Origin of the sequence: Amycolatopsis nivea (assembly GCF_004522235.1) — a bacterium.
In the GTDB taxonomy this organism is placed as follows: Bacteria; Actinomycetota; Actinomycetes; order Mycobacteriales; family Pseudonocardiaceae; genus Amycolatopsis; species Amycolatopsis nivea.
This window is the reverse complement of the sequence record NZ_SDLT01000001.1, coordinates 1-56,817: the sequence shown is the minus strand read 5'-3', so window position 1 is coordinate 56,817 and position 56,817 is coordinate 1. Positions and strand designations below refer to the sequence as shown.

Sequence of the window (56,817 nt, the reverse complement as noted above, 5' to 3'; positions counted from 1 at the left end):
GGAGCTGGCCGCGCAGTTCACTGTCCTCAGGAGGCAGGAACTGCTCCCCTGCCCAACGGACCTCTGCGAACGTGGTGAAGATGCCGCTCTTGCCAGGCCGCAACGGGAAGCGCATCGCACCAGCCACCTCCGTGAAATCGACCAGCTGGTGGATCGACCGGTTCACCGCATAGCGGGCCCCGGCCATATGCCCAGCGCTGTAGCCCGGCATGGTGTCGCGCCAATCGGACAGGCCCCGCACCCAAAACGAGCGCCTCCACGGCTCCGCCGTGAAGGAGGAGTCCCGCCTCCTCGCGGGTCAGCCCGTCCTCGAAACGTTTGCCGTCGAACGCAGCGAGATCTTCCCGCCACCGATCGTGTGCGCGCTGGAGCAGCCGGAGTGCTCTGGCGGCGGGGACGTAGTCAAACTCGATTGGCTGAGTCATTTCGGCACCCCTCCGTCTTGTCCCCGCAGTCGCGGCCGGACATCCGCCTGTTGCTCAGCCCGAGTAAGCCTGCCAACCCAGCACCACCGCCAAAGTAAGCCCGCCCAGTCCGATCGCGATGCGCAGCGGGGTCGCGGGCAGGTAGCGCACCAGGACCGAGCCCAGCCACGAACCCGCGACCGAGCCGAGGCACACCGCGATCGCCGCGGGCCAGAAGACCTTTCCGGTGAAGGCGAACACCAGCGCGGCGATCAGGTTCGCGGTGCCGGTCGCGATGTTCTTCGCCGCGTTCGTGCGGGCCAGCGACTGGCTCCACACCGTCGTCAGCAGCGCGAGCATCAGCACCCCGGCCGCGGCTCCGAAATAGCCGCCGTACACCCCGACCAGGAACGCGGCGATCCCGGTGAGCGGGCCGATTCCCCGGTGCTCGCTGTGCTCGGCCATGCGTCGCAGCCGCGGACCGGCCATCAGCACGACCGACGCGCCGCCGATCAGCCACGGCACGACGACGGTGAACGCGTCCGGCGAGCTGACCAGCAGCACCAGCCCGCCGCACGCCCCGCCTGCAGTGGTGATCAGGCACAACGGCAGCAGCCGGCGGCCTTGTCCCTTCAACTCCGGACGCGCGCCGACCGCCGCCCCGGCGGTCGTGCCCAGCATCGCGACGGTGTTGGTCATGTTGGCGACGACCGGCGGCAGTCCGGCGGCGAGCAGAGCCGGGTACGACACCAGCGACGCCAGGCCCGCGGTCGCGCCGGTCAGCCCGGCACCGACCCCGGCCAGCACGAGGAGCAGGAATCCGCCGGGGCCAGTGATCACGTTGTCATCTCAACATGCCGTCTCCAGGCGCCCGCCAGCCGGGCCGACGCGCATCGGCGCGATGTATAGGGCGTTATACGACATTGTCCGAAACCGGACGGGATCGGCCGGGAGGGTTGCCCGGTCGCCCGGCCGCCGCAGAGAATCCGCGCTGACAAGGTTGTCAACGGTTCGGGAGGACGCGGGATGGACGGGTTCACCCGGCGGCAGGCGCTCGGTTTCGCGGGCGCCGGAGCCGTGGTCCTCCTGGCCTCGGGAACAGCGCGAGCGGCGTCCCGGCCCGCTCCGGATCCCGTCGCCGCGACCTACCTGCGGGTCCTGCTCCGGCACACCCGCTGGGCCGAGCAGCAGTTCGACCGCGCCGCCGGGATCTACCCGGCTCGCGACTTCACCTTCGCGGTCGTCCTCGGCAACGCGCTCCTGCTGACCCGCGACGGCTACGACCCGGCCGTCGCCGGAGTCGACCGCGAAACTCTCCGCGCGCACACCCTCGCCACCATCAAGCACTTCGCCGCGTCGAACCGGCTCACCGGCGGCACCGAGTGGGGCCGGAAACTGTTCTTCGACACCACCTTCCAGTCCTACTTCCAGCTCGCCGCGCGTCTCTTGTGGACAGAGCTCGACGCGGCGACGCAACGGAACGTCGAGCGCATCGCCACCGAACAGGCCGCCTACACGGCCGGCCTCGGCACCGGCAACGACCCCGCCTCCGGCGACTGGACGCCCAACGGCCTGCGCGGCGGCTACGTCGGCGACACCAAGCTGGAAGAGATGGGCGTCTACGCGCAGTCGCTCGCCCCCGCGCTCGCCTGGGCGCCGGACGATCCGCGCGCCCCCGAATGGCGCGCGGCTTTCGGTTCTTGGAGCCGCAACGAAGGCGGCCTGCCCGCGGCGGATCTGGCGAACCCCCGGCTCGTCGACGGAAAGCCGGTCAGCGCCAACACCGCGACCAACCTGTACGACACGTTCCTCGTCGAGAACCACGGCTCGTTCGGCCCGCACTACCAGGAAGAACTCTGGCGCACGTCCGGCCGCAACGCGATGCACTTCCTCACTGCCGGAGTCCCGCTGCCCGAGGTGCTCACCGCGCAGCCGAACGGCGAACTGCTGTGGCGCACCATGCTCCTGATGACCAGCGACGCGGGCGAACCGCTGATGCCGATGGTCGCCGACCGCGAACACCTCTACGGCCGGGACGTCATCCCGCTGGCTTTCCGCGCGCAGGTCCTCGGCGACCGGCACGCCGCCTACGCCGAGGCCCAGCTGGCCGCGCGGCTGGAGCCGTACCAGGCGTACCCGCCGGTCGACCGGATCACGAAGTTCTCCGGCGAACCCAAGTACGAACCGGAGGCCCGCGCCGAACTCGCCATCAGCTACCTGCTGCACGAATGGCGCGCCGGGCACGGCGGCCCGGTCAACGCGGTACGCAAGGACGAATTCGACGCCCACGCCGCTCGCGCCGCCGATTTCGGGACCGGGCCGGGTCTCCTGGCGCAGCGCTCCCCCGCCGCATGGGCCGCGACCGTCACCAAACCCGGCTTCGTGAAATTCGCCTGGCAGCCGAACCACGACGACTGGCTGTTCGTTCTCGGCGGCGCCAACCCGATGCTGCTGCCCGCCACGAACATCGCTGTGCGCGAACGCCACGCCACGACATACCGCAAGGTCCGCGACGGATTCGACGGCACTCTCGGCGTGCTGCGGTTCGACACCGGGTACGCCGCACTCGCCACCCTCCCCACCGGCGCCGCGGTCTACGCCAGCACCGGCGTCGTGTCGGACGAAGGCGTGCTCAACGTCTACAACCTAGCCATGCCAGGCGTTCCCGGCCTCGACGGCGACCGCACCTACACCGCCGCCGAGGGCTCGGTGACGCTCCCCGCACAGTCCGGGCCGACCGGCGCGCGCGCCGACGACCTGACCTTCCCGCCAGTGACGGCGCGGCATGTGCGGATGCTCGGCGTGCAGCCGGATCCGCAGTACGGCTATTCGCTTTGGTCATTCGAAGTCCACGACGGCGACGGCCCTGATCTCGCCCTGGCCGGAACCCCGTCCGCGTCGTCGGCCGCGCCCGGCAAGGAGGCCAAGTACGCCACCGACGGCAATTCGGCTACGCGATGGGCAGTGTCTACATCGGACCGTCCACGCGCGGACAGCTGGCTTGCCGTCGATCTCGGTGCGGCACAACGGGTTGACCGGGTCCGGCTGAGCTGGGAGGCCGCAGCCGGGCGGAAGTACCGGATCGAAACATCGCCCGACGGCGTCGCCTGGACGCCTGTCGCGACCTATCCGAAGCCCGCACTGCACAGCACCGGCGGCTGGCTCGACATCGACGGCCGGGCCGGAATCGTCGTCACCAGCCCGAATCCGCTCACTGTCACAAACGACCACGTCACGCTGTCCGCCGGTGCGCCCGCGCCGCTGCTGGCCGAGCTGTACCCCGGCCGCGCGGACCTGCCGAAGCTCGCCCGCCGCGCTCGCGCCACCGCCTCCGGAGTCCACGCGAGCGTCACGGACGATTTCCTGGTGCTGGCCAACCTTTCCGCCCGCGCCGCGACCGGAACCGCTTCCCTGCCCCAGGATCGCACCGCCCTGCTCCTCTACCGCGGCACGCAAAAGGTCACCGCGTCCGGCAGTTCGTTCAGCTACGAACTGGCTCCCGCCGAAGGCCGGATCGAACCGCCCCGATTCACCGTGCGCGGCAGGTCCGGCAGCGCCGTCCCGCCCGGCCTGACCGCGGTAGTGCACGACGCCAGCCGAGTCGACCTGACCGCGCCGCCCGGGCTGCTCCCGGCGGTGATGACCGTGACCCCGACCGGCGGCCGTCCGCGCACCGTCACGCTGCCGCCGCGCCGCACCGTGCCGGTCGTCTTCGCCGAGATCCGGCCGTACCCGCTGAACGACCGCGCGCTCGGGGCCGTGACCTTCCCCGCCGAACCGCTGCCGCCCGGGATGACCAGCCCAGACGCCGCTGTCGACGACAACCCGGCGACAGCCTGGCAACCCGGCTCTGGCGGCCGGATGGTGGTGGACCTAGCCGCACCGCTGCAGATCGCGACCGTCGAACTCGCCTGGACCGCGGGACGGGTGCCTGCCACCGTGGTCGAGACCAGCACCGACGGCCTCGCCTACGCCGAAGCTGCCCGCCCGGACCGAAAACGCACCGCCTCCGTCGCGCTCGCCCAGCCAGTGCGCTACCTGGCCCTCCGCACCCTCGACTGGCGACGCGGCGACGCCGGCCTCACCCGGATCTCCGCCCTCACACCGCCGAACTAGCCGGCCAGTCCTCGAACGGCAACGCGAGCGTGTGCCCGGTCTGCTCGGCTTTCGCGCGCAGGTACCGGACGTTGTTCTCGTTCGCGAAAACCCCGGTGCGGACCCGTTCTCGCACGTCGATGCCGTGGCGCGCCAGCTGAGCCGCCTTGTCCGGGTTGTTCGACAGCAGATCGAGCTGCTGAACGCCGAACAGGCTGAGCATTTGCGCGGCCGCGGTGTAGTCGCGGGCGTCTTCCGGCAGGCCGAGCGCGGAATTCGCCGCGTAGGTGTCCAGTCCCGAATCCTGCAGCGCGTACGCGTCGAGCTTGTTGTACAGCCCGATCCCGCGACCCTCCTGGCGCAAGTAGAGCAGGTACCCGCCCGCCTCGGAAATCCGCGCGACCGACTCCGCCAGCTGCGGGCCGCAATCGCAGCGCGCGGATCCGAAGACGTCGCCGGTGAGGCATTCCGAATGCAGCCGCACCAACGGCACCGGACCGGGTTTCCCCAGCACGAAGGCAAGATGCTCGAGCCCGTCGGACAGCCCGGTGAACGTGACCGCCTCGGACTCGACCGCGGGCCCTTCGCCGAACCGCAACGGGATCCGTACTCGCGTGCGCACCTGCGGGACTGTCGTCATCGGGCAACTCCTCTCCCCTCGGTGACTCCGACCCTACTCAGAACCACCGACAGAAACGCGGTCCCGGACTGCGGCCAAGGTCACGTCGGCTCGCGGGCATGGCCGGACGCCGGGAATTGTTCGCCGCCGATCCCGCACGGCTCGTTCCCCGGATGGCTGGCTTCCGCCCGATGAGGTTTCTCAGCGGCGAGGGCAGCGCCGACGGCCGATGATCCGCATCGCTTCGCAGGCATCGCCCCCGCGAACCTGCCCCGCCCGCACCCCGACCGAGCTGTCCGTGAGGGGAACCCTCACGGAATCTGATTCCGTGAGGGTTCCCCTCACGGACCTCTGCGGCTCCCCCGCCCATCCGGGAGCGACATCGCCTGGTACGGGCGCGGGCGGCGGAAACTCCCGGTGTCCGGCGCCCGATCGCCCATCTGGGCCGCACCGGGATCGCGGCCGCGGCAAGCGTACTCCGCTCCGCCGGGCCGGACGACCGGCTAACTCCCCCACGTGGACGGCATCCACCCTTCCTCCCCCACCGGCGGCAGCTCGGGCGACAGCAACGCCAGGTCCGGCGGCACCAGCACCGCGGCCGAAACGAGCGCCGCCACCAGATCCTCGTCCGGCGAGCCCGGCCGGAACCGGAACCGCACCGAATCCAGCACCCCCGCCACTGTTTCCGAGGTCCATCCGCCGTCCGGATCCAGCGCGGACAACCGGCTCGCGGCCAGCGGGACCGGCACCGGGCGCGGCCGTTCCTCCCGCCGCAGGAACCCGCGCGCCACCATCGCGAGCACGAGCCGTTCGTCCGGCCGCAGCCGCCCGGCCGGGACCGGCGACGGCGTCCCGTCGGCGATCCGGATCTCCAGCACGTGCTCGCGGTCCCCCGAACCGCGCGCGTACACCGGGAGATAGCCGGGCGGCAGCGGAACCGGCGCGGCCCCGGCGAACACCAGCCGCGACCGCGGCAGCCGCAGCGGCACCTTGCCGGTCGCCCGCACCCACCACCGGCCCGCGTGCCGCTCCAGCACGCCGTGGCGGCGGCTGACCCGGCGGTCGTCCTCGCCGAGCGGCACCGTCACCTCGGCGGTGTTCCGCCCGAACGTGACCGGCCCCCGCGCCGCCGGCGGCACCAGGACTCCCCCCGCGCGTCCCAGCACCACCAGCGTGCCCGGCGGCGACGCGAACCCGAGCGCGAGGCTCGGGTGTCCCGCGGGCAGCGTCCGCATCGCCTCCCCTGCCACGGACACCCCCTGCGGAGCCGCTGCCGGACCCCGGTCGGCCGCGACGGCCCGCCGGGGGCGCGGGGCCGGATCCGCCGCGCACCGCGAGTCAAGCAGGCGGGGCCGGGACCCCTCCCGGATCATCGCCGGGTTCGAGCAAAGCCAGGTCCGGCGGGACCAGCGAGGTCGACAGCAGGAGTTCCTTGATGAGGTTGTCGTTGAGCGCGTTCCCGACCGGTTCGCCGACCTCTTCCCTGGTCAGCCCGGCCACCCCGGCGCGGGCCAGCCGGGCGCGCACGGCGCCGACGAGATGCTCGACGCGCTTGCCGCTCCAGCGCCCCTCCGGTTTCAGCTCGGACAGCTGCGCCGCGACCTGCCGCCACGCGAGCGGCTGCGGGTACTGGTCCTGCAGCAGATACCGCTGCGCGAGCGAGACGAGAACGAGCCGTTCGTCCGGCGTCAGCCGCCACATCCGCGGCGGTTCGGTGACGTCCTGCGGCCGCGAATCCGGACGGCGGCCGTCCGCGCCCGCGACGTACACCTCCAGCAGGTGCTCGCGCCCGGCCGAACCGCGCACGAACGCCGCGGTGTAGCCCTCGGCCAGCGGCACCGGTTCCTCCTCGGGGAACAGCAGCCGCGAACCGGGCAGCCGGATCGGCAGCTTCCCGGTGTTGTGGATCCACCAGGAATCCCGGCGGCGCACCAGGAAGCCCTGCTGCCGGCTGACCTTCCGGTCGTCCTCGCCGACGCACACGTGCACGTCGTCGCGGTTGCGCCCGAACAGGACCTGCCTGCCGTCGCGCGGCGGCATCCGCACGCCGCCGGTCACCGCGAGCGCGAAGATCGTGCCCGGCGGCGAGGGCGGGACGCCGTGCGCGAGGCTGCCGTGGTCCGGGCCCAGCTCTTCCGGCGGGCCGCCGGGAAACGCGGTCATGTCTTCGGCAGCTTTCCGGCCAGCGAACCGGCCAATGTGGACACCGGCGCGCACAGCCGCTCCGAGGGCGGTTTTCCGTGCACCACGACCCGAAGGCGTTCCACCCTCGGGTCCCCGTGCGCGTCGGTGTAGAAACGGTAGACGAGGACCGCCTGGCAGGTGTCCGTCGCGAACTCGTCGGTCTTGAGATACGCGTCGTGCCCGCCGACCTGCACGAGCTGGCCGGTCGTGCTGTCCGGCGGCTGGTCCCGGTCGAACATGACGGTGACCGAGCGGTCGCTCGCCGGGCTCTTCCAGTCGCACCACCAGCCGCCGAAGCCGCGTTCGATCTGGACCGGGGCGGCGACCCCGGCCGTTGCGGAGATCCCGATCGAGTCCAGCAGCGAGCACGCGTCCACGTACGCCAGCGAACCCGCCGGGAACGCCGTCGCGCGCGGCGGAACCCCAGCCGCGGCCATGGCTTTCGTCGCCGAAGCGACCGCGGTGTCAGCGGCCCGGCAGAGGTCGAGGTGGTACCCGTCGTCCTGCTTGGCCGTCACCTTCACCGCGAACCGGTCCTGCAGCTGGATCGTCCGCTCGCACTGGTCCGGCGACGACGCGGCGAAAACCGCGAACGGCCCGGACTTCGACTGCGTGCCCTCGATCGCGGAACCCGGCGGGTCTTCCAGCTCGACCAGGACGTCCGCTTGGAGGTCGCCGCGGTGCAGGAGCACGTCGCAGCGGTTGAAGTTCCCGTAGTCGGGAACCACTTCCGCATCGCCGAACGGCTTCAGCGGCGCGGGATCGACCAGCCGGCACGGGTCGGCGGCCCGCGGGTCGGGACCGATTCCGAGCTTCGGCTGCGCCGCCGGCGGAGTCGCCTCGGTCTTGGCCGGGCGCGTCACGAAATACGTGGCGACCACGACCGCCACCGCCGCGGCCGCCACTCCGGCGAGCAGCAGCCCGCGCCGGGTGCGCCGCCGTTTCGGCACGTCGACCGGCAGCGCGTCGATTCCCTCCGCGAGCAGTTCCCCCGCCGACACCGCGGTCGGGCGTTCGGCGGGGTCGCGCCGCATCAGCAGTTCCAGCGCCGGCGCGAGACCGTCCGCGTGCCGCGCCCGCGGGACCGCGCCCTCGGCGACCCGGCGGATGGTGGCGTACTCGTTGCCGCCGGAGAACGGCGGCGCGCCCTCGACGGCGGCGAAAAGCGTTGCCCCCAAGGAAAAAATGTCCGAGGCCGCGGTGGGCGGATGCCCTTGCGCGACCTCCGGGGCGAGGTAGTCCGGCGTGCCGCCGATGAGCGGCGAATCGGTGACCGTCTCGTCCGTGCGGACCGAACGGGAGATGCCGAAATCGGTGAGCTTCGCGCGGCCGTCGGCGGCGATCAGGACGTTGCCCGGCTTGACGTCGCGGTGCACGATGCCGTGCGCGTGCACCGCGCCGAGCGCCGCCGCGATCTGCACGCCGATCTCGGCGACCGTGCGCGCGGGCAGTCTTCCTTCCGCGGCGAGGATTTCCGCGAGGCTGCGCGCCGGGACGTACTCCATCACCAGCCACAGCTCGTCCCCGTCGGCGGCGACGTCGAAGAAGGTGACCACGTTCGGGTGCAGCACCCCGGCCGCCAGCCGGGCCTCGCGGCGCAGCGTCCGCCCGCTCACCACGTCGGACAGCCGCGCCTGCTTGAGCGCCACCTCCCGGCCGAGCCGGTCGTCGCGCGCCCGCCAGACGACGCCCATGCCGCCGCTGCCGACGCGCTCCAGCAGCCGGTACCGGTCCGCGATGAGCTGGTCCCCGTGCACCGACGCTCCCCTCGGCGTGGTCCGACCCCTGTGAGGTAACTCGCAGTAACGATACTGCATCACGCGCGTTCGCCGGAAGCGGCCCGGGGACCCCTCCCGCCGCCCGGCCCTATCTTCGCCGCGTCCCCCGTCCGAGCGAAGAAGAGGAGACCCATGCGCACCCTCGTCCTGGCCGTCACCGCGGTGCTGGCCGCGGCTTTCGCCCCGTCCGCGCACGCCGGTTCCCGGCTGCACATCACCGCGGGCGGCACACCGGACCACCCGCGCGTCTATTCCGGCGGCGGAAGGTCCGTCCCCGGCATCGACGTCGACGCCGACTGGGTCGTCGTCGACGGATTCACCCTCGAAAGACCGTCCGCGCCCGGCGTCGAAATCCGCGGCAATCACGTGACGCTGAAGAACACCAGAATCACCGCCCCGCAAGGCGGAGACGGCGACGGCATCCGGTTCTTCGGCGACTACATCGCCATCGAGCACAACACGATCAGCCAGACCTCGAACCGCGACGGCGCGCACGCCGACTGCATGCAGACCTTCTCCAGCGACAGCCCGCCGAGCAATCACGTCCAGATCGAAGGAAACCGCTGCGAGAAAATCGACAACATGTGCCTGATGGCGGAAGGCCCGAACGACGGCGAAGGCGACGGAAAAGGCCACACCACGGATTTCCTGATCAAGGACAATTTCTGCGAAACGCTCGTGGCGTCGCAGACGCTGATGTTCGAGGACGTCCAGCAGGCCACCATCACCGGCAACACCTTCGCGGCGGGCCCGGACCACGCGATCGGCTTGGCCATCCACTCCACCGGAGCCCACGTCGAAGGCAACCGCGTGGACCCGTCGATCCCGTGCGAGGTCGGCATCGACGATTCGTCACGGGAGGGCTACACCGGACCGGAGCCCGCTTGCGCTCCGTGACCTTTGTGGACGGTCCGGCCGACCGCGCACCGTGACCGGAACCGCCGGATTCCGCGCGGAGTTCGGGCAGTCGGGTGAATCGAGGGTGACGCGGTTCACCAGGGCACGGGGCGGGTACTTCCTCCGGGACGGCACGCGGGCCGCCGAAGGAGACTCCATGCTCAGTCACCACGAACGCGTCGAGCTGGACAAGATCGAGCGCTGGTTCGAAACCAGCGACCCGGAGCTGGCCGCCGCCCTGCGCCGCGGCAAACCGGCCCGCTCAGCCGCGCTGCTGACCGCGTTCGCGATCCTGCTGGACGTCGCCGCGTGCGGTCTCCTGGTCGCCGGGATCGCCGCGTCGAGCCCGGCGCTGACCGTCTGTGCCCTCTTCGCCGCGGCGGGCGGGGTCGCGGCGCACGTCGCGCGCTGCCGCGGGTGACTTCGCCCGATCGGCCCGGAGAAGTCCGTGAGGGCCACCCTCCGGGCATCTGATTCCCCCAGGGTTCCCCTCACGTACTTCCCGCGCGGACACCACGCGACCAACCGGCCCGGCACCTCCGGATGCGCCGCCGGGCCCGCGCACCGCACACTGGTCCAGTGTCCGATTGGGTGCTGCACGTCGACCTCGACCAGTTCATCGCCGCCGTCGAGGTCGCGCGGCGGCCGGAGCTGCGCGGGCGGCCGGTGATCGTCGGCGGGAACGGCGATCCGGCCGAGCGCGCCGTCGTGGCGACCGCGTCATACAAGGCGCGCGAGTTCGGCGTCGACTCCGGCATGCCGCTGCGGCTGGCCGTCAAACGCTGCCCGGACGCCGTCCTCCTCCCCGTCGACGCCCCGGCGTACCAGGAGGTCTCCGACCGCGTCATGGCCCGGCTGCGGGAGTTCCCGGTGGTCGTCGAGGTGCTCGGCTGGGACGAAGCCTTCCTCGGCGCGACCGCCGACGATCCCGAAGCGCTCGCCGCCGAAATCCGGCGCGGCATAGAGGAGGAAACCGGGCTTTCGTCCTCGGTCGGAATCGGCGACAACAAGCTCCGCGCCAAACTCGCCACCGGGTTCGCGAAACCGGCCGGAATCTACCGGCTCACCCAGGAAAACTGGTGGGATGTCATGGCGGAACGGCCCACTGACGCGTTATGGGGAATCGGCCGGAAAACCGCGAAGAAACTCGCCGAAGCCGGGTATTCCACCGTGCTCGCCCTCGCCGCCGCCGACCCCGACGCGCTCGCCGCGCGGTTCGGGCCGAAGCTTGGTCCGTGGTACCGGCTGCTGGCCGGCGGCATCGGCGACGCCGAGGTGAGCGCGACCCCGTACGTCGCGCGTTCCCGAAGCAGGGAAACGACATTCCAGCAAGACCTCACCGACCCCGACGCCATCGCCAGGGAGACCGCGAGCCTGGCCGGGCGCGTCGCGCAGGACGTCGCCGACGAGGGACGTCCCGCGGCGCGCGGCGCGGTCAAGGTGCGGTTCGCGCCGTTCCTCACCCACACCCACAGCGTGACGCTGCCCGCACCGTCGTCGGATCCGGCGGTGCTCGCCGCGGCGGCGCAAGACCTGTTGGGCCGCTTCGCTTTCGGCAAACCGGTGCGGCTGCTCGGCGTCCGCGCCGAATTCCCGCGCGCTTGACAGGCCCCGACCGGGCTTGCCAAGGTGGGAACCGACGCGCCCGCCGGGGCGCGGCTCCGGGCCGAGAGGCGCTGCGACGGGGTTTCCCCGCCACGCTCGGCCCGCGGGACTTCGAGAGAAGGGCGCCTCCTGGTTCAGGAGGTGTCGCGTGCCACTGGTTGTTCCGGTCGCCTCAGCGCCGTCGCGCGAGGTGGGCCGTGTGGTCGGCGACCATGTCGACCGTCTCCGGCAGGACCTGCCGGATCCGCGAGAAAACCTGCTCTCGCACCGAATCCGGCAGCACCCGGTACACCGAAACCGTGGAAAACAGCCCGATCAGCTCATCCGCGCTGAACGTCATCCGTTCCTGGACGACGACCTGCCGGACGTCGGCGAACAACTCGGACTGCTCGAGTTCCGTGCCCGGCCACTGCAGTGCGTTCTCCGGCGGCGTGCCGTCCGGCGACGGGACCTCAGCGCTCTCCAGGAACGGGGCCTGAGCGTCGTCGACCGCTTTCCGCACAACGGGATCCGCCGGCCCGATCGGCCCGCCGATCGACGCGAACACCCCGCCCGGCGCGAGCAGGGCGGCGATGCGCGGCCACCGCCCGGCCGGGTCCGTCCAGTGCAGTGCCGCGGCCGAGTACACCAGCCCGTACCGCCGGTCCGGCCGCAGGTCCTCCAGCGCGCCGCGGCGGGTCTCGACGTCGGCGGGCAGGTGCTTGCGCAGTTCGGCGAGCATCGCCGGATCCGGATCGGTCGCGGTGACCGCGATCCCCCGTCCCGCGAACAACCGGGTCGCTTTCCCTGTCCCCGCCCCGATTTCGAGGGCGCCGGCGACCGGCGCACCCGCGTAGTCCAGCACCTTTTCGGCTAACTCGGCGGGATATCCCGGGCGGTACCGCTCGTACGCCTCCGCCACTGCCCCAAAACTCAACGCGCGCTCTGCCATGCCCGCCATTCTCGCCTGATCCGCACCGCGCGCGCCTCCCTTTTCCGGGCACCGGCACGGCGCCCGTGCTCCGCTATGCCCGAAAACCCCTGAAAGGAACGGAAAAATGTCGCCCACCCTGCGTACCGTCGACGCCTTGGAGTTCGCGGTCGCCGACCTGTCGCTCGCCGCGGCGGGACGCATCCAGCTCGACCTCGCCGAGCACGAAATGCCCGGCCTGATGGCGCTGCGCCGCGAGTTCGCGGACGCCCAGCCGCTCAAGGGCGCGCGCATCGCGGGCTCGCTGCACATGACTGTGCAGACCGCGGTGCTGATCGAAACGCTCGTCGCGCTCGGCGCCGAGGTGCGCTGGGTGTCCTGCAACATCTTCTCCACCCAGGACGAGGCGGCCGCGGCGGTCGTCGTCGGTCCGAACGGCACGCCGGAGCGTCCCGAGGGCACCGCGGTTTTCGCGTGGAAGGGCGAGACCCTCGACGAATACTGGTGGTGCACCGACCAGCTGTTCCGTTTTCCCGGCGGCGAACTGCCGAACATGATCCTGGACGACGGCGGCGACGCGACCCTGCTCGTCCACAAGGGAGCCGAGTTCGAGAAAGCCGGCGCGGTGCCCGCCGCGCACGAGGACGACCCGGAGGACTACCGGATCCTGCTGCGCACCCTCGCGGCCAGCCTCGCCGAGGACCCGCAGCGGTTCACCCGGATCGCCGGCGCGATGCGCGGGGTCACCGAGGAGACCACGGCGGGCGTGAACCGGCTGTACCAGCTCGCGGCTACCGGCGAACTGCTGTTCCCGGCGATGAACGTCAACGACTCGGTCACGAAGTCGAAGTTCGACAACAGGTACGGAATCCGCCATTCGCTCCCGGACGGCCTCAACCGCGGCACGGACGTGATGATCGGCGGGAAGTACGCCGTCGTGTGCGGGTACGGCGACGTCGGCAAGGGCGCGGCGGAGGCGCTGCGCGGACAGGGCGCGCGCGTCGTGGTGACCGAGATCGACCCGATCTGCGCGCTGCAGGCCGCGATGGACGGGCTCGACGTGGTCGAACTCGACGACGTCGTGGAGCGCGCCGACATTTTCCTCACCACCACCGGCAACTTCGGGATCATCTCCGCCGCGCAGATGGGGCGGATGAAGCACCAGGCGATCGTGGCGAACGTCGGCCACTTCGACAACGAGATCGACATGGCCGGGCTGGCGAAGGTCCCGGGCATCGTCAAGACCGAGGTCAAACCGCAGGTGCACACGTGGCGGTTCCCGGACGGGCACGCGATCATCGTGCTGTCCGAGGGCAGGCTGATGAACCTCGGCAACGCGACCGGGCACCCGTCGTTCGTGATGTCCGCGTCGTTCGCGAACCAGGTGCTCGCGCAGATCGAACTGTTCGCCAAGCCCGGCGAGTACGCGAACGACGTGTACCGGCTGCCGAAGCACCTGGACGAGAAGGTCGCGCGGCTGCACCTGGACGCGCTCGGCGTCCGGCTGACCAAGCTGAGCAAGGAACAGGCGGAGTACATCGGCGTCGACGTGGACGGACCGTACAAACTGGACCATTACCGCTACTGACCGCGCCGCCGGCCTCGCCGGGGAAAAAGGGGTCCTCCGGCTCCGAGGGGGAGGGAGAGCCGAAGGACCCCCGGTAGTGTTAGCACATCGCCAAGCAGCTTGTACACGGCAAGCTACCCGATCGGGTAAAGCCGCCCCGGCCGCGCAGCGTGGCGGCCGGGGCCCCGGCGACGGTCAGGAAGCCTGCCGCAGCAGGGATTTCTCCGCTCCGGTGCAGGCGCACCCCGCGTCGAGGGTGTGACAGTCGATGATCAGGCCGTGCCGGACCCGGTCCAGGTCGAGGCAGGACGGATCGGTGCACTCGCTGAACCCGCGGTCCGGGTGGACCACCAGGGTGCCGTGACAGTGGTCGATGCCGCTCGTGCAGAACGCGCACTCCATGCTCAGCCGCCTTCCGCTCAGGTATTCGGGTCCCCGGCCCCGTTGCTCCGGGGCCGGACTCCTCCTTGGTACCACTGGAAATCTCGCCGTCGCAGGATACCCGGCGGCGTGTCGGCGCCCCGGTCCGGTGAAGTCCGCCGCAGTCGCTCACCCGGCGTGACGATCGGCATTTTCCGGACGGCAGCAGTGAAATTTCACTGTTCCGCGGCACGGAACATCCGGCGGCGGACTCAGGCGCTCTTCGGCCGCCGGGCCCGCGACGCCGGTTTCTTCGCCGCCGCCTTGCCGTCGCCGGCCGCCTTCTTCGTCTCCTTGGCGGGCCCGCGGGTCTTCTTCGCCGCCGACACGCTCGCCTCCAGCGCCGCCATCAGGTCGACGACCTCGGCCTTCTCCCCCTGCTTCGGCGCGCCGACCGTCTCGCCGCCGCCCGCCTTCGCCTCGATCATCGCCTCGAGCGCTTCGCGGTAGGAGTCCGAGTACTTCTCCGGTTCGAACACCGGCTCCGACAGCGAGTCGATCAGCGACCCCGCCATCGTCACCTCCTGCGGGCGGACCTGCGGCGGATCCTCGTGCAGGAACGGGAAATCCGGAACCCGGACCTCGTCGGCCCACAGCATCGTGGTCATCACGAGCACGTCGTCCACGACGCGCAGCAGCGCCAGGCTCTCCCGCTGGCGCACGGCGACCTTCGCGATCGCCACGTGGCTCGCCTTCTGCAGCGCGTCGCGCAGCACGACGTACGGCTTCACCGCGTTCTTCTGCGGCTCCAGATAGTAGGTGCGGTCGAACCGGATCGGGTCGATCGACTCCAGCGGCACGAACTCGAGCACGTCGATCGAACGCTGGGTGGGCAGCGGCAGCTCGGCGAGGTCGGCGTCGGTGATCACGACCATCTCGCCGTCGGGCAGCTCGTAGCCCTTGGCGATGTCGGAGTAGGGCACCTCCTCGCCGTCGATCGAGCAGAACCGCTTGTACTGGATCCGCCCGCCGTCGGCGACGTGCACCTGGCGCAGCGACACGTTCTTGTTCTCGGTCGCCGCGTACAGCTGGATCGGGATGCTGACCAGCCCGAAGGACACCGAGCCCTTCCACATCGACCGCATGCCGCGCACCTCCGCCGTCCGCCGGTACGTATTCACGCTCGGTGACCACCGTAGCCGCGATCGTCCGAATCCGACAGTCCGCGCAGGTCCGGGCCCCTACGCACAGGCGCCGCGCGTGCGCAGCCACTCACCGGCGGCGGTCTCCGGGTCCTGCGTCGGGAAGTCGGGCGCGATCGGGACCGCCCCGTAGACCCGCCCGGTCCGGTCTACGTCGGCCACGCTCGTGACGAGCAGTTTCGCCCCGTCTGCCAGGTCGAAGACTTCGTTGCCAGTGGCGTATCCCGCGGTGGGGCCGCCGAACGTCGCGGCCCGGGCGAGCCCGCGGAAGGCGATCAGCGTCGCTTCGCCCGAACTCGCGGTGACACGCGACGTCAGCACCGCGACCTGCGGTGCCGGGCGGCTCAGCCGGACCGGATTGACCTCTTCCGTGCCCGGGTGCTCGCCCGACCAGGATCGCCCGTCCCGGACGGACCAGAACTTCGGAGCCAGCCCCGGCCCGGCGAACGAGCCCGCGACGCCGTCCCCCAGCAACGGGGCCAGCACGGTCAGCATCGGCCACATGGTGCCGCCGGTGTCGTCGCGGAGATCGACGATCCATCCGCACGTCGCCTGCGCTTCGACCGCCCGCAGCGCCGCTGCCCCGGCCTGGATGTACCGGCGCTCGCCCGCCGGGTCGGCGATGAGGCCGGGAATCGTCAGCATCGCGACGCCGTTCTCGACCCGGCTCGACGGCACCGCGATCGTCGTCGCGAGCGGTGCCTTCGCTTGCGCGGGGCTGAGCAGTTTCGTGTGCTGATTGCCCAGTTCGGAGATCACCGTCTGGATCGCCGGATAGGTCTCGGAGAAGGTCGAAGCCCCTTCCGCGGCACGCAACGCCTCGGCCTCCACGCGCGGCCAGTCCACCCGGTCCCGGTCCATCGAGTGCGTCCGCAGCAGGTTCAGCGCGCCGAGAAGATACGTCCGCGGCGTCGGCGCCGACGACTGAGCCGCGACCAGTCCGGTGCCGAGCAGCACCAGCACGACGGCCGCGGCCAGCGCTCTTCTCAAGCCGGAGTGCCCGGGAAATGCGGGTTTTCGATCACCCCGACCAGGTTCCCGTCCGGCGCGCGCACCAGTGCGGTGCGGATCCCGCCGCCGAAATCGGTCACCGCTGAGTGTTCGGCCGCGCCCTCCTCGATCAGCTTCGCCACGGCGGCTTCCACGTCGGGCACTGCCCAGTACGTCACCGGACCGTCGCCGTTTTCCGCGCGGCCGTTCGGATCGAGGGCCAGCTCGTAGCCGTGGACGCTGTACCCGACGTAGAACGGCTCGTCGAAATACGGCGACACCCCGAGCACCCGCGTCCACCACTCCTTGGCCGCGGCCAGATCGGCGGCGGGATACACGACCGTGCGCAGTCCCTCGAACATGTGTTCATCCTGGCACAGCGAGAACGCCGTCCCCGCACCTCGACCCACCCCCTGCGAGAACGCAACTTTTCGCGGTCCGCATAATTTTTCGCATCGCGCAACTTTCGCTGCTACTCTCGACCCGGTGACCACCACCGCACCCCTGGGCCTGCGCGAGCGCAAGAAACGAGCCGCGCGGAGGGCACTCGCCGAAGCCGCGCTCCGGATCGCGCTCGAGCGGGGCGTCGACCAGTTGCGGGTGGAGGACATCGCGAACGAGGTGGGCGTCTCCCCGCGCACCTTCAACAACTACTTTTCCAGCAAGGAGGAAGCTGTCTGCGCGTTCATCGTCGAACGGCAGGAGAACGTGCGCGAAGCGCTCCTGGCGAGGCCAGCCGACGAGCCGCTGTGGGACGCGGTCGTCAACGCCTCGATCACCCGGTTCAACGAGGACGACCGCCCGAAACGCGAGCAAGTGCGGCGGGTCCGCGCGCTGATGGAAAACGGCGCGCTGTTCGCCGAGATGCTGCGCGCGTTCGCCACCGTCGAGCGGGTGCTGGCCGACGCCATAGCCGAGCGGGCCGGCGAGCACGCAAATCCGTTGCACGCCCGGCTGATGGCGAGCATTGTGCAGAACGCTTCGCGCATCGCCTTCGAAACCTGGCTCAATTCGGACTACTCCGACGAAGAGTTCGTATCGGCCTTCACCGGCCTCCTGCGGGAGGCAGCCGCCGGGATGCCGGCACTCGCCGCGCCCGCCGCGGCCCGCTAGACCCGAACCGACGCCATTCACTTTTTTTGGGGGAGTACCCGACCGTGCTGGTCAAACTGTTGCGCAGCTACCTGCGCCCTTACCGGGCGGCGCTGTGGGTCGTCGTCGCGCTGCAACTGGTGCAGACGATCGCCGCGCTGTACCTGCCCACGCTCAACGCCGACATCATCGACGGCGGCCTCGTCAAAGGCGACACCGGCTACATCGTGAAGATCGGCGGCGTGATGCTGCTGATCACGCTGGTGCAGATCGCCGGGTCGATCGGGGCCGTCTACTACGGATCCCGCACCGCCTCGGCCGTCGGCCGCGACATCCGCGCCGGAGTCTTCCACCGGGTGCAGGCGTTCTCCGCCCGCGAGATCGGGAAATTCGGCACGCCGTCGCTGATCACCCGCACCACCAACGACGTCCAGCAGATCCAGCTGCTCGCCGCGCTCACCTTCACGCTGATGGTGTCCGCGCCGATCATGTGCGTCGGCGGCATCCTGCTCGCGCTGCAGCAGGACGTCCCGCTGTCGTCGCTGCTCGTCGTCATCGTGCCGGTGCTGGGCGTCGCGATCGGGCTCATCGTCATGCGGATGCGCTCGGCGTTCCGGCTCATGCAGGTGCGCCTCGACCGGATCAACCAGGTCATGCGCGAGCAGATCATGGGCATCCGGGTGATCCGCGCGTTCGTGCGGGACAAGCACGAACGCGAGCGTTTCGGCCGGGCCAACGACGAGCTGTTCACCGTGTCGCTGCGGGTCGGCAGGCTGATCGCGCTGATGTTCCCCACCGTGATGCTGGTGGTGAACGTGTCGAGCGTCGCCGTGCTGTGGTTCGGCGGGCAGCGGGTCGACAGCGGGGCGATGCAGATCGGCGCGCTCACCGCGTTCCTGGCCTATCTGCTGCAGATCCTGATGGCGGTCATGATGGCCACCTTCATGTTCATGATGGTGCCGCGCGCGGAGGTCAGCGCCGAGCGGATCACCGAGGTGCTGGACACCGAGTCGAGCGTGCGCCCGCCGGACGAGCCGGTCGCGGCCGGGGCCGAGCGCGGTCACCTCGACCTGACCGGCGTCGGATTCCGGTACCCCGGCGCGGAAAAGCCGGTGCTGCACGACGTTTCCCTGTTCGCCCGGCCCGGCGAGACCACCGCGATCATCGGCAGCACGGGCAGCGGCAAGACGACGCTGCTCAACCTGATCCCGCGGCTGATGGACGCCACCGAGGGCTCGGTCCGGGTGGACGGCGTCGACGTGCGCCGGCTCGACCCGACAGTGCTGTCGTCGGTGGTCAGCATGGTGCCGCAGAAGCCGTACCTGTTCGCCGGAACGGTCGCCAGCAACCTCCGCTACGGCAATCCGGACGCGACGGACGAAGAGCTCTGGCACGCGCTGGAAGTCGCGCAGGGCAAGGACTTCGTCGAACGGATGGAACAGGGCCTCGACTCCCCCATCGCCCAGGGCGGCACCAACGTCTCGGGCGGGCAGCGGCAGCGGCTCGCGATCGCGCGGATGCTGGTGCACCGGCCGGAGATCTACCTGTTCGACGATTCGTTCAGCGCGCTCGACTACGCCACCGACGCCGCGCTGCGCCGCGCGCTCACCGAAGAAACCCGGGACGCGACGGTCGTCATCGTCGCGCAGCGGGTCAGCACGATCCGCGGCGCGGACCGGATCATCGTGCTCGACGACGGCCGCGTCGTCGGCACCGGAACCCACCACGAGCTGATGGACACCAACGAAACCTATCGGGAAATCGTGCTTTCGCAGCTGACCGAGCAGGAGGCGGCGTGAGCGAGGAAACGAAAACCGCGACCGCGCACGACGACGACGAACCAGCCGCCGTCGCGCGCGACAAGACCCGGCCGCAACCCACGGCGGGACCCGGCCGGATGATGTCCGCGGGCATGCCCGCGGAGAAAGCCCTCGACTTCAAAGGCTCGCTCGCGCGATTGCTGCGGCTGCTGCGCCCGCAGCGGGCGGCTCTGACCGGCGTGCTGGTGCTCGGCGCGATCGGCGTCGCGCTGACCGTGCTCGGCCCGAAGGTGCTGGCCCGGGCGACGGACCTGATCTTCGCCGGCGTGACCAGCAGGCACCTGCCCGCGGGCGCGACCAAGGAGCAGGTGATCGAGGGCCTGCGGGCGCGCGGGGAGAACACCCTGGCCGACATGTTCACCAGCGTCGACCTGATGCCCGGCCACGGCGTCGACTTCACCGCGGTCGGCCAGGTGCTGATGATCGTGCTGGCGCTGTACGTCTTCGCGTCGTTCCTGGGCGTCATCCAGGCGCGGCTCACGACGAACCTCGTGCAGGGCGCGGTGTTCCGGCTGCGCCAGGACATCGAGGAGAAGTTCGCGCGGCTGCCGCTGCGCTACTTCGACCGCCAGCCGCGCGGCGAGGTGCTGAGCCGGGTCACCAACGACATCGACAACCTGGCGCAGTCGCTGCAGCAGACGCTGTCGCAGATCGTCACGTCGCTGTTCACCGTGCTGGGCGTGCTGGTGATGATGTTCGTCATCTCGCCGCTGCTGGGCGCGATCGTGCTGCTGACGGTGCCGGTGTCGGTGTTCGTCGCGGCCAAGATCGGCAAACGCGCGCAGCCGCAGTTCATCCGGCAGTGGTCGACGACCGGGAAGCTCAACGCGCACATCGAGGAGATGTACTCGGGCCACTCGCTGGTGCACGTCTTCGGCCGGGGCAAGGAGGCCGAGGAGGTCTTCCGGCAGCAGAACGAGGCGCTGTACGAGGCGAGCTTCAAGGCGTCGTTCATCTCCGGCACGATCCAGCCGGGCATGATGTTCATCGGCAACCTGAGCTACGTGCTGGTCGCGGTCGTCGGCGCCCTGCGGGTCGCTTCGGGCACGCTGACGCTGGGCGACGTGCAGGCGTTCATCCAGTACTCGCGCCAGTTCAGCCAGCCGGTCACCCAGATCGCGAGCATGGCGAACCTGCTGCAGTCCGGCGTCGCCTCGGCCGAGCGGGTGTTCGCGCTGCTGGACGCCAAGGAGCAGGAACCGGAGCCGGAGCGCCCGCAGCGCCCGGAGGTCGTGCGCGGGCAGGTCGAATTCGAGCACGTGTCGTTCCGCTACCTGAAGGACACGCCGCTGATCGAAGACCTGTCGCTGTCGGTCGACCCCGGCCACACGGTCGCGATCGTCGGCCCGACCGGCGCGGGCAAGACCACGCTGGTCAACCTCCTGATGCGCTTCTACGAAATCGACGGCGGCCGGATCACTTTGGACGGCGTCGACATCAAGGCGATGGACCGCGAGGAACTGCGCTCGAAGACGGGCATGGTCCTGCAAGACGCCTGGCTGTTCGGCGGCACGATCGCGGAAAACATCGCGTACGGCGCGGACAACGTGACCCGCGAAGAGGTCATCGAAGCCGCGAAGGCAACCTACGTGGACCGCTTCGTCCGCACCCTCCCCGACGGCTACGACACCGTCCTGGACGACGAGGGCGGCACCGTCAGCGCAGGCGAAAAGCAGCTGATCACCGTCGCCCGAGCCTTCCTGGCAAAGCCGGCGATCCTCATCCTGGACGAGGCGACCAGCTCGGTGGACACCCGCACCGAGGTCCTGATCCAGCACGCGATGAACTCCCTGCGCACCGGCCGCACGAGCTTCGTGATCGCCCACCGCCTCTCCACCATCAGGGACGCAGACGTAATCCTGGTAATGGAAAACGGCAACATCGTAGAACAAGGCAACCACGAAACCCTCATCAACGCAGGCGGCGCCTACTCCCGCCTGTACGCAGCCCAATTCGCAGAAGCCATGGCAGAAACCGAATAAAAAAAGCAAACCCACGTACGTGAGGGGAACCCTGAGGGAATCCAATTCCCTCAGGGTTCCCCTCACGGCCCTAAACCGCAGCCGATGCACCCAACGAGCGAGGCACCCAGCCCTCCCCCGCACCCCGATACGAAGCTCCCCTGCGGTTCGGGGGTGCTTGTCAAGGCATCTTTCCCGCCTTGACAAGCACCCCCGAACCGTCAGCACAATCAAACTTCGGGGTGCCCCACGCAACCACCGTGCGCAATGTCGCCGCCAGGCGACGAGCCGCCCAGCACCAACCCCTCAAATCCGAGGAATATTCCGCAAATTAGACTTAGCCAACTCCAGCATCTTCCCCACTCCCCCACTCAACACCGTCTTACTAGCCGCCAACGCAAACCCCTTAACCTGCGCAGCAGTAATATTAGGCGGAATAGACAACGCATTAGGATCCGTAACCACATCCAGCACCGCAGGCCCGTCATGCGCCAGAATATCCCGGATCCCGTCCCGAACCTCGCCAGGCTTCTCCACCCGCCGCGCATACAACCCGGCCGCCCGGGCAATCCCCGCGAAATCGACCTGATCATGGTCGGTGCCGAACTCCGGCAACCCGTCCACGAGCATCTCCAGCTTCACCATCCCGAGCGAAGAGTTGTTGAACACCACAGCCTTAACGGGCAAGCCATGCGTCTTGAGCGTCAACAACTCCCCCATCAACATCGCCAGCCCACCATCCCCGCACATAGCGACAACCTGCCGCCCAGGATCCGCAGCCTGCGCCCCAATCGCATGCGGCAACGCATTAGCCATGCTCCCGTGCACAAACGACCCGAGAATCCGCCGCCGACCATTAGGCGTGATGTAGCGAGCCGCCCACACATTGCACATCCCAGTGTCCACAGTGAACACCGCGTCCTCAGCAGCTTCCTCATCCAGCACGTCGGCGACATACTCCGGATGCAACGGAATGTGCTTCGACACCTCATTGGTGTAGGCATCGACCACCCGCTGCAGCCCCCGCTCATGCTTGCGCAGCATGGCATGCAAGAACGACCGATCACTGCGCTCGCGCAACCGAGGAAGCACCGCCCGGATAGTCGCCCCGACGTCCCCCTGCACCCCGAACTCCAACACTGACCGACGCCCCATCCGCGCCGGATCGATGTCCACCTGCACGGTATTCCGCTGCGGCAGGAAGTTGTCGTACGGGAAGTCCGTGCCCAGCAGCAACACGAGATCAGCCTCGTGCATCGCCTCGTAGCAGGCCCCGTACCCGAGCAACCCGCTCATCCCCACGTCGAACGGATTCGAGTACTGCACGAACTCCTTGCCCCGCAACGAATGCCCCACCGGCGCCCCGACCGCCTCCGCGAGCGCGAGCACCTCGTCGTGCGCATTGCGACAACCAGCACCCGCCATGATCATCACCTTCTCGGCCCGATCGATCCGATCGGCGAGACGGGCGATGTCAGCCTCGGCAGGCACCACAGCAGGCGGGCTCCCCAGCGAAGCCGATTCCCCGGTGGCGTGTGCGGCGGGCTCGTGCGATACGTCCCCAGGCAGCACCAGCACCGCAGCCCCGCGACGCCCGACCGCGTTCTGCACCGCGATCCGCGCCAGCCGCGGCATCTGCTCCGGCGAGCTCACCATCTCGCAGTAGTGCGAGCACTCCGCGAACAGCTGCTGCGGATGCGTCTCCTGGAAGAACCCGGTCCCGATCTGCGTGGAGGGAATGTGCGACGCGAGCGCGAGCACCGGCGCGCCCGAGCGGTGCGCGTCGTAAACCCCTTGCAGCAGATGCAGGTTGCCCGGCCCGCAGCTGCCCGCGCACACCGCGAGCCGCCCGGTGAGCTGCGCCTCGGCCGCGGCGGCGAACGCGCCGGCCTCCTCGTTGCGCACGTGCACCCAGTCGATCCCGCCGCGCGCCGAGCCCCCGGTGCGGCGCACCGCGTCCACCACCGGGTTGAGGCTGTCGCCCACCACCCCGTAGATCCGGCGCACCCCGGATTGCACCAGAACGTCGATCAACTGGTCGGCCACCGTCGCCATGCTTCTGCGTCCCTTCATGAGAGTCCCTTCGCAGTCTGGCACCGATCAGGGGAACCGCCACCGCATTGACAGGTATTGTTGTCAATGGCACGGTGATCGGGACGACCACGAGGAGGGACGCCGCAGATGCCACGCGAGTTCGAGGTGCGCAAAGAGGTTCAGCTGCCCGCGGAGCCCGAGGCCGTGTGGGAGGCCGTCGCGACCGGGCCGGGCATCGACTCGTGGTTCATGGGCCGCCACGAGGTCGACGCCGCGGCGAAGCGGATCCGGTTCAGCCTCGGCGAAATGCGCACCGAGGCGGAGATCACCGCGTGGGATCCCCCGCGCAGGTTCGCCTACCGGGGCGAAGCCGCCGAGGACGGCACGTTCGACGCGATGGAGTTCCTCGTGGAAGCGGCCGAAGACGGCACTTCCGTACTCCGATTCGTGCACCGCGGGTTCGTCCAGGACGGCTGGGACGACGAGTACCACGAGTCCTTCGCCGTCGGCTGGGAGATGTACCTGCACACGCTCGCCGAACTGCTGGCGCACTTCCCCGGCCGCTTCGCGACGTACGTGACCGCGGACGGCCCGGCCTCGTCGGCGAGCCGCGACGCCTGGCCGAAGCTGCTGGCGGCGCTGGGTTTGCCCGCCGAACCCTCAGCGGGGCAACCGGTCCAGTTCAGCGTCGGCGACGAGGTGGTCGAGGGCGTCCTCGACTACTCGACCCCGAACTACGCCGGAGTCCGCACCGAGGACGCCCTCTACCGGTTCCACGAACGGTCGCTGCTCGGCATGCCGGTCGCGGTCGGACATCACCTGTTCCGGCCGGCCGTCGACGAGACCGCCGAAACCGCGGTCTGGAGCCGCTGGCTCGCCGACGCGCTCAGCTGACGTCAGCGGCGGCGCAGCAGCAACGCCGCGCCGCCGGCCGCCACGAGGACTCCGGCGATCACGTTGCCGATCACCGCTCCGGTCGACGGCAGCGTCTCGTCGCCGTAGCGAAGCAGAAACGGAGACACCGCGGCCCACGCCCCGAGCACTGGCAGCACCCAGGTCAGCGCCTGCGCGCCGGAATCCCGCGCCCGCATGGCAGCGAAAACGACGATCGCCAGCCCGGCGACCGTGTTGCTCACCGCGAGTTCGGCCGCCCCGCCGAAGCGCAGCAGCCACGGCGCGGCGATCAGGTACAGCCCGGCCAGCACAGCGAGGCCCGCTGCGCCCCCGGAGACCGCGGTCTTGCCGGACATCGTGCTGGTGGACATCTGGGATCACCTCAGCAGATCTCGGTTTCACCCCACGGGTACCCAGATTCCGGCCGGGGATTCACGCCCCCGCGGCGGCGCACGCCTCGCGCAGGCCGCTGCGCACCGGGGCCTCGATCCCGGAGACGGCGAAAGCGCGCAGCACGAGCGGTCCGGTCGCCACGATCGAAAGCGCGGGCCGGGCGCGGCTCGTCTCTTCGAGCGCGCGCAGCCCGGCACAGCTGAGATAGCCGACCCGCGACAGGTCCACCACCAGTTTGCCGCCTGCCCCGGAGGCGGCCGAGAGCGCGGAGCGGAACTGCCCCACCGATGCGATGTCGATCTCCCCCGCCGCCGTGACCAGCACGATGTCCCCGTCCCTCCGGCTGGTGAAGACGGTCAGACCGGCAGCCCCGCGAGCACCCATTGGCGGAACGGTACGCGTCCGCGCGGCCCGGGCAAACCGTGCTGCCCCAGGTGGGTGGGGCAATTCACCGGAACGTCACTGCTGCGCCAGCAGCTTGTCCCGCAGCTCCGGCTGACCGGCGAGACCCTCCCGGACCGAGTGGTCGACGAACGGCCGCATTTGCTCGCGCGGCGCGAGCGACCAGTCGAGCGGCCCGAGCGGCGGCTGCGGGTCGTATTCGATGCCGAACTGGACGAGCCGCGCAGTGTCCGCTCCGCGCATCCGCTCCACCAGGTGCAACGCCAGGTCGATGCCCGCCGACACGCCGGCGGCGGTGATCACCGAACCGGTGTCCGCCCAGCGCTGCCGGACCGGCGTGGCGCCGAACGCGCGCAGAGTCTCCAGGAACGTCCAATGCGTGGTCGCCTCGCGGCCTTCGAGCAGCCCAGCTTGGCCCAGCAGCAGCGAACCGGTGCACACGGAGGTCATCAGCTCGGCGGAGGTCGCGGCGCGGCGGAGATAGCCGATGAGCTTCTCGTCGCCGAGCGCGCGCAGTGTCGGCGCGCCGCCGCCGGGGACCAGCACCCACGACGGGTCCGGAACCTGGTCGAAGGTGTGGCTCGGCGCGATCCGCAACGGCGTGTCGGTGCCGGTGGGTTCCAGGGTTTCGCCCACGACCGCCACGCGGACCGAAGGGTCGGCCGCCGCGTAGCCGGCGATCACCTGCAGCGGTCCCACCAGGTCGAGCGGCGTCAGGCCGGGGTAGACGACGAACGCGAAGGTTTTCTGGCTCATGCCGCCACCCTCCCGAGCCCGCGGGCGTCGCGGGACACGCGTGTCCGGAATCCTGCGAAGCCGGTTGATCCGGCCGGGCGAGCTGCTACGGTGCGGCCATGCCGAGTACCGCCCGGCAGGTCGTGATCCTCGGGTACCCCGACGCCGAACTGCTCGACATCGCCTGCGTGTCCGACGTTTTCGACGCCGCCACCCGGCTCGGCGCGGCCCGGCCCTACGAGGTCCGGCTCGCCACCGTCGACGGGCTCCCCTTCGCCTGCCAGTCCGGGCTCACGCTCGCCCCGCACATCCGGATCGACCAGGTCCGCGGCCCGCTCGACACATTCGTCGTCGCGGGCGGGCTGGGCCATCTCGCCGCCGCCAAGGACGAGCGGCTGCTCGCCCACGTGCGACGGCTTTCGCAGCAGAGCAAGCGCACGGCGTCGGTCTGCACCGGGGCGACCGTGCTCGCCGCCGCCGGGCTGCTGAGCGGCCGGCGCGCCACCACGCACTGGTCGCACGCGTCGCGGCTCGCCGAGCAGTACCCGTCGGTGACCGTGGACCCGGTGCCGCTTTTCGTGCGGCACGGCGACGTCTACACCTCCGCGGGCGTCACCAGCGGGCTCGACCTCACCCTCGCGTTCGTCGAGGAGGACCACGGCCCGACCCTCGCCCGCGAGACCGCCCGATCGCTGGTCACGTACCTGCAGCGGCCCGGAAACCAGGCGCAGGTGAGCATGTTCCTCGCCGGTCCGCCGCCGGAGCACCGGCAGGTCCGCGACCTCACCGCGTACGTCGCCGAACACCTCGCCGACGACCTCGGCACCCACGCGCTCGCGAACCAGGCCGGCATCAGCACCCGCCAGCTGACCCGGCTGTTCGACGCCCATCTCGGCACCACGCCGGGGAAATACGTGCGAACCGTGCGCGCGGAACACGCCGCCCGCCTGCTGTCCGGCACCGACCTCCCGCTCGCCGCGATCGCGCGACGCTGCGGTTTCGGTTCCACGGAGACGCTCCGGCAAGCGTTCCTGGACCACTTCGACACCCCGCCCTCGGCCTACCGGCGCGTGCACCTGCGTTCTGCGCACGCCTGAACGAAACGCCCGCTTCCTCCCCCACCCGGTACGGGTGAACCGCGGGCCGGGAGGGCAGGATGTCCGCCGTGGCACCGCACGACTACCCCGACCAGGACCCCGACGACACCGGCCCGCTGCCGCGAGTGCCGGGCGAACCCGCGTCCCCGTCCTCCGCCGTGCCACCCGCCGCTCCGCCGCGCGCCCGGCCGGAGGGGCCGCGCCGGGTGCGCCGAGCCGACCCCGGGCGACCGGCCGAGCGCCCCGGACGAGCGGCTGAGCCCGGACGACCCGGGAATCCTGACCGCACCGGCGATCCCGGATGGCCGGTGGAGCGCTCCGGCGGCCCCGAGCGATCGGCGGAACCCGGGCGGCCCGAGCGCAATCCCGAACGATCGGCGGAGTCCGGCCGAGCCGTTGAGCGATCGGCAGAACCCGGCCGACCGGGTGAGCCTGGGCGGCCCGTCGAGCGCAATCCCGCGCGATCGGCGGAGTCTGGCCAAGCCGTTGAGCGATCAGGCAATCCCGGGCGCACCGGCGAACCGGGACGGCGAGCCGAACGGCCCGGCGAACCCCGCCGCCCGCGCGCCGCCGCGCCACGACCCGCCCAACCCGGCGCCGCGCGCTCCGCGCAACCAGGCTCCCCGCGCTCGGCCGATGCCCGCAGCGGCGCCCAATCCGGCGAACTGCGCCTGCCCCGCCGCCCCGGCGACACCCCGCCGCCCGGCACCCGCCGCCGTCCCCCGGCCCGGCCGCCGCAGTCCGAAAAGGACAGTCCCGATCCCGCTCCGGCCAAGGAAATCCCGCCGCCCGCCGGGCACGGCCACGGTCATGGACACGGCCACGGCCCGGCCGCCCCGGCGTCGCAGCGGGTCCGCAAACTCCTGATCTGGCTTCTCGCCCCGCTGGCGCTGGCGACCGTCGTCGGCATGATCATCCTGTACCCGTGGGGCAGTTCGCTGCCGAAGAGCGCGGTGCCGCAAGGCACGCCGGTCCAGGCGGCGATCACGACCGCGACGTCCGGCCCGTGCCTGCAGCCCGGCCAGGTCCAGGTCGGCTCGCAGCCGGACCCGGACACGAAACCGTGCCTCACCGTCGACCTGCAGATGTCCGACGGCCCGGCGGCGGGGAAACCGGTGCGGCTGACCGTCCCGATCGAGCCGAGCACGCCGCGGTTCTCCGCGGGCGACAAGGTCGTGCTCGCCTACAACGGCGGCAATCCGCTCGATCCGCAGTCGTTCACGCTCGTCGATTTCCAGCGCGGCACGCCGCTGGTCCTGCTCGCCGCGCTGTTCGCGGTCGCCGTGCTCGTGCTCGGCCGCTGGCAGGGGCTGGCCGCGCTGGTCGCACTGGTGCTGAGCTTCGTCGTGATCGTGCTGTTCGTGCTGCCCTCGATCCTCGCCGGGGAAAACCCGCTGGTGGTGGCGATCGCCGGGGCGGGCGCGATCATGTTCCTCGCGCTGTACCTGACGCACGGCCTGTCCGCGAGAACCTCGGTCGCCGTGCTGGGCACCTTGGTCAGCCTCGCGCTGATCGGCATCCTGTCGGCGATCTTCTCCGCCGCCGCGTCGCTCACCGGCCTCGACGACAGCACCACGACGCTGATCGCCTCGCTCGGCCACGGCATCGACGCGCGGGGCCTGCTGCTGGCCGGAATCGTGATCGGCGCGCTGGGCGTGCTCGACGACGTGACGATCACCCAGACCAGCGCGGTCTGGGAACTGCGCCGCGCGAACCCATCGCTCAGCTGGCGCGAGCTGTACAGCTCGGGCCTGCGGATCGGCCGCGACCACGTCGGCTCCGCGGTGAACACGCTGGTGATGGCCTACGCCGGGGCCGCGCTGCCGGTGATGCTGTACTCCGCGATCTCCGGCGTCGGCCTCGGCGCGCTGCTCGGCAGCGAGGACATCGCCGCGGAGATCATCCGGACGCTGGCCGGTTCGGTCGGCATCGTCGCGGCCGTGCCGGTGACGACGGTCCTGGCCGCCTTGATCGCCGCCCGCGAGCCCGTGGAGCACCTCATCAGCACCACCAAACCCGCTGAATCACACTAGCCACACGGGGACTGACCCGGCCGGGCGCGGGCGTCGCGGATGAGGTACGAAGACCGCGACCCCGCACCCGAGGAGGGGCTGTGTTCTCAGCCGTCCTGGCCGGACCCCGAGTCACCGTGCACCTGATCCGCCGACTGTTCGCGTCAGTGCTGGAAGCGGCCGAAACAGTCCCGCGGATCGCCACCGCACTCGACGAGGTCCGCGCGACGCTGCGCCACCTCGAACGGCTGCTCTCCTACGTCGCCGAAGAACTCCCCGAGCTGACCGACCAGTTGGACCGCATCCGCGCCCGCGTGGACGGCCTGGAAGATCGGCATAAAAGCGATCCCGCACGCGACGGCGGAGCCGGCGCCATCAAACACAGCTGGTGAGATCCACTCCCAACTCAACCCCAGCCAGCTCAACCCCAGCCAACTCAACCCAACGTCGCGACAAAGCGGCTAACCGCCTCCATGGGAAACCGCTGCAAGTACTTCCCCGAAGGAGCCGCCGAAGCCAGCCGGTACAACGGTCGTTCCGCCACCGCGTCCCCGCGAGCCTCCGCCCGCAGCTCCGCCACCAGCAGCTCCGAAAACACCAGCCCGTTCGCCTCGGTGTTGTTCAGCACCGCGTCCGCCAGCCGACGCAGCTGCAGCGCTCCCAGCTCTCGTCCGCCGGTTCCCGAAAACACCGCCAGGTCGAGCTTCACCGCGCGCCGCCGATGGCCCGCGTTCACCAGCAGCGCCACGGTCCGGGTGCCGCGCACGTCGCTGATCACCACGTCCAGCCTGGGTGCGGAAAGCAGGTCCACCCGCCGGATGCCCCACGTGCGCACCACCAGCGTCGTACCCTCCAGCCAGATCCGGCGGCGGTACGCGTAGAGGACCACGTAAATGAGCGGCAGCGCGACGACCGCCGCCACGATCAGCCCTACCAGCTGCCCGCCGATCAGCCCGGCGATCCCGCCGAACGCCGCGGCCAGGATCAGCACGCCGAAGACGCCGGACCACGCGCGGCGGCGGCGCAGCTTCGGCTCGTCGGCGAACAGCGGCAGGCGTTCCGCCGGCTTCTCGGTCACTGCGCGGCTCCCGGCACGAAGGGGTTGGCGGCGCGCTCGCGGCCGATGGTCGTGGCCGGTCCGTGGCCGGGCAGCACGACAGTGTCGTCGGCGAGCGTGAGCAGTGTGCGCAACGAATTCTCCAGGTCGGCGCCGGATCCGCCGGTGCGCCCGACCGATCCGGCGAAAAGCGTGTCCCCCGTGAACACCAGCCTGCCACCCTCGCCGGTCTCGACGGTGAACGCCACCGAACCCGGCGTGTGCCCGGGAAGCGGGAGCACGCCGAGCGTCAGCCCGGCCGCCTCGATCTCTCCCGGCGCGAGCGGTTCGAAGGGCCCGTCGTACCAGTCGGCGTCGCCCGGATGGAGCCGGACCGGTGCGGCAAAAGCGCGCGAAAGCTCGGCGGCCGCGCCGACGTGGTCCGGATGGCCGTGCGTGGCGAGCAGCGCGACCGGCGTCAGGTCGTGCTCCGCCAGCGCTTCGGCCAGCGGCCCGGCGGCACCCTCGCCCGGGTCGACGACGAGGCACGGGCCCCCGGCGGCGGGGGCCAGCAGATAGCAATTCGAGCGCAGCGGACCCGCGGCGAACCCGGCGACGAGCACCGAACCCTCCTCCCCGGAAGCGGCCTTGATCACGACCCGGTGAAGACTAGCCGCCCCTGTACGGAGTCCTAACAGGCTGTGCCCATACACTGCCGCTACCTCAGACGTGTGACTTCGAGCGGAAACTGGAGGGCGGGTGGCGACCAACCAGCAGCGCCGAGAAGCCGCAAAGCGCAAACTCGAGCGGCAGCTCGTGCGCCGGGCGGAACAGGCGAAGCGACGCAAGATCGTGGGCGCTGGAGTGGTCGGCGGTGTGGTCCTCATCGTCGCCGGTCTCGTGGTGTGGATCGTGAACAGCGGGGGCAGCGGCGACCAGCAGGCCGCCGCGCCGCCGTCGAGTTCCGCGCCGCCGGTCCCGAGCGTCACGAACATCCCCACCGAGCGCACCGCGCTCCCCAAGCGCCCCAAGGCGCTGCCGAACCCGACGACGTGCTCGTACCCGGCCGACCCGAGCGGCAAGCCTCCGTCGGGCAAGAAGGCGACCGCGCCGGACGGCAAGAGCGTGTCCTCGTCCGGGACCGTGAACATCACGATGAAGACCACCCAGGGCGACATCCCGATGACGCTCGACCGCGCGCTCGCGCCGTGCACCGTGCAGGCGTTCGAGGCCCTCGCGAAGCAGGGCTTCTACACCGACACGATCTGCCACCGGCTCGGCGTCACCGATCTGCAGATGCTGCAGTGCGGCGACCCGGACGCGAAGGGCGACGTGACGACCGACGGCCGCGGCGGCCCGGGATTCACCGTGCCGGACGAGTTCATCGACACCGCCAAGTACGGCCGCGGCATCCTCGCGATGGCCAACACCGGCCAGCCGAACAGCGGCGGCAGCCAGTTCTTCATGGTCTACGGCAACGCGCCGCTGCAGCCGCAGTACACGATCTTCGGCAGCATCTCCGACGAGGGCCTGAAGGTGCTCGACAAGATCGCGAAGAACGGCATCGGCGCGATCGGCCAGGACGGGTCGACCGGCGAGCCCAAGCAGCAGGTCAAGTTCACCGCGGTCACGGTCTCCTGACGTGACCGGCCGGGTCGAGATCGGCGGTGCCGCTCCTGGCGCCGCCGATCTCGCCGCCGCGGCGACCAGCTACGGCCATTTCACCGCGATGCAGGTCCGCGACGGGCGCGTGCGCGGCCTCCGCTTCCACCTCGACCGGCTCGCGGCGAACACCCGCGAGGTGTTCGGCAGCGAACTGGACACCGATCTGGTCCGCCGCTACGTCCGGCGGCTCGTCGCCGGTCAGGGCGATTTGTCGGTGCGGGTGATCATTTTCTCGCGCTCGTCTCCGCACGACCCAGCGATGGTGCCCGAAATCCTCGTGCGCACCGCGCCGCCGCGCTCGCACGTCGCCACGCCGATGCGGCTGCGATCCGTTTCCTACCAACGGGATCTGCCGCACGTGAAGCATCTCGGCGGCTTCGGCCTGACGCACCATTCGCGCGCGGCCGTCCTCGCCGGTTACGACGACGCGGTGTTCCTCGCCGACGACGGCCGGATCAGCGAGGCGACGATCTGGAACGTCGGCTTCCTGCGCGACGGGACGATCGTGTGGCCGGAAGCCCAGGTGCTGCCGGGAATCACGTACCTGGTGCTGGAGGACCGGCTGCGCGCGGCCGGGGTACCGCAGGAGACGCGGCCGGTCTACCCGGCGGAACTCCCGGAGTTCGACGCGATGTTCCTGACCAATTCCGCCACGATCGGCCGCCCGGTCGCCTCGGTCGACGACGTGCCGCTGCGCACCTCGGCCACCGCCACCGAACTCCTCACCACGGCTTACGAAGCCGCCCCCTGGGACGAAATCTAGCCCGGCCTCACGGCCTCCGGTGCTCCACCCAGACATTCGGCTCGACATACACCGCCGAGTCCTGCGCCACCGACACCAGCACCGGACTCAACGCACCTTCCACGACCACCGGACCATCCGTGTCCAACGGCAGCCCGGTCCACTCCCGCCACTGCGCGAGCGTGCCGGGAATGGTCATCGACACCGGGCAGACCTTCACGATCCGCCCGCCCGCGCGCACGTGCACCCGCAGCCACGCGTCGTAGGGCAGGCCGTCGTCGCGCACCCGGTACGCGTACTCGCTCATCGGAGTCTCGGGTTCGTCCGCCTTCTGCGACGGCCGCACCGGGGCGTAGAGCACGTCGTGCCCGAGACGGAAAGCGTTGTCCCGCAACGCGTTCACCATCACCGAGGCGAGCCCGGTACCCTGCCGTTCCTTGCGGACGACGATCTCCAGCGCGGTCGCCGCGGTGCGTTCGCGGCCGGCGAGCCGGTCGGCGTGCTGCCAGCGGATCACCTCGTCCCACCCGCCGTCGGGCAGCGTCGCGCGGCCGGGGCCGCCGAACGCGAACGGTGTCGAGTAGGCCTTGGCGACCGGTTCGTCGCCGTCGGTCGCGAGCAGCACGTAGTCGGCGACCGGGTCGAGTTCGCCGTAATACAGGTGCCCGGTCGGGTTGTGCTGCATGAACACCGGCCACGACCGGTCGAAGTCGGCGTGGTCGGTCGCCCGGAAGATTTCCGGGTTCTGACTGCGGTGATGGATGGTCAGCGCCACAAGCTTCAGTCTCGCTGAGCCGTCAACGGGTTATTCGTGCCGGTCAGCGGTAAGTGAACTTCGGCGCGCGCCGGTTCAGGAACGCGTCCACACCCTCCGCGTAGTCCTCCCCGTGCAGCGCGGCGAGCCGGATCTCCTCGACCTCGTCGTCGGTCTTCTCCTGCCCCGCGACGATCTTCTCGATGATCCGGTTCATCCCGCGGACCGAGGCCTGCGACCGCCCGCACAGGGTCTCGGTGAACCGGGCCGTCGCGGAGTCCAGGTCCGCGGCCGGGAAAACGTCGTTGACCAGCCCGATCTCGCGCGCCCGGGGCGCGTCGACCAGTTCGCCGGACAGCAGGAAGTACTTGGCGTTCGCCGGTCCGACCAGCGACACCAGCTGCCGCGTCGAGGCGAAGTGGTAGACGATGCCGAGTTTGGCCGGGGTGATGCCGAAGCGCGCGTCGTCCGCGGCGAACCGGAAATCGCAGGCGACCGAGATCTGGCAGCCGCCGCCGATGCAGTTGCCCTGGACCATCGCGACGGTCGGCTTGCGCATCGCGGTCAGTGCTGCCACCGCGCTGTCCACCGCCTCGTCGTACTTCGCGGCGGCCTCGGCCGTCGAGCGCAGCTCGCGGAACTCGCCGATGTCCGCACCGGCGGAGAAATGCCGTCCAGCCCCGGTCAGCACGAGCACCTTCAGCTCGGGATCGGCCTCGACCTCGGCCGCCACGCCCGGGATCGCCGCCCACATGCCGCGAGTGATCGCGTTCATCTTCTCCGGGCGGGAGAACGTCAGCCGGGCCACGGCGCCGTCGCGGGTGAACTCGAGTCCGTCCGTCATGTCCAGCACCCTAATGCGCCCGCACCGCCGTCCCACTGTGGGACAGGTCACCGGGTCCTAACCGGACAGCCGCGCCGTCAGCTCGCCGCGGCTGCGCACGCCGACCTTGCCGAACACCGACTTCAGGTGGTCCTGCACGGTGTTCGCCGAGATCCCCAGCCGCGCTGCGATGTCCGAAGTGGACAGTCCGGACAGGACTTCCCGGCACACGTCGCGTTCCCGCGCGGTCAGCCGGTACGCCGCGAGCAGCACGTCCAGCAGCTCCCCGCCGGAAGCGCGGCGGATCGTCACGACGAGGTCGCGCGCGTCGTCGTCGGCGACCAACCTGCTGGCCTGCAACACAATCCAACCGCCGTGCGCATCGCGGACCCGGGCCCGGAACGTCCCGCTCGCCGCCGCCTGCGCCCCGGTCGCGACCGCGCGCAGCAGCACCGCGAACCGGCCGTCGGCGATCGAGTCCAATTCGGACTCCCACGCGCCGACGCCCTCGGTCGCGCCGCGACGGCGACCGTCCGGACCGACGACGACGATCGCCGGTTCCGCCGCCGGAGCCGCCCCTCGCGCCAGCGCGGCCACCCGGGTGGCCGCGGCCAGCGTCGGCCCGATCGACAGCAGGAATTCCACCTCGCGGTCGCTGAACTCGCCGCGGCGCACCAGACCCGCCGCGGCCCAGCAGACGCCGTCCGCGCGAAACCCTACGCGCAGTTCGCTCTCCAGCCCGAGCGGCCGCCACACCTGCGTCCACCGGCCGCTGCGCTCGCGTTCGCGGCGCGGCAGGTCGGACAGCCGCGCCACCGGCACGGAACGGCGGGCGAGCTGCGCGAAGGCGTGCGGTTCCGCGCCGTCGTACTCGTACGTCGCCAGCAGCGGTTCGTACTGCCCCGGGATCCGCGCCCGGCCGCTGGTCATCGAGCTGATCACGGCGGTGTCCGGGTCCAGGGACGCCCAGCAGGTCAGTTCGGCGGGCACGATCCGCTCGACCAGTTCGATGGCCGCGCTGTGCAGCTCGGCGACCCCGCGACCGGCCGCGGCGAGAGCCGCCAGCTCCCGCCGCACGCTCCGCGCCCGGCCTTCCCACACCCGACGAAGTATGCGCGCGCTCCTCCCGCGCGGGTATCCCTGAATTCCGGGATGGTCCCGCTCCCCCGGCGTTTCTACCTTCGGCGGCATGACTCTCAGCGCAGCGGGCGAAGGCCCGGAACTGGACACACAAGACTCGACCGCGACGGTGAAAGCGTCCGCCGCGGACACCGGCGGCTACGAACTGTTCGAGATCGACGCCCCGCGCGGCCCCGCCGTCCCGCCGCACGCCGACCCGTGGACGAAGGGCTTCTACGTCCTGTCCGGCCGGATCACCGTCTGCCTCGACGGCGAACTCCACGACCTGGGTCCGGGTTCGTTCGTGCACATCCCGGCAGACACCCCGAACACCTTCACGGTGCACACGCCGCACGCGAAGTTCCTCGTGCTCACCCCGGACGACGCGATGGGCCGGTTCTTCCGCGAAATCGACGCCACCGTCCCGTCCGGCGCCCCGTGGCCCGACGCGGTGCCGCTGCTCGGCGCCATCGCCGCCCGGCACGGGGTCGCCTTCACGGAGCAGGCACCGTGAACGCCGCGGTGCAGGTGTTCGCCGGGATCGCCGTTCTGGTGCACCTGCTGGCCTTCGCGTGGGAAGTCCTGCTGTTCGAACGCCCGGGCGTGCACGCGGGCATTTTCCGGATCCCTGCGGAAAACCTGCCCGCCACGCGGCTCTGGTCGTTCAACGTCGGCTGGTACAACCTGTTCCTCGCCGCCGGACCGGCCACCGGACTGGTGCTGCTGCACACCGGCGACACCGCGGGCGGACGCGTGCTCCTGCTCTACAGCTGCGCCTTCATGACGCTCGCCGGCATCGCACTGGGCGTGTCCGACCTGCTCGCACTGAGCCGCCCACGCGGTGCGGGACGCGCCGGGGCGCTCGCCCAGGCACTCCCACCGCTGGCCGCGCTCGTCGCCACGGCGTTCTGACCTACGAAGCCGAGGTCACCCGGTACACGTCGTACACACCCTCGACCCCGCGCACGACCTTCAGCACGTGTCCGAGGTGCTTCGGATCGCCCATCTCGAACGAGAACCGGCTCACCGCCACCCGGTCCCGCGAGGTCGTCACCGACGCCGACAGGATGTTCACCTTCTCGTCCGCCAGCACCTTCGTGACGTCCGACAGCAGCCGGTGCCGGTCGAGGGCCTCGACCTGGATCGCCACCAGGAACACCGAGGACGACGACGGCGCCCACTCCACCTCGACCAAGCGCTCGGGCTGGGTCCGCAGGTCGTCGGCGTTCGTGCAGTCGGTCCGGTGCACGCTCACGCCGCCGCCGCGCGTCACGAAGCCGAGGATCTCGTCGCCCGGCACCGGCGTGCAGCAACGCGCCAGCTTCGCCCAGACGTCGCTCGCGCCCTTCACGATGACGCCGACGTCGTTCGAACCGCGGCGGCGCGTGACCGTGGACGGCGTGGCCCGTTCGGCCAGCTCCTCCTCGGCCTCCTCGACCCCGCCGATCAGCGCGACCAGCCGCTGCACCACGTGCTTCGCGCTCGTGTGGCCCTCGCCGACGGCCGCGTACAGCGACGAAATGTCGCCGTGCCGCAGCTCGGTGGCGACCGAGCCCATCGACTCCGCCGACACGAGCCGCTGGATCGGCAGCCCGACCTTGCGGATCTCCTTGGTGATCGCTTCCTTGCCCGCGTCGATCGCCTCGTCGCGGCGCTCCTTCGCGAACCATTGCCGGATCTTCGCGCGCGCCTTCGGCGAACCGGCGAACTGCAGCCAGTCGCGGCTCGGCCCGGCGCTCTCCGCCTTGGACGTGAAGATCTCGACGACCTCGCCGTTCTCGAGCTTCCGCTCGAGCGCGACCAGCCTGCCGTTCACGCGCGCGCCGATGCAGCGGTGGCCGACCTCGGTGTGCACCGCGTACGCGAAGTCCACCGGCGTCGAATCCGCCGGCAGCGTGATGACGTCGCCCTTCGGCGTGAACACGAAGATCTCGCGCGCGGCCAGTTCATAGCGCAGCGATTCGAGGAAGTCGCCCGGGTCCGCGGCCTCGCGCTGCCAGTCGAGCAGCTGCCGCATCCACGCGATCTCGTCCAGCTCCATCGCGTTGTTGCTGGCGTGCGTGCCCTTGGTTTCCTTGTACCGCCAGTGCGCGGCGATGCCGTACTCGGCGGTGCGGTGCATGTCGTAGGTGCGGATCTGCACCTCGAGCGGTTTGCCGTCCGGGCCGATCACCGTCGTGTGCAGCGACTGGTAGACGCCGAACCGCGGCTGCGCGATGTAGTCCTTGAACCGTCCGGGGACCGGCTGCCACAGCGCGTGCACCACGCCCATCGCGGCGTAGCAGTCGCGCACGTCCTCGACCAGGATCCGCACGCCGACCAGGTCGTGGATGTCGTCGAGGTCGCGGCCGCGGACGATCATCTTCTGGTGGATCGAGTAGTAGTGCTTCGGCCGCCCCTCGACCTTCGCGGTGATCCGCGACGACACCAGGTTGTTCGTGAGGTCCGCGATCACCTTGCGCAGATAGGTGTCGCGCGAGGGTGCGCGGTCGGCGACCAGCCGCACGATCTCGTCGTACTTCTTCGGCTGCAGGATCGCGAACGCGAGGTCTTCCAGCTCCCACTTCACCGTGGCCATGCCGAGCCGGTGCGCCAGCGGGGCGAGCACTTCGAGCGTTTCGCGCGCCTTGCGGGCCTGCTTCTCCGGCGGCAGGAAGCGCATCGTGCGCATGTTGTGCAGCCGGTCGGCGAGCTTGATGACCAGGACGCGCGGGTCCTTCGCCATCGCGATCACCATTTTGCGGATCGTCTCCGCTTCGGCCGAGGTGCCGAGTTTGACCTTGTCGAGTTTGGTGACGCCGTCGACCAGCTCGCCGACCTTGTCGCCGAAGTCGGCCTTGAGCTGTTCCAGGGAGTAGCCGGTGTCTTCCACGGTGTCGTGCAGAAGAGCTGCGACGAGCGTGGTGGTGTCCATGCCCAGTTCGGCGAGGATGGTGGCTACCGCGAGGGGGTGAGTGATGTACGGGTCGCCGGACTTGCGGCGTTGTTCGCGGTGGAGTTCTTCGGCTACGTCGTAGGCGCGCTGGAGCTGGCCCAGGTCGGAGTTCGGGTGGAGTTCGCGGTGGATGACCGCGAGGGGTTCGAGGACCTGTTTGACCGGGGCGGCTCGTTGGGCGGTGATTCGCCTGGCCAGGCGGGCGCGGACGCGGCGAGTCGCGGAGGGGTTGGGCGCCGCTCCGTTGGGCCGCCCGGTGTCCGCGGCGGTGGCGCCGTTCCTGGCGGGAGTCGCACCGCCTTTGGCGGGGACGTTGGCGTCGAGCTCTTGGCTCACCCGCACCTCCAGCTGCTTCGTGCGGCCTCGAACCTTCAGGGTAACCGGTTGGTCTTTTGGTCGGGGTGGTGACGTGGTGTTGGGGTGGGTTGGCTGGCTTCTCGTCGCCTGGCGGCGACATCGGCTCTTGGTTGCGTGGGGCACCCCGAAGCTTGATTGTGCTGACGGTTCGGGGGTGCTTGTCAAGGCGGGAAAGATGCCTTGACAAGCACCCCCGAACCGCAGGGAGGCTTCGTATCGGGGTGCGCGGGAGGGGCTGGGTGCCTCGCTCGTTGGGTGCACCGGTGCGGCTGGTCCGCGGTTTGGGGATAGTGGCGGTGGGCTTCGCGGTGTGCGGTTAGCGCCCCAATGTGGCATTGGGTGCGTCAGATGCACCCAATGTGGCGTTCGGTGCGTCAGATGCACCCAATGCCACATTGGGGCGGCATCCCGGCGGCTGCGGGCCGGGCGAGCGGGCCGTGAAGGGCTCCTTGAGGGAACCTAAGTCCGTGAAGGGGTCCCTCACGGCCGGGTGGATGGGCGTGAGGGGAACCCTCAGGGAATCAGAGTCAATGAGGGTGGCCCTCACGGACAAGTCTGCGGGGGGCTAGACGGTGCGGAGGGTGTGCACTGTGCGGCCGTCCAGGGCGGCGCGGCCGTTGAGTGCTGCCAGTTCCAGTACTACTGAAACGCCGGTGAGCGTTGCGCCTGCGTCTTCCAGGAGTTTCGCCGTTGCTGCCACCGTGCCGCCGGTGGCCAGGACGTCGTCCATGACTGCGATGCGTTGGCCTGGTTTCACGACGTTGGCGGGGAGTTCGACGCTGGCGGTGCCGTACTCCAAGGAGTAGTCCACTCGGCCTGCTACCGACGGGAGTTTGCCTGGTTTCCTTACCAGCACCACGCCCATGCCGCGCGAGTAGCCGACTGCCGCGGCCAAGAGAAAGCCGCGGGCCTCGACTCCGGCCACCAGGTCGGTGGCCGGGTCGAGGGTGTTCGCCAGTGCGTCGGCGACGGCGGCGAAGCCGGGGCCGTCGGCGAACAGCGGGCTGAGATCGCGGAACAGGACGCCTGGTTCCGGGAAGTCCGGGACTTCGGCGATCAGGTCCAGTGCCTCGTCGAGCTTCATCGGGGTCAGCGCTTCTTCTTCCCCGACGGACGCTGCTTCGGGTGCCGCGCCGGGACGCCGGCCGCGGCGGCCATGGCCTTCTCCTTGCGGAGTTCGGCGGCCAGCTGGTCCTCGTCGGCCGAGTCGAAGTCGTCGTCGGCGGCTTCGCGCTTGGCTGCCTTCGCCCGGCGGGCGGCGACGCGCTCGGCCTGCTGGCGGTACTGCGGGTCGCGCATCTTGAAGTCGACCAGCAGCGGCGTCGCCAGCGCGACCGACGACAGGACGCCCACCAAGGTACCGGTGAGCTGCACCAGCGCCAGGTCCTGCAGCGTGCCCGAGCCGAGCAGGATGTAGCCGACGATCAGCAGGCCCAGGATCGGCAGCAGGGCGATGAACGCGGTGTTGAACGACCGCATCAGGGTCTGGTTCAGCGCCAGGTTCGCCGCCTCCGCGTACGTGCGCCGCGACAGGCCGAGCAGGCCGCGGGTGTTCTCCCGGACCTTGTCGAACACCACCACGGTGTCGTACAGCGAGAACCCGAGGATCGTCAGCAGGCCGATCACCGTCGCGGGCGTGACCTCGAAGCCCACCAGCGAGTACACGCCCGCGGTGACCACGATGTCGTGCAGCAGCGAGATGAGCGCCGCGAACGCCATCCTGGTGTCGAAGTAGATCGCCAGGAAGATCACGACGGCGACCAGGAACACGGCGAGCGCGATCAGGGCCTGGCGCGAGATCTCGTCGCCCCACGACGCGCTCACCGCGCTGTCGCTGATCGCCTGCTCGCTCGACTTGCCGTTGCTGCCGATCGGGCCGAGGTCCTCGAAGATCTGCTTCTTGACCTTCGCGACCTGGTCCGCGGTCAGCGTCTCGGAGCGGGTCTGGATGGTCGACGCGTTGCCGGTGCCGACCGTCTGGGTCTCCGCCGGCGCCTCGCCCAGCGCGGTGTTGAACGACTTGATCACCTGGTCCTGGGTGATCTGGCCGTGCGAACCGTGCGCGGGCAGCTGGATCTGCGTGCCGCCCTCGAACTCGATGCCGACGTTGAAGCCGCGGAAGATCATCGAGCCGATGCACACCAGGAGCAGCAGCGCGAAAAACATGTACCAGCGCTTGCGCGAGCCGACGATGTCGACCGCGCCGGTGCCGACATAGAGCCGGTGGAAGAAGCTTTCCTTCTTGGCGGGCTTGGCCGCCGTGCTGCCCTGGCCGGTCGGGCCGTCGGGGCTGTCCGAGGTGACGCCCGCGGTTTCGTCGCTCACGTCAGGCCTCCTTCACGTTCGCGCGGCGGCCGGGAGCGGGGCGCGTGGACTTGCGCTGCGCGCCGAGCTTCTGGACGGCGCCGAGGCCGAGATTCCGGGGGTTGGACAGGAACTTCGACTTCGAGGTCGACACCATCGCCACGAGCGGATGCGTGACCAGGTAGACGACCACCAGGTCGAGCACCGTCGACATGCCGAGGGTGAACGCGAAGCCCTGCACGTCGCCGACCGCGATGATGTACAGGATCGCGGCGGCGAGGAAGCTGACCGCGTCCGAGGCCAGGATCGTGCGCCGCGCCCTCGCCCAGCCGCGCGGCACCGCGGACCGGAACGTCCGGCCCTCCCGGATCTCGTCTTTCAGGCGTTCGAAGTAGATGACGAACGAGTCCGCGGTGATGCCGATCGCGATGATCAGGCCGGCGACGCCCGCGAGGTCGAGCGTGTACCCGATCCACCTCCCGAGCAGCACCAGCACCGCGTAGACGAGCAGGCCGGACAGCACCAGCGACCAGATCGTGAGGATGCCGAGCAGCCGGTAGTAGAACAGGCAGTAGACGAACACGACCGCGAGGCCGATCGCGCCGGCGATCAGGCCCGCCTGCAGCGAGGCGTAGCCCAGCGTCGCGGACACCGTGGTGGCGTCGGACGAGTCGAACGACAGCGGCAGCGAACCGTACTTGAGGATGTCCGCCAGGTTCTTCGCGTCGGTCTGGGTGAACTTGCCGGTGATCTGCGTGTTGCCGCCGAGGATGGCGTTCTGCACGGTCGGCGCGGACACCACGTCCGTGTCGAGCACGAACGCCGCCTGCTTGCCGATGTTGGCCGACGTGAAGTCGCCCCAGGTCTTGCCGCCCGCGCTCTTGAAGCTCAGGTCGACGATCCACTGGCCGCGCTGCTGGTCGTAGCCGGAGTTGGCGTTGGCGATCTCGGTGCCGGGGATGATCTCCGGGCCGAGCACGTACTTGGTGGCGTCCTTGTCGCCGCAGGTGACCAGCGGCTGGTTCGGCAGGTCGTTGCCCTCCAGCGGGTCCGCGGCGTTCGGCGCGCAGGTGAGCGCGGCGAGCGCCTTCTGCTGCGCGGCCTGCGCGGCGGCGGCCTCCTGCTGGTTCTTCGGGTCCTTCGGCATCAGCGCGGGAGCCTGGCGCACGGCGCGGGCCTGCTCGATCGGGTTCTTGCCCGCGTCCTGGCCGCCTGCTCCCGAGGCCGGGGCCGACGGCGTCGTGCTCGGCGGCTGCTGCGCCGGGGCGCCTTCCGCTCCCCCGCCGCCGGCGGGCTTGCTCGGCGCGGTCGCCGGGGCACTCGGGGCGCCGGAGGCGGGAGCCGAGGGCGGCGCGGCCGGGGTGTTCGGGACCGAGGTGATCACCTCGCGGATCCCGAGCTTGGCGGTCCGGCCCAGGTTCTTCGCCTCGTCGCCCTGCTCGCCCGGCACGGTGATCACGATGTTGTTGCCGTCGAGCACCACCTCGGTGCCGCCGACGCCGATCCCGTTGACGCGGGTCTCGATGATCTGGCGCGCCTGGTTCAGCGAGTCGCGGGTGGGCTGGCCGCCGTCGGGCGTGCGCGCGGTGAGCGTGACCCGGGTGCCGCCCTGCAGGTCGATGCCGAGTTTCGGCGTCGCTTTGCCGCTGCCGGTGAAGAACACCAAGGCGTACAGCACGACCACGATCAGGGCGAAGAAGGCGAGATAGCGTCCCGGGCGGAGATGCCCGGCCGATGGTGCCACTGTGCTTCGGTCTCCTCGAACTGGCACGGACTGGATGGACCCCAAGTGGTTCGGGTGCGCGAGCCGGAAGGGGGTCCCCCGGACGCGGCTGGGCGTGAACTATGACGGCGGACACGCACGCAGCACCGAGACAGTACTCGGTGCTGCGTGAGCCCGGCGTTCGCCCGTACCGACTTTCGTAGGCTGTGGGCGGATCACTGCCCGGTGAAGCCCGGGGGCTACTTCTTCCCGTGCTCGAGCGGGGGCGCCACCTGCGCACCGGAGGTCTGCTTCTCCTCGGCGGAGATCGACTCCTGGGCCGGGGCCTCCGAAGCCGACGCGGCGGGCGCGGCCGACTCGATGCCCGCGGTCTCGGTCTCGGCCGAGTCCTCGTTCTCCTCGGTCTCGACGACCGGCTCGACCTTCTCGCGCACCGCGAGCCGCAGCCAGGTGGTGACGACGCCCGGCGCGATCTCGATGTCGATCGTGGTTTCGCTGCTCGTGTCGGCGACCGTGCCGTACAGGCCCGACGTGGTCATCACGCGGTCGCCCGGGGCGATGCTGTTCTGCATCTCCTGCTGAGCCGCCTGCTGCTTCTTCTGCTTGCGGGTGCCCATGACGAGCGGCACGGCCACCACGAGCAGCAGCAGCAACGGCAGCAGTAACTGGTTCATGACTCTCCTCGACGGACGCCTTTCTCGGCTGCCCGCGTCCGGTTTCGACGGATGTGCTGTGTTCGAGTGTGCCAGGTACCGGCGGAAACGCCACCACCCGGGCCGCTGTCCGCCCTTGTCAGGCCTGGTCGAACAGCGTCGGACCGCCCGCCTCGGGACGTCCCGCTTCCGGCGGCGGCACGAGCCCGAGGTGGTGCCACGCGGCCGCGGTCGCGACCCGGCCGCGCGGAGTGCGGGCGAGCATACCGGCCCGGACCAGGTAAGGCTCGCACACCTCCTCGACGGTGGTGGCCTCCTCGCCGACGGCGACCGCGAGCGTCGAAATGCCCACCGGTCCCCCGCCGAACGAGCGGGTCAGCGCGCCGAGCACGGCCCGGTCCAGCCGGTCCAGGCCCAGTTCGTCGACGTCGTAGACCTTCAGCGCGGCCTGCGCGACGTCCAGGGTCACCTTGCCGTCGGCGCGCACCTCGGCGTAGTCGCGGACCCGGCGCAGCAGCCGGTTGGCGATGCGCGGGGTGCCGCGCGAGCGGCCGGCGATCTCGGCGCAGCCGTCGCGGTCGATTTCGATGCCGAGGATGGTCGCGGCGCGGCGGACGACCAGTTCGAGCTCGGCCGCGGAGTAGAACTCCATCTGGCCGGTGAAGCCGAACCGGTCGCGCAGCGGCCCGGTCAGCGATCCGGACCGGGTGGTGGCCCCGACCAGCGTGAACGGCGCGATCTCCAGCGGGATGCTGGTCGCCCCCGGCCCCTTGCCGACGACGACGTCGACCCGGAAGTCCTCCATCGCGAGGTACAGCATCTCCTCGGCGGGCCGGGCGATGCGGTGGATCTCGTCGATGAACAGGACGTCGCCGGGCGCGAGGTTGGACAGCATCGCGGCCAGGTCGCCCGCGCGTTCCAGGGCGGGCCCGGAGGTGATCCGGATGGCCGCGCCCAGTTCGGCGGCGACGATCATCGCCATGCTCGTCTTGCCGAGGCCGGGCGGGCCGGACAGCAGCACGTGGTCGGGCGGGACGTCGCGCCGCCGGGCGCTCTCCAGCACCAGTTCCAGCTGCTCGCGGACGCGTTCCTGGCCGACGAACTCGTCCAGTTTGCGCGGCCGGAGCGAGGTTTCCAGGTCGCGTTCGCCGGTCTGGGCGAGCGCGGACAGGGTTTCGTCGTCCGCCTCGTACCCGCCGGTGTCGAACTCGGTGACTTCGTGGTTCATCGGCGGCTACCGCTTGCGGCCCAGCGCGGCCAGCGCCGCGCGCAGCACCGACGACGTGGTGTGCCCGTCGCCCTCGGACAGCACCTTGTCCACCGCCTGCTCGGCCTGCTTGGCCGGGAACCCGAGCCCGGCCAGCGCTTCGACCACCTCGCCGCGCAGCGCGCCGGGCGCGGTCACCACCGGGGCGTCGGCGGCGCCGCCGAGCGCGGTGACCTTGTCCCGCAGTTCGAGGCTGAGCCGTTCGGCCCCCTTGCGGCCGATGCCGGGGACCTGGGTGAGCACGGTGATGTTGCCTTCGACGAGCGCCGCGCGCAGCTTGTCCGGCTCCAGCACGGCCAGCGTCGCCAGCGCGAGCCGCGGCCCGATCCCGGACACCGTCTGGAGCAGGCCGAACAGCTCGCGCGCGTCCTCCTCGGCGAACCCGAAGAGGGTCAGCGAATCCTCGCGCACGACCAGCGCGGTGTGCAGCCGCGTCTGCTCGCCGCGGCGCAGCGTGGCCAGCGTCGCCGGGGTGGCCTGCACGGCGAGGCCGACGCCGCCGACCTCGACCACCACGTGGTCGAGCCCGACGGACAGCACTTCGCCGCGTACCGAGGAGATCATCGTCGTGCTCCTGTTTCGTTCTGCTTCGTGGTGGTTCCGGCCGCCTTGGCCGCTGCCGCGAGCCGCGCCTTGTGGGCGCGGACCAGTTCCGCCGCGCGGGCCTCGGCCTCGGCGAGCCGCACCCGCATCGGCTCGCGCCAGAGGTGGCAGATGGCGAGCGCGAGCGCGTCGGCCGCGTCCGCCGGATGCGGTTTGACCTCGAGCCCGAGCAGCCGCATCACCATGGTGGTGACCTGTGCTTTGTCCGCGCGGCCGGACCCGGTGACGGCGGCCTTGACCTCGCTGGGCGTGTGGAAGACGACCGGCAGCCCGCGCCGCGCCGCCGACAGCGCCACGACCCCGCCCGCCTGCGCGGTGCCCATCGCGGTGCGGACGTTGTGCTGCGCGAACACCCGCTCGACGGCGACCGCTTCGGGCCGGTACTTGTCGAGCCAGCGCTCCACCTCGTCGGCGACGCCGAGCAGCCGCTGCGCGAGATCCTGGTCGGCGGGCGTGCGCACGACCCCGACCGCGACCGGGCGCACGGACCGGCCCTTGCCGCCGTCGACCACGCCGAGGCCGCACCTGGTCAGACCGGGGTCGACCCCGAGCACCCGCACCGTTTCTCCTTCGCCCGCGCGAACATTAGTTCGAGATGCAGGCTAACGGTCGCCGAGCGCGGCCCGGCGGACGGACACGCGAAAACGGCGGCCGAGGTGGACGCCGGATCCGCTCCGCGAGCACGATGGGGCGCATGCCGGGACCGGAGGACTACGTCAAGCGCCTGGGGCTGGAACCGTTGCCGGTGGAGGGCGGCCGGTTCGCGGAAAGCTGGCGCGCCCCCGAAGGTTCGGCGATCTATTACCTGCTCACCGCGCCCGAAATCTCCGCGCCGCACCGGCTCGACCGGGTCGAGGTGTTCGTGCACCACGCCGGTTCGCCCGCGCGGATGCTCCTGCTGCATCCGGACGGCGAGGTGACGCGCCCGGTGCTGGGCAGCGACGTGGCCGCCGGGGAACGCCCGCAGGTGGTGGTGCCCGCGGGGACATGGCAGGCCACGGTGTCGCTGGGCGCGTGGAGCCTGCTCGGCACCGTCGTGGTGCCGCCGTATACCGACGACTGCGTGGAGTTCGCGGATCCGGCGACGCTGGCCGAGCGCTTTCCGGACGCCGCCGACGACCTGGCCGCGCTGGGCTAGCCGCGAGCCGCGGTCAGGGGCCGTCGACGCCGGGGGTCCAGCTCTCCGGGTCGCCGCTTTCGGTGAGCACCGGCTGCCATTCGGCGAAGCCCTCGGGCGCGTCGGCGTGCCACGGGAAGTGCCCGTCCGGCGTCGCGACGATCATCTGCAGCGCCGGGAAGTCGCCGTCCGGGTAGACGAGGAACGCGGACCCGAAGTACTCCGGGTAGTGGCCTTTCGCGACGCGCTCGAAGATCACCGGCGCGCCCTCGAAGAAATCGTCGTAGCGTTTGCCGACCTCGAAGATCTCGCCGTTGGCGGAGCGGTCGACGTACGCGTCGAGCAGCACCGGGGCCATGTGGTCGGGCAGCCCGATCACGACCGCTTCGGGCACGTTGTGCAACGCCCACGCGCACGCGGTGAAGCAGTAGCCGGCCCCTTGGTCGTCGGCGGGCACGGCGATGACCGCGTTGCCCCGTTCCCTTGCCTGGGTCTCGATCCAGGCGATGAGGCTCTGCTCTTGCTCGGTGAGGGCGGAGGTCGTCACGGCGGACATTCTGCCCCACCCGCGCGCCCGAGCCCAGTCCCCGCGCCGGTCATTTTCCGCCTGCGCCAAGGATTTTCGCGGTTTCCGTTGCGCGGCAAGGGAAATCTTGCACGAAAACGGCCGCGCCCCCGGAGTGCCGGGGGCGCGGCCGTGTCGCGTGCGATTGGATCAGTCCACCTCGGCCATGACCTCGTCGGAGACGTCGAAGTTGGCATAGACGTTCTGCACGTCGTCGCAGTCCTCGAGCGCGTCGATCAGCTTGAAGACCTTCTTCGCGCCGTCGACGTCGAGCGGCACGCTCACCGACGGCAGGAAGGTCAGCTCGGCCGATTCGTACTCGAACCCGGCTTCCTGCAGCGCCTTGCGGACCGGGACGAGGTCGGTGCCCTCGGAGACGATCTCGAAGCTCTCGTCGAGGTCGTTGACCTCCTCGGCGCCCGCGTCGAGGACCGCCATGAGGACGTCGTCCTCGGTCGCGTCCGCCTTGGGCATGATCACGACGCCCTTGCGGTTGAACATGTAGGCGACCGAACCCGGGTCGGCGAGCGAGCCGTTGTTGCGCGTGAGCGCGGTACGGACCTCCATCGCGGCGCGGTTCTTGTTGTCGGTGAGGCACTCGATCAGCACCGCCACGCCGTTCGGGCCGTAGCCCTCGTACGTGATGTTCTGCCAGTCGGCGCCGCCCGCCTCCTCGCCGGCGCCGCGCTTGCGCGCGCGCTCGATGTTGTCCTGCGGGACGGAGTTCTTCTTCGCCTTCTGGATGGCGTCGTACAGCGTGGGGTTGCCGTCCGGGTCCCCTCCCCCGGTCCCGGTGCGGGCGGCGACCTCGATGTTCTTGATCAGCCGCGCGAAGAGCTTGCCCCGCTTGGCGTCGAGGTTCGCCTTCTTGTGCTTCGTCGTGGCCCACTTGGAGTGGCCGCTCATCTTTCCTCCATCTGTTCCCGCGGCCGCGTGCCTCCCGGCGCGGCCGCCGCAATCCTTGCTCAGGCTTTCCGCACGAGCTCGACGAACAGCCGGTGCACGCGCTCGTCCCGGGTGATCTCCGGGTGGAACGCCGTGGCCACCACCGCCCCCTGCCGGACGGCGACGATCCTATCCGCCCTCGGCCCGTCCGGCGGGTCCTCCGGGTCCGGCACGGTGGCCAGCACCTCGACCCCGGCTCCCGCCTTCTCGACCCACGGGGCCCGGATGAACACCGCGTGCAGCGGCCCGCCGGGCAGCCCGGCGAACGGGAGGTCGGCCTCGAAGGAGTCGACCTGCCTGCCGAACGCGTTGCGGCGCACGACGACGTCGAGCCCGCCGAGCTGCTGCTGGTCCGGGCGCCCGTCGAGCACCTGGCGGGCCAGCAGGATCATCCCGGCGCACGAGCCGAACGCGGGCAGGCCGCCGGCGATCCGCTCGCGCAGCGGTTCGAGCAGCTCGAAGGTCTCGAGCAGCCGCGACATCGTGGTGGACTCCCCGCCCGGCAGCACCAGGCCGTCCACTCGGGACAGCTCGGACGGGCGGCGCACCGGAACCGCGCGCGCCCCCGCGCTCTCCAGCATCGCGACGTGCTCGCGCACGGCGCCTTGCAGGGCGAGCACGCCGACCGCCGGCCGTGCTCCCGTAGCTGTCGCCACCCGACCTCCCGTGAGACGTTCGCATCAGCTTAGGGGGGCCGCCCGGAACGCAACCGGGCAGGTCAGGCGGGCAGCACCGGGGCCGCCGCCCACTCGCGGAGCGCTCCGGCGGCCGGTCCCGGGCCGACGTGAAGTGGACTGCTGAAATCTGTCGCCAGTGGCCACCTCGAAGGTGGTCTCCCCTGACATCGAGGCAGCCCTTCTCCTGCGGGCCGGCCTCGTCTCCCATGGTAGGCCGTTCCGGAAGCCCCAGGTCAACGCTTCCCGGCGGAAAAGTGACCGAGCCCAAGTGGATCTTTCGGCGCGGAAAGTGGCCTTCCGAGATAGCCGCGCAATGGCCTGCCTCAGCGGTCCACCGTCGTCTTACGCTGGAGGAGAAGACCCATTCAGCTCCCCCGAGAAAGGCCCGCAAGGTGTCGCAGCAGCAGAACGCCGAACCCCAGACCGTCACCGGCACCGCGAAGGTCAAGCGCGGCATGGCGGAGATGCTCAAGGGCGGCGTGATCATGGACGTCGTGACCGCCGACCAGGCCAAGATCGCCGAGGACGCGGGCGCGGTCGCCGTCATGGCGCTGGAGCGCGTCCCCGCGGACATCCGCGCCCAGGGCGGCGTCGCCCGGATGAGCGACCCGGACCTCATCGACGGCATCATCGAAGCGGTGTCGATCCCGGTCATGGCGAAGGCGCGGATCGGGCACTTCGTCGAGGCGCAGGTGCTGCAGTCGCTCGGCGTCGACTACATCGACGAGTCCGAGGTGCTCACCCCCGCCGACTACGCGAACCACATCGACAAGTGGGCGTTCACCGTGCCCTTCGTCTGCGGCGCGACCAACCTCGGCGAAGCGCTCCGCCGCATCACCGAGGGTGCGGCGATGATCCGGTCGAAGGGCGAGGCCGGCACCGGCGACGTTTCGAACGCGACCACGCACATGCGCAAGATCCGCGGCGAGATCCGCCGCCTGCAGTCCCTGCCCGAGGACGAGCTGTTCGTCGCGGCCAAGGAACTGCAGGCGCCGTACGAGCTGGTCCGCGAGGTGGCCGAGGCGGGCAAGCTCCCCGTCGTGCTGTTCACCGCCGGCGGCATCGCCACCCCGGCCGACGCCGCGATGATGATGCAGCTCGGCGCGGAGGGCGTGTTCGTGGGTTCGGGCATCTTCAAGTCCGGCAACCCGGCGCAGCGCGCGGAGGCGATCGTGAAGGCCACGACGTTCCACGACGACCCGGACGTGCTGGCGAAGGTTTCGCGCGGGCTCGGCGAAGCCATGGTGGGCATCAACGTCGAGGACGTGCCGGAGCCGCACCGCCTCGCCGAGCGCGGCTGGTGACGTAGCCGCTTCACCTGAACTGACTGCGCGAGCGGTGAGGGACACCCGTCCCTCACCGCTCGCGCTTTTTTACGTTCTGCACCTGTTATGGCCGCACCAGGCTGCGCTCGTAGCCACGTTGCCGCTCCGCGACGTTCGGACGCTCACAACAGTCCATCCGTCATGATTGAAGATGATGCAAATCGCTCACTTCAAGCAGAAACGATCGTCTACACTGAGGGTCGCGCTCAGTTCACGGACCGAAGGGCCTTCATGTCAGAGCCGTCCTCCCCCGAGTCGTTCTCGTCCGAGTCCTCCGAGTCCTCCGTGTCCGATGCGGCCGGTGCGCTTTCCGCGCCGGGTTCCTTCGTGGCCGCCGAACTGACCTCCCAGCCGCAGATGTGGCGGGCCGCCGCGGACTGCGCCGGGCCCGCCGCCCGAGTGCTGCCGCAGCCTGGCGAGCGGGTGGCCGTCGTCGGATGCGGCACCAGCTGGTTCGTCGCGATGAGCTACGCCGCCATGCGGGAGCAGCGGGGCCTCGGCGTCACCGACGCGTTCGCCGGGTCCGAGTACCCGGCCGGCCGCGAGTACGACCGGGTGGTCGCGATCTCCCGGTCCGGCACCACTACCGAAATCATCGAACTGCTGTCCGCGCTGGCCGGGCAGCCCTCCACGCTGATCACCGCAGTGGGCGATGGGCCTGCGGCCTCGGTCGCGGCGGAGGTAGTCGAGCTGCCGTTCGCCGACGAACGTTCGGTGGTGCAGACCCGCTTCGCCACGAGCACGCTCGCGTTGCTGCGCGCCGGCCTCGGCGACGACATCGGAGAGCTGGCGCGGCAGGCTGAACGCGCGTTGCTGGAACCGGTCGACGATCTGCTGGACGCCGAACAGGTCACCTTCATCGGGCGAGGGGCCGCGGTTGGCATCAGTTGCGAGGCCGCGCTCAAAACCCGCGAAGCGGCGCAGTTCTGGGCCGAGGCCTACCCCGCGATGGACTACCGGCACGGCCCGATCGCCATCGCGCAGCCCGGCAGGCTCGTGTGGTCGTTCGGCGAGACCCCGGACGGGCTGGCCGCCGAGATCGCCCGCACCGGGGCCCGGTTCGTGCACCACGACCTCGACCCGCTCGCCGGGCTGGTCGTGGCGCAGCGGTTCGCGGTGGCGCTCGCGCGGCGGCGCGGGCTCGATCCCGATCGGCCGCGGTCGCTGACCCGTTCGGTCATCCTCGCCTGATGGCCGTCCTCGGCGTCGACGTCGGCGGCACGACCGTGAAGATGCGCGTGACCGACGGCCGTTCCGTGTCCGCAGAATGGCGCGAACGGACCCCGTTCGGCGACCCTGCGGCGCTCGCCGACCTGGTGGCCCGGGCCGCCGCGCGCTATCCGGTCGAGGCGGTGGGCCTGGTGGTCCCGGGGATCGTGGACGAGCGCGCCGGACGGTGCGTGAAGGCGGTCAACCTCGGCTGGGACGACGTTCCGGTCCACGACCTCGTGTCCGCTCGCCTCGACGTCCCGCTCGCGTTCGGGCAGGACGTCCGCGCGGGCGCGCTCGCCGAAGCCCGCACCGGCGCGGCGACCGGAGCCTCGGGACCGGTGCTGTTCGCCCCGGTCGGCACCGGTTTCGCGACCGCACTGGTGGTGCGCGGCGAGGTGCTCGACGCAGGCCCGTGGGCAGGCGAAGTCGGCCAGATCCGGCTGCCCGACGGCCGCCGCGTCGAGGAGGTCGCGTCGGCGTCCGGACTCGCGCGCCGAGCCGGAGCCCCGGACGCGGCCGCTGTCGCCGCGCGGGTCCGCGACGCAGACCCGGCGGCGGCCGAGGCGTGGGAGGAGTGCGTCCGTGCGCTTGCGGAGCCGATCGCCTGGGCGACCGCCGTGGCAGGCTGCACCACCGTGGTCGTGGGCGGCGGCCTCGCCGAGGCGGGTGCCCTGCTGCTCGACCCGCTCGCCCGCGAGGTCGCGCATCGGCTCGGGGCGCTGCGCGCGCCTGCGATTGTCCAGGCGCACCACGGGGATCGGGCTGCTGTGGTGGGTGCGACGTTGTTGGCACTGCCATGATCATCGTCGCCACGCCCAACCCCGCGGTCGACATCACCTACCGGGTCGGCGCCCACATCCTCGGCGGCACGAACCGGGTGCTCGACGTGCAGCGGCGCGCTGGCGGCAAAGGCGTGAATGTCGCCCATGTCCTTGCGGCACTGGACATTCCCGTGCACGCAGTGCTCCCGCTCGACGGCGACGCGGGACGCTGGCTCGGCTCGGCGCTGGCGGTTCCGTTCGACGCGATTGCGTGCGAAGCCGAGACCCGGTCGACGGTCACGGTCATCGGCGACGGACATCCCACGGTGTACGCCGAGCCGGGGCCTCAACTGTCCGCCGCCGAATGGGAACGGTTCGCGGCGTTACTCGCCACCCGGCTGCGGGACGCGGAGCTGCTCGTGATTTCCGGTTCCCTGCCCCGGAACGCCGCGCCGGAACTGGTCGGCGACTGGGTTCGGCTGGCCCGGGAAGCCGGGGTCCGGGCACTGGTCGATTCGTCCGGGCCCGCGTTGCTGGCCGCCGCGCGGGCCGGGGCCGATGTTAAGCCGAATCGAGAGGAACTCCTGTCCGCCACCGGTGCCGTCGATGCAGCCTCGGGTGCCGCCGAGTTGTCCAGGCTCGGGGCCGGGCTGGTTGTGGTGTCACGCGGTGAGGACGGCATCGCCGCCTACACCGGGGCCGAGGTCATCTCGGTTCCTGGCGTGCCCGGTGTGCGCGGCAACCCCACCGGTGCCGGGGACGCGGCGACTGCCGGACTGGCCGCGGCGCTCGTGCGCGGGCTGCCACTGGACGAGGCGCTGCGCCAGGCCGCCGCGGCCGGTGCGGCCGCGGTGTTGCGTCCGGTCGCCGGAGAGATCGATCTGTCCGCGTACCGCCGATTCCTGAACGGAGCGTCCGCATGATCACCCGCCCCGCTTTCGCCCGGTTGCTCGCCTCGGCCCAGGACCAGGGCGGCGCGGTGGGCGCGTTCAACGTGATCCTGCTCGAGCACGCCGAGGCGATCGTCTCCGGAGCCGAACAGGCGCGGTTGCCGGTGATCCTGCAGATCAGCGAGAACTGCGTGACCTACCACGGCGGGCTGGCCCCGATCACTGCGGCTTCGCTGGAGATCGCGCGCCGGGCGTCGGTGGAGGTGCTCGTGCATCTCGACCACATCGAGGACACCGGACTGGTCCGCGAAGGCATCGAACTGGGCGTGCACAGCGTGATGTACGACGGTTCGCGACTGTCCTATGCGGACAATGTGCGCAGCACCCGCGAGGTGGCGGACCTCTGCCACGCGGCGGGAGTCGCGGTGGAAGCCGAACTGGGCGAGGTCGGCGGCAAGGACGGCGTGCACGCGCCGGGCACCCGCACCGATCCGGACGAGGCGGCGGAGTTCGTCGCCGCCACCGGGGTCGACGCGCTGGCCGTGGCGGTCGGCACGTCGCACGCGATGCTGTCGCGCACCGCCTCGGTCGACCGCGGGCTGGTGACGCGGCTGCGGGACGCCGTCCCGGTTCCCTTGGTGCTGCACGGATCCTCTGGGCTTTCCGACGACGAACTGCGCGGCGCGGTGGCTGCCGGGATGGCGAAAATCAACATCTCGACGCACCTCAACGGGCTGTTCACCGGCGCGGTCCGGCAGTTCCTCGAGGAACAGCCCGAGGCGGTCGACCCACGCAAGTATGTCCGGCTCGGCCGCTCCGCGGTGGCGGCGGAGACGGCACGGCTGCTCCGGCTGCTGGCCGGGTAAGGGAAACCGGGAGGTTAGGGTCAGGCTGAACGCGGTGCTGGGAAGCGGCACCGCGCGGATCTGCCTGCCGCCCACCGGATCCGGCTCGGCGGGCACCCCCGGACCTCGATACCGACGGAAGTCTGCTCCACCGCTTCGGCCGGTGACTTCGCTGCCTGAGTGCGCTATACAGAAGCGCCATGTGCATTTTAATGCGCAAGAGAGGTATGCAATGAGCAGATTTAAGCAATCGCTGCGATGTCTGGCCTCAGCGCTGGTTCTGCTGGCCGTCGCGACCCCCGCCTCCGCCCACGCCGCCACCGGCCCCGCCGGGCAGCTCGGCGACCTGACCGGCGTCTCCGCCGACGGCCCGGTGACCACTCTGACCGCGGGCGCCGCGGCCGTCCGGGTCAGCTTTCCCGCGGCGGCCGCCGTCCGGGTCTGGCTCGCGCCGGACGGGACCTTCACCGATCCGGCGGGCAGCAAGATCGTGCTGCCGAACAGCAAAACGCCCGTGCCGCCGAAACGCACCGACCGAGGCGCCTACTGGGCCATCGGCACCGGCAAGGCCACGCTCCGCGCCTACAAGCACCCGTTGAAGTTCGCCCTCTACGACGGCGCGGACCGCAAGCAGCTCTGGGCCGAGTCCGCGCCGCTGTCCTGGACCGGGGACACCACCACGCAGACGCTCGCCCGCGGCGCCGCCGAACAGTACGTCGGCGGCGGGGAGCAGAACGGCCGGTTCAGCCACCGCGACCAGACCGTCAAGATTTTCGCCGACGACAACTGGAACGACGGCGGCGCGCCCAACTCCCAGCCGTTCTACGCCTCGACGGCCGGGTACGGCGTGCTGCGCAACACCTTCTCCCCCGGCAGCTACTCGTTCGCCGATCCGGTCCGCACGACCCACGACGAGCGCCGCTTCGACGCCACCTACGTCGTCGGCGACGGGCTCAAGGACGTCATCTCCGGCTACACCGACCTGGTCGGCAAACCGTTCCTCCCACCCATCTACGGCCTGGAGACCGGCGATTCCGACTGCTACCTGCACAACGCGAACCGCGGCGAACGGCACACCCTCGACGCGGTGCAGGTCGCCGAGGGCTATCCCGAACACGGCATGCCCAACGGCTGGATGCTGGTCAACGACGGCTACGGCTGCGGATACGAAAACCTCCAGCAGACCGGCGAAGGCTTGCGGGACAACAAGATGCAGCTCGGCCTCTGGACCGAGAACGGCGTGCCCAACCAGGCCGAGGAGGTCAAGGCCGGAGTCCGCGTGCGCAAACTGGACGTCGCCTGGGTCGGCCCCGGGTACCAGTTCGCCCTCGACGCCTGCGACACCGCGCACAAGGGCATCGAGGACAACAGCGACGCGCGCGGGTTCGTCTGGCAGCCGGTGAGCTGGGCGGGCGCGCAACGATGCGGCGTGCTCTGGAGCGGAGACCAGTCCGGCTCCTACGACTACATCAAGTGGCAGATCCCGACTTACGCCGGTTCGACGCTGTCCGGCATCGCCTACAACACCGGCGACATCGACGGCATCTTCGGCGGCAGCCCGCAGACCTACGTCCGCGACCTGCAGTGGAAGTCCTTCCTCCCGGTCGCGATGACCATGGACGGCTGGGCGAAGTCGGACAAGCAGCCCTGGCGCCAGGGCGAGCCGTTCACCTCGATCAACCGCAAGTACCTGCTGCTCAAGGAACGGCTGCTGCCCTATACCTACAGCTACTCGGTGCAGGCGCACCAGACCGGCGTCGGCCAGGTCCGGCCGCTGGCCCTGGAGTATCCCGACGACCCGAACGCCTGGACCGACAAGGCGAAGTACGAATTCCTGTCCGGCACGGACTTCCTGGTCGCCCCGGTCTACGACAGTTCGTCCGTGCGCAACGGCATCTACCTGCCCAAGGGCACCTGGACGGACTACTGGAGCGGCAGGACCTACACCGGTCCGACCACTGTGGACGGTTACGACGCGCCGCTGGACAAGCTGCCGCTGTTCGTCCGCGGCGGCGCTGTCGTGCCGATGTGGGCGGAGGGCACGACGTCCTGGCAGACCCGCGACAAGAGCCGGCTGGACGTCGACGTGTACCCGCAGGGCAAGAGCAGCTTCACCCTCACCGAGGACGACGGCGTCACGCGCGGCTACCAGCGCGGCGAGCAGGCCCGGCAGACGTTCACGGTGGACGCGCCGGGGTCCGGCCCGGGCACGGTGACCGTCGGGATCGGCGCGAGCGCTGGGTCCTATCCCGGCAAACCGGCGGCGCGGAACTACCAGCTGTCCGTCCACACGGGAACGAAACCGGCGGCGGTGCTGGGCGGCCACGGCATGCTGCGGCAGTACGCCAGCAAGGCGGAGCTGGACCGAGCCCCGTCCGGCTGGTGGTACGACCCGTCCGCGCGCGGCGTCGTCCGGGTGAAGACAGGCTCGATCGATTCCGGTGCCGCTCAGGACATCCGGTTGCTCGGAGCGAGCGCGGTCGGCGGGTTCTTCCCCGCCGACGACAACGCCTCGGTGCGGCTTTCCGCTCCCGCGACGGCCGCGCCGGGCCAGGCTGTGTCGGCCACCGCCAGCTTCACCAACAGCACCCCGCTGCCGGTGCGTGACGTGGCATTGTCCGTGCAGGCCAACGGTTTCCACGCCGAGGCATCGAAGGCTCCGGCGCTCGTGTGGCCGGGTCAGACGGTGCAGGTGCCGGTGCGGCTCACCCCGGACGCGGGTCTGCGTCCGGCGGACTACGAGCTGACCGCCACCGCGAAGTACCAGGCCCGGCTGGGCACGCACGAAGCGACCGGGTCAGCGATGGTCACCGTGCCGTACGCGACGGTGGCCGCGGCGTACGGGAACGTCGGGGTCACTGACGCGGCACACGCCGCGAACGGCGACCTCGACGGCAGCGGGAGCAGCTTCCGCGCGGAGGATCTCGCCGAAGCGGGCTTGAAACCGGGAGCGCAGTTCACCGCGGACGGCGCTCAGGCGACCTGGCCCGACGCCGGTGCCGGGAAGCCGGACAATGTCGTCGCGGGCGGCCAGACCGTCGCCGTGCAGGGCAGCGGCGCCAAGCTGGTCCTGACCGGCACCGGGACCGGATCCGCGGCGAAGGGCCAGGTCGTCGTCCGGTACGCCGACGGCAGCACGAGCCAGGCCGAACTCGGCTTCCCGAACTGGTGCTGCGCCGACCCGGCCCAGTACGGCGCGACCACGGTCGCCTCGGTGCAGGGCAAGAACACGAAGTCCGGTCCGGCCTATCCGACGGTGGCCTACCGGGTGTTCGCGAACTCCGTCCCGCTCGACCCGGGCAAACGGGCCGTCGCGGTCACCCTGCCGTCGAACTCGGCGCTGCACGTTTTCACTGTCGCGATCGCCTGACCGTCCGTGAAGGGCTCCTTGCGGGAATCAGATTCCTTCAAGGAGCCCTAATGGGTTGTGTTCGGGCGGGTTTGGCAG

Annotated in this window: 54 protein-coding genes and 1 riboswitch (1 of these 55 only partly in view); of the genes, 23 read left to right on the top strand and 31 right to left on the bottom strand. The window is 70.6% G+C overall.

Annotation, left to right across the window (positions count from 1 at the left end):
- Both EIZ44_RS00270 and EIZ44_RS00265 read right to left on the bottom strand, forming a co-directional pair.
- On the bottom strand, positions 1-241 hold the 5' portion of the coding sequence (locus EIZ44_RS00270) for a hypothetical protein (protein WP_134661783.1). The gene continues 110 nt to the left of window position 1, outside the view; the window shows 241 of its 351 coding nt (coding positions 1-241); its start codon is at positions 239-241; its stop codon lies beyond the left edge, outside the window.
- Between the two features lie 238 nt (positions 242-479).
- Positions 480-1,244 (bottom strand): sulfite exporter TauE/SafE family protein, encoded by a 765-nt coding sequence (locus EIZ44_RS00265; protein WP_134727332.1) that lies wholly within the window; start codon positions 1,242-1,244, stop codon positions 480-482.
- 186 nt (positions 1,245-1,430) lie between these two features.
- On the opposite strand from EIZ44_RS00265, the gene EIZ44_RS00260 reads away from it, so the two are divergent.
- The gene (locus tag EIZ44_RS00260) at positions 1,431-4,520 is read left to right on the top strand and encodes a discoidin domain-containing protein (RefSeq protein ID WP_134661785.1); all 3,090 of its coding nucleotides are present in this window, start codon (positions 1,431-1,433) and stop codon (positions 4,518-4,520) included.
- Here EIZ44_RS00260 and EIZ44_RS00255 read toward each other — a convergent pair.
- The 4 genes from EIZ44_RS00255 to EIZ44_RS00240 all read right to left on the bottom strand — a co-directional run bounded on the left by EIZ44_RS00255 (position 4,504) and on the right by EIZ44_RS00240 (position 9,059).
- Complete coding sequence (locus EIZ44_RS00255) at positions 4,504-5,139, bottom strand: GTP cyclohydrolase II (protein WP_134661786.1); 636 nt, start codon at positions 5,137-5,139, stop codon at positions 4,504-4,506. The two genes, EIZ44_RS00260 and EIZ44_RS00255, sit on opposite strands and share 17 nt — an antisense overlap.
- A gap of 482 nt (positions 5,140-5,621) precedes the next feature.
- Entirely contained in the window at positions 5,622-6,368 is a 747-nt protein-coding gene (locus tag EIZ44_RS00250; protein WP_134661787.1) for an FHA domain-containing protein, read from the bottom strand.
- Positions 6,369-6,456: 88 nt separating this feature from the next.
- Entirely contained in the window at positions 6,457-7,281 is an 825-nt protein-coding gene (locus EIZ44_RS00245; protein WP_134661788.1) for an FHA domain-containing protein, read from the bottom strand.
- Positions 7,278-9,059: a serine/threonine-protein kinase gene (locus EIZ44_RS00240; protein WP_167753921.1), complete on the bottom strand. Its 1,782-nt coding sequence runs from the start codon at positions 9,057-9,059 to the stop codon at positions 7,278-7,280. Before EIZ44_RS00240 ends, EIZ44_RS00245 begins: the two co-directional genes overlap by 4 nt.
- 153 nt (positions 9,060-9,212) lie before the next feature.
- On the opposite strand from EIZ44_RS00240, the gene EIZ44_RS00235 reads away from it, so the two are divergent.
- The 3 genes from EIZ44_RS00235 to EIZ44_RS00225 all read left to right on the top strand — a co-directional run bounded on the left by EIZ44_RS00235 (position 9,213) and on the right by EIZ44_RS00225 (position 11,582).
- Entirely contained in the window at positions 9,213-9,977 is a 765-nt protein-coding gene (locus EIZ44_RS00235) for a right-handed parallel beta-helix repeat-containing protein (RefSeq protein ID WP_134661790.1), read from the top strand.
- 157 nt (positions 9,978-10,134) lie between these two features.
- The gene (locus EIZ44_RS00230; RefSeq protein ID WP_037811598.1) at positions 10,135-10,398 is read left to right on the top strand and encodes a DUF3040 domain-containing protein; all 264 of its coding nucleotides are present in this window, start codon (positions 10,135-10,137) and stop codon (positions 10,396-10,398) included.
- A gap of 122 nt (positions 10,399-10,520) precedes the next feature.
- Positions 10,521-11,582, top strand: a complete 1,062-nt coding sequence (locus tag EIZ44_RS00225; RefSeq protein ID WP_134727330.1) for a DNA polymerase IV — start codon at positions 10,521-10,523, stop codon at positions 11,580-11,582.
- 57 nt (positions 11,583-11,639) lie between these two features.
- Positions 11,640-11,717: riboswitch (S-adenosyl-L-homocysteine riboswitch) on the top strand.
- Between the two features lie 37 nt (positions 11,718-11,754).
- On the opposite strand, the gene EIZ44_RS00220 is transcribed toward EIZ44_RS00225, so the two are convergent.
- Positions 11,755-12,513: a class I SAM-dependent methyltransferase gene (locus tag EIZ44_RS00220; RefSeq protein ID WP_134727329.1), complete on the bottom strand. Its 759-nt coding sequence runs from the start codon at positions 12,511-12,513 to the stop codon at positions 11,755-11,757.
- A gap of 106 nt (positions 12,514-12,619) precedes the next feature.
- Between EIZ44_RS00220 and ahcY the strand changes: the two genes are divergently transcribed.
- Positions 12,620-14,080, top strand: a complete 1,461-nt coding sequence (gene ahcY, locus EIZ44_RS00215; RefSeq protein WP_134727328.1) for an adenosylhomocysteinase — start codon at positions 12,620-12,622, stop codon at positions 14,078-14,080.
- A gap of 174 nt (positions 14,081-14,254) precedes the next feature.
- Here ahcY and EIZ44_RS00210 read toward each other — a convergent pair whose 3' ends face one another.
- From EIZ44_RS00210 to EIZ44_RS00195, 4 genes are all read right to left on the bottom strand, one after another.
- Positions 14,255-14,461, bottom strand: a complete 207-nt coding sequence (locus EIZ44_RS00210) for a hypothetical protein (protein ID WP_037811335.1) — start codon at positions 14,459-14,461, stop codon at positions 14,255-14,257.
- 230 nt (positions 14,462-14,691) lie between these two features.
- Entirely contained in the window at positions 14,692-15,564 is an 873-nt protein-coding gene (ku, locus tag EIZ44_RS00205; RefSeq protein ID WP_037811333.1) for a non-homologous end joining protein Ku, read from the bottom strand.
- A gap of 96 nt (positions 15,565-15,660) precedes the next feature.
- Entirely contained in the window at positions 15,661-16,611 is a 951-nt protein-coding gene (locus EIZ44_RS00200; RefSeq protein ID WP_134727327.1) for a S41 family peptidase, read from the bottom strand.
- Positions 16,608-16,973, bottom strand: a complete 366-nt coding sequence (locus EIZ44_RS00195) for a VOC family protein (protein ID WP_134727326.1) — start codon at positions 16,971-16,973, stop codon at positions 16,608-16,610. Before EIZ44_RS00195 ends, EIZ44_RS00200 begins: the two co-directional genes overlap by 4 nt.
- Before the next feature lie 124 nt (positions 16,974-17,097).
- Between EIZ44_RS00195 and EIZ44_RS00190 the strand changes: the two genes are divergently transcribed.
- From EIZ44_RS00190 to EIZ44_RS00180, 3 genes are all read left to right on the top strand, one after another.
- Positions 17,098-17,724 carry a TetR/AcrR family transcriptional regulator gene (locus tag EIZ44_RS00190; protein ID WP_037811329.1) on the top strand — a complete coding sequence of 209 codons (627 nt, stop codon included), beginning with the start codon at positions 17,098-17,100 and terminating at the stop codon, positions 17,722-17,724.
- 44 nt (positions 17,725-17,768) lie between these two features.
- Positions 17,769-19,502 carry an ABC transporter ATP-binding protein gene (locus tag EIZ44_RS00185; RefSeq protein WP_134727325.1) on the top strand — a complete coding sequence of 578 codons (1,734 nt, stop codon included), beginning with the start codon at positions 17,769-17,771 and terminating at the stop codon, positions 19,500-19,502.
- Between the two features lie 113 nt (positions 19,503-19,615).
- A complete protein-coding gene (locus EIZ44_RS00180; RefSeq protein WP_205673015.1) occupies positions 19,616-21,505 on the top strand; it encodes an ABC transporter ATP-binding protein in 1,890 nt (629 codons plus the stop codon).
- 285 nt (positions 21,506-21,790) lie between these two features.
- On the opposite strand, the gene EIZ44_RS00175 is transcribed toward EIZ44_RS00180, so the two are convergent.
- Positions 21,791-23,539 (bottom strand): pyruvate dehydrogenase, encoded by a 1,749-nt coding sequence (locus EIZ44_RS00175; RefSeq protein WP_037811325.1) that lies wholly within the window; start codon positions 23,537-23,539, stop codon positions 21,791-21,793.
- Positions 23,540-23,665: 126 nt separating this feature from the next.
- Here EIZ44_RS00175 and EIZ44_RS00170 point away from each other — a divergent pair, with 126 nt between their 5' ends.
- Positions 23,666-24,412 carry an SRPBCC family protein gene (locus EIZ44_RS00170; protein ID WP_134727323.1) on the top strand — a complete coding sequence of 249 codons (747 nt, stop codon included), beginning with the start codon at positions 23,666-23,668 and terminating at the stop codon, positions 24,410-24,412.
- A gap of 2 nt (positions 24,413-24,414) precedes the next feature.
- Here the strand turns inward: EIZ44_RS00170 and EIZ44_RS00165 are convergent, their stop codons facing one another.
- From EIZ44_RS00165 to EIZ44_RS00155, 3 genes are all read right to left on the bottom strand, one after another.
- Positions 24,415-24,783 carry an SPW repeat protein gene (locus tag EIZ44_RS00165; protein ID WP_037811323.1) on the bottom strand — a complete coding sequence of 123 codons (369 nt, stop codon included), beginning with the start codon at positions 24,781-24,783 and terminating at the stop codon, positions 24,415-24,417.
- 61 nt (positions 24,784-24,844) lie between these two features.
- On the bottom strand, positions 24,845-25,189 hold the full coding sequence (locus EIZ44_RS00160; RefSeq protein WP_037811322.1) for an STAS domain-containing protein: 345 nt from the start codon (positions 25,187-25,189) through the stop codon (positions 24,845-24,847).
- 75 nt (positions 25,190-25,264) lie between these two features.
- Positions 25,265-25,963, bottom strand: a complete 699-nt coding sequence (locus tag EIZ44_RS00155; RefSeq protein ID WP_037811317.1) for a DJ-1/PfpI family protein — start codon at positions 25,961-25,963, stop codon at positions 25,265-25,267.
- A gap of 98 nt (positions 25,964-26,061) precedes the next feature.
- Here EIZ44_RS00155 and EIZ44_RS00150 point away from each other — a divergent pair, with 98 nt between their 5' ends.
- From EIZ44_RS00150 to EIZ44_RS00140, 3 genes are all read left to right on the top strand, one after another.
- Positions 26,062-27,039, top strand: coding sequence for a GlxA family transcriptional regulator (locus EIZ44_RS00150; RefSeq protein WP_134727322.1), 978 nt, complete (start codon positions 26,062-26,064; stop codon positions 27,037-27,039).
- Positions 27,040-27,098: 59 nt separating this feature from the next.
- Positions 27,099-29,072: a YibE/F family protein gene (locus tag EIZ44_RS00145; protein ID WP_439098574.1), complete on the top strand. Its 1,974-nt coding sequence runs from the start codon at positions 27,099-27,101 to the stop codon at positions 29,070-29,072.
- A gap of 80 nt (positions 29,073-29,152) precedes the next feature.
- Positions 29,153-29,443, top strand: a complete 291-nt coding sequence (locus tag EIZ44_RS00140; RefSeq protein WP_240691184.1) for a hypothetical protein — start codon at positions 29,153-29,155, stop codon at positions 29,441-29,443.
- A gap of 44 nt (positions 29,444-29,487) precedes the next feature.
- On the opposite strand, the gene EIZ44_RS00135 is transcribed toward EIZ44_RS00140, so the two are convergent.
- Together EIZ44_RS00135 and EIZ44_RS00130 are read right to left on the bottom strand one after the other, a co-directional pair.
- Positions 29,488-30,129, bottom strand: a complete 642-nt coding sequence (locus EIZ44_RS00135) for a hypothetical protein (RefSeq protein WP_037811313.1) — start codon at positions 30,127-30,129, stop codon at positions 29,488-29,490.
- Positions 30,126-30,710: an MBL fold metallo-hydrolase gene (locus EIZ44_RS00130; protein ID WP_167753943.1), complete on the bottom strand. Its 585-nt coding sequence runs from the start codon at positions 30,708-30,710 to the stop codon at positions 30,126-30,128. The genes EIZ44_RS00135 and EIZ44_RS00130 overlap by 4 nt, the downstream gene beginning before the upstream one ends.
- 136 nt (positions 30,711-30,846) lie before the next feature.
- Between EIZ44_RS00130 and EIZ44_RS00125 the strand changes: the two genes are divergently transcribed.
- Complete coding sequence (locus tag EIZ44_RS00125; protein ID WP_037811311.1) at positions 30,847-31,728, top strand: peptidylprolyl isomerase; 882 nt, start codon at positions 30,847-30,849, stop codon at positions 31,726-31,728.
- Position 31,729: 1 nt separating this feature from the next.
- Positions 31,730-32,515, top strand: coding sequence for an aminotransferase class IV (locus tag EIZ44_RS00120; RefSeq protein ID WP_134727320.1), 786 nt, complete (start codon positions 31,730-31,732; stop codon positions 32,513-32,515).
- Between the two features lie 7 nt (positions 32,516-32,522).
- Here the strand turns inward: EIZ44_RS00120 and EIZ44_RS00115 are convergent, their stop codons facing one another.
- From EIZ44_RS00115 to EIZ44_RS00105, 3 genes are read right to left on the bottom strand one after another with little or no spacing between them, the layout of a single operon-like run.
- Positions 32,523-33,269 (bottom strand): N-acetyltransferase, encoded by a 747-nt coding sequence (locus EIZ44_RS00115; protein ID WP_205672999.1) that lies wholly within the window; start codon positions 33,267-33,269, stop codon positions 32,523-32,525.
- 43 nt (positions 33,270-33,312) lie between these two features.
- The gene (locus EIZ44_RS00110) at positions 33,313-34,092 is read right to left on the bottom strand and encodes an enoyl-CoA hydratase/isomerase family protein (protein WP_167753920.1); all 780 of its coding nucleotides are present in this window, start codon (positions 34,090-34,092) and stop codon (positions 33,313-33,315) included.
- 57 nt (positions 34,093-34,149) lie between these two features.
- Positions 34,150-35,172: a helix-turn-helix transcriptional regulator gene (locus tag EIZ44_RS00105; protein ID WP_134727318.1), complete on the bottom strand. Its 1,023-nt coding sequence runs from the start codon at positions 35,170-35,172 to the stop codon at positions 34,150-34,152.
- Positions 35,173-35,260: 88 nt separating this feature from the next.
- Between EIZ44_RS00105 and EIZ44_RS00100 the strand changes: the two genes are divergently transcribed.
- Positions 35,261-35,704, top strand: a complete 444-nt coding sequence (locus EIZ44_RS00100; protein ID WP_134727317.1) for a cupin domain-containing protein — start codon at positions 35,261-35,263, stop codon at positions 35,702-35,704.
- Entirely contained in the window at positions 35,701-36,102 is a 402-nt protein-coding gene (locus tag EIZ44_RS00095) for a DUF1304 domain-containing protein (protein WP_134727316.1), read from the top strand. Before EIZ44_RS00100 ends, EIZ44_RS00095 begins: the two co-directional genes overlap by 4 nt.
- A gap of 1 nt (position 36,103) precedes the next feature.
- Here the strand turns inward: EIZ44_RS00095 and EIZ44_RS00090 are convergent, their stop codons facing one another.
- The 8 genes from EIZ44_RS00090 to ruvC all read right to left on the bottom strand — a co-directional run bounded on the left by EIZ44_RS00090 (position 36,104) and on the right by ruvC (position 45,592).
- Positions 36,104-38,461: a RelA/SpoT family protein gene (locus EIZ44_RS00090; RefSeq protein WP_134661805.1), complete on the bottom strand. Its 2,358-nt coding sequence runs from the start codon at positions 38,459-38,461 to the stop codon at positions 36,104-36,106.
- Positions 38,462-39,047: 586 nt separating this feature from the next.
- The gene (locus tag EIZ44_RS00085; protein ID WP_037811298.1) at positions 39,048-39,566 is read right to left on the bottom strand and encodes an adenine phosphoribosyltransferase; all 519 of its coding nucleotides are present in this window, start codon (positions 39,564-39,566) and stop codon (positions 39,048-39,050) included.
- A 5-nt stretch (positions 39,567-39,571) separates the two neighbouring features.
- Positions 39,572-40,807 carry a protein translocase subunit SecF gene (gene secF, locus EIZ44_RS00080; protein WP_037811296.1) on the bottom strand — a complete coding sequence of 412 codons (1,236 nt, stop codon included), beginning with the start codon at positions 40,805-40,807 and terminating at the stop codon, positions 39,572-39,574.
- 1 nt (position 40,808) lies between these two features.
- Positions 40,809-42,530, bottom strand: coding sequence for a protein translocase subunit SecD (gene secD / locus EIZ44_RS00075; RefSeq protein WP_037811294.1), 1,722 nt, complete (start codon positions 42,528-42,530; stop codon positions 40,809-40,811).
- 218 nt (positions 42,531-42,748) lie between these two features.
- The gene (gene yajC, locus EIZ44_RS00070) at positions 42,749-43,183 is read right to left on the bottom strand and encodes a preprotein translocase subunit YajC (RefSeq protein ID WP_167753919.1); all 435 of its coding nucleotides are present in this window, start codon (positions 43,181-43,183) and stop codon (positions 42,749-42,751) included.
- 118 nt (positions 43,184-43,301) lie between these two features.
- The gene (gene ruvB, locus EIZ44_RS00065; RefSeq protein ID WP_134727315.1) at positions 43,302-44,390 is read right to left on the bottom strand and encodes a Holliday junction branch migration DNA helicase RuvB; all 1,089 of its coding nucleotides are present in this window, start codon (positions 44,388-44,390) and stop codon (positions 43,302-43,304) included.
- Between the two features lie 6 nt (positions 44,391-44,396).
- A complete protein-coding gene (gene ruvA, locus EIZ44_RS00060; protein WP_037811291.1) occupies positions 44,397-44,993 on the bottom strand; it encodes a Holliday junction branch migration protein RuvA in 597 nt (198 codons plus the stop codon).
- A complete protein-coding gene (gene ruvC / locus EIZ44_RS00055; protein ID WP_037811289.1) occupies positions 44,990-45,592 on the bottom strand; it encodes a crossover junction endodeoxyribonuclease RuvC in 603 nt (200 codons plus the stop codon). The genes ruvA and ruvC overlap by 4 nt, the downstream gene beginning before the upstream one ends.
- Before the next feature lie 134 nt (positions 45,593-45,726).
- Between ruvC and EIZ44_RS00050 the strand changes: the two genes are divergently transcribed.
- Complete coding sequence (locus EIZ44_RS00050) at positions 45,727-46,170, top strand: cupin domain-containing protein (RefSeq protein ID WP_134727314.1); 444 nt, start codon at positions 45,727-45,729, stop codon at positions 46,168-46,170.
- Positions 46,171-46,183: 13 nt separating this feature from the next.
- Here the strand turns inward: EIZ44_RS00050 and EIZ44_RS00045 are convergent, their stop codons facing one another.
- From EIZ44_RS00045 to pdxT, 3 genes are all read right to left on the bottom strand, one after another.
- Positions 46,184-46,705, bottom strand: a complete 522-nt coding sequence (locus EIZ44_RS00045) for a DUF4262 domain-containing protein (protein WP_037811286.1) — start codon at positions 46,703-46,705, stop codon at positions 46,184-46,186.
- A gap of 159 nt (positions 46,706-46,864) precedes the next feature.
- Complete coding sequence (locus tag EIZ44_RS00040; RefSeq protein ID WP_037811285.1) at positions 46,865-47,620, bottom strand: YebC/PmpR family DNA-binding transcriptional regulator; 756 nt, start codon at positions 47,618-47,620, stop codon at positions 46,865-46,867.
- Between the two features lie 59 nt (positions 47,621-47,679).
- Positions 47,680-48,315: a pyridoxal 5'-phosphate synthase glutaminase subunit PdxT gene (pdxT, locus tag EIZ44_RS00035; RefSeq protein WP_134661810.1), complete on the bottom strand. Its 636-nt coding sequence runs from the start codon at positions 48,313-48,315 to the stop codon at positions 47,680-47,682.
- Positions 48,316-48,728: 413 nt separating this feature from the next.
- Between pdxT and pdxS the strand changes: the two genes are divergently transcribed.
- The 6 genes from pdxS to EIZ44_RS00005 all read left to right on the top strand — a co-directional run bounded on the left by pdxS (position 48,729) and on the right by EIZ44_RS00005 (position 56,739).
- Complete coding sequence (gene pdxS, locus EIZ44_RS00030; protein ID WP_037811282.1) at positions 48,729-49,640, top strand: pyridoxal 5'-phosphate synthase lyase subunit PdxS; 912 nt, start codon at positions 48,729-48,731, stop codon at positions 49,638-49,640.
- 378 nt (positions 49,641-50,018) lie between these two features.
- A complete protein-coding gene (locus tag EIZ44_RS00025) occupies positions 50,019-50,852 on the top strand; it encodes an SIS domain-containing protein (RefSeq protein ID WP_134727547.1) in 834 nt (277 codons plus the stop codon).
- A complete protein-coding gene (locus tag EIZ44_RS00020; protein ID WP_134727313.1) occupies positions 50,852-51,673 on the top strand; it encodes an ROK family protein in 822 nt (273 codons plus the stop codon). The genes EIZ44_RS00025 and EIZ44_RS00020 overlap by 1 nt, the downstream gene beginning before the upstream one ends.
- Complete coding sequence (locus EIZ44_RS00015) at positions 51,670-52,557, top strand: 1-phosphofructokinase family hexose kinase (RefSeq protein WP_134727312.1); 888 nt, start codon at positions 51,670-51,672, stop codon at positions 52,555-52,557. The genes EIZ44_RS00020 and EIZ44_RS00015 overlap by 4 nt, the downstream gene beginning before the upstream one ends.
- Complete coding sequence (locus EIZ44_RS00010; RefSeq protein WP_134727311.1) at positions 52,554-53,390, top strand: class II fructose-bisphosphate aldolase; 837 nt, start codon at positions 52,554-52,556, stop codon at positions 53,388-53,390. Before EIZ44_RS00015 ends, EIZ44_RS00010 begins: the two co-directional genes overlap by 4 nt.
- 211 nt (positions 53,391-53,601) lie before the next feature.
- Positions 53,602-56,739 (top strand): glycoside hydrolase family 31 family protein, encoded by a 3,138-nt coding sequence (locus EIZ44_RS00005; RefSeq protein ID WP_240691183.1) that lies wholly within the window; start codon positions 53,602-53,604, stop codon positions 56,737-56,739.
- Positions 56,740-56,817: the final 78 nt, after the last annotated feature.

Coding starts and splice junctions, on each gene's coding strand:
- EIZ44_RS00235 (WP_134661790.1), top strand. CDS start 9,213: ATGCGCACCCTCGTCCTGGCCGTCACCGCGGTGCTGGCCGCGGCTTTC.
- EIZ44_RS00180 (WP_205673015.1), top strand. CDS start 19,616: ATGCCCGCGGAGAAAGCCCTCGACTTCAAAGGCTCGCTCGCGCGATTG.
- EIZ44_RS00100 (WP_134727317.1), top strand. CDS start 35,261: ATGACTCTCAGCGCAGCGGGCGAAGGCCCGGAACTGGACACACAAGAC.
- EIZ44_RS00145 (WP_439098574.1), top strand. CDS start 27,099: ATGTCCGCCGTGGCACCGCACGACTACCCCGACCAGGACCCCGACGAC.
- EIZ44_RS00170 (WP_134727323.1), top strand. CDS start 23,666: ATGCCACGCGAGTTCGAGGTGCGCAAAGAGGTTCAGCTGCCCGCGGAG.
- EIZ44_RS00005 (WP_240691183.1), top strand. CDS start 53,602: ATGAGCAGATTTAAGCAATCGCTGCGATGTCTGGCCTCAGCGCTGGTT.
- EIZ44_RS00025 (WP_134727547.1), top strand. CDS start 50,019: ATGTGGCGGGCCGCCGCGGACTGCGCCGGGCCCGCCGCCCGAGTGCTG.
- EIZ44_RS00230 (WP_037811598.1), top strand. CDS start 10,135: ATGCTCAGTCACCACGAACGCGTCGAGCTGGACAAGATCGAGCGCTGG.
- EIZ44_RS00110 (WP_167753920.1), bottom strand. CDS start 34,092: ATGACGGACGGACTCGAGTTCACCCGCGACGGCGCCGTGGCCCGGCTG.
- yajC (WP_167753919.1), bottom strand. CDS start 43,183: ATGAACCAGTTACTGCTGCCGTTGCTGCTGCTGCTCGTGGTGGCCGTG.
- EIZ44_RS00245 (WP_134661788.1), bottom strand. CDS start 7,281: ATGACCGCGTTTCCCGGCGGCCCGCCGGAAGAGCTGGGCCCGGACCAC.
- ruvB (WP_134727315.1), bottom strand. CDS start 44,390: ATGAACCACGAAGTCACCGAGTTCGACACCGGCGGGTACGAGGCGGAC.
- EIZ44_RS00220 (WP_134727329.1), bottom strand. CDS start 12,513: ATGGCAGAGCGCGCGTTGAGTTTTGGGGCAGTGGCGGAGGCGTACGAG.
- EIZ44_RS00010 (WP_134727311.1), top strand. CDS start 52,554: ATGATCACCCGCCCCGCTTTCGCCCGGTTGCTCGCCTCGGCCCAGGAC.
- ahcY (WP_134727328.1), top strand. CDS start 12,620: ATGTCGCCCACCCTGCGTACCGTCGACGCCTTGGAGTTCGCGGTCGCC.
- EIZ44_RS00195 (WP_134727326.1), bottom strand. CDS start 16,973: ATGTTCGAGGGACTGCGCACGGTCGTGTATCCCGCCGCCGATCTGGCC.
- EIZ44_RS00020 (WP_134727313.1), top strand. CDS start 50,852: ATGGCCGTCCTCGGCGTCGACGTCGGCGGCACGACCGTGAAGATGCGC.
- EIZ44_RS00040 (WP_037811285.1), bottom strand. CDS start 47,620: ATGAGCGGCCACTCCAAGTGGGCCACGACGAAGCACAAGAAGGCGAAC.
- EIZ44_RS00155 (WP_037811317.1), bottom strand. CDS start 25,963: ATGAGCCAGAAAACCTTCGCGTTCGTCGTCTACCCCGGCCTGACGCCG.
- EIZ44_RS00150 (WP_134727322.1), top strand. CDS start 26,062: ATGCCGAGTACCGCCCGGCAGGTCGTGATCCTCGGGTACCCCGACGCC.
- EIZ44_RS00160 (WP_037811322.1), bottom strand. CDS start 25,189: ATGGGTGCTCGCGGGGCTGCCGGTCTGACCGTCTTCACCAGCCGGAGG.
- EIZ44_RS00015 (WP_134727312.1), top strand. CDS start 51,670: ATGATCATCGTCGCCACGCCCAACCCCGCGGTCGACATCACCTACCGG.
- EIZ44_RS00085 (WP_037811298.1), bottom strand. CDS start 39,566: ATGAAGCTCGACGAGGCACTGGACCTGATCGCCGAAGTCCCGGACTTC.
- EIZ44_RS00165 (WP_037811323.1), bottom strand. CDS start 24,783: ATGTCCACCAGCACGATGTCCGGCAAGACCGCGGTCTCCGGGGGCGCA.
- EIZ44_RS00225 (WP_134727330.1), top strand. CDS start 10,521: ATGCGCCGCCGGGCCCGCGCACCGCACACTGGTCCAGTGTCCGATTGG.
- EIZ44_RS00050 (WP_134727314.1), top strand. CDS start 45,727: ATGCCGGGACCGGAGGACTACGTCAAGCGCCTGGGGCTGGAACCGTTG.
- EIZ44_RS00260 (WP_134661785.1), top strand. CDS start 1,431: ATGGACGGGTTCACCCGGCGGCAGGCGCTCGGTTTCGCGGGCGCCGGA.
- ku (WP_037811333.1), bottom strand. CDS start 15,564: ATGCGGTCGATGTGGAAGGGCTCGGTGTCCTTCGGGCTGGTCAGCATC.
- EIZ44_RS00045 (WP_037811286.1), bottom strand. CDS start 46,705: ATGTCCGCCGTGACGACCTCCGCCCTCACCGAGCAAGAGCAGAGCCTC.
- ruvA (WP_037811291.1), bottom strand. CDS start 44,993: ATGATCTCCTCGGTACGCGGCGAAGTGCTGTCCGTCGGGCTCGACCAC.
- EIZ44_RS00210 (WP_037811335.1), bottom strand. CDS start 14,461: ATGGAGTGCGCGTTCTGCACGAGCGGCATCGACCACTGTCACGGCACC.
- EIZ44_RS00255 (WP_134661786.1), bottom strand. CDS start 5,139: ATGACGACAGTCCCGCAGGTGCGCACGCGAGTACGGATCCCGTTGCGG.
- EIZ44_RS00175 (WP_037811325.1), bottom strand. CDS start 23,539: ATGGCGACGGTGGCCGACCAGTTGATCGACGTTCTGGTGCAATCCGGG.